Annotated in this window: 57 protein-coding genes (1 of these 57 running past the window's edge); 24 read left to right on the top strand and 33 right to left on the bottom strand. The window is 61.4% G+C overall.

Features of this window, described 5'->3' with window-relative positions:
• Positions 1 to 467 precede the first annotated feature (467 nt).
• The 3 genes from ABAC402_RS34045 to ABAC402_RS34035 form a co-directional block, all read right to left on the bottom strand.
• On the bottom strand, positions 468 to 800 hold the full coding sequence (locus ABAC402_RS34045; RefSeq protein ID WP_023450324.1) for a hypothetical protein: 333 nt from the start codon (positions 798 to 800) through the stop codon (positions 468 to 470).
• A gap of 64 nt (positions 801 to 864) precedes the next feature.
• Positions 865 to 1,617 carry a flagellar type III secretion system pore protein FliP gene (fliP, locus tag ABAC402_RS34040; protein WP_369751404.1) on the bottom strand — a complete coding sequence of 251 codons (753 nt, stop codon included), beginning with the start codon at positions 1,615 to 1,617 and terminating at the stop codon, positions 865 to 867.
• Between the two features lie 61 nt (positions 1,618 to 1,678).
• Entirely contained in the window at positions 1,679 to 2,053 is a 375-nt protein-coding gene (locus tag ABAC402_RS34035; RefSeq protein WP_023450322.1) for a flagellar biosynthetic protein FliO, read from the bottom strand.
• A 120-nt stretch (positions 2,054 to 2,173) separates the two neighbouring features.
• Here ABAC402_RS34035 and flgB point away from each other — a divergent pair, with 120 nt between their 5' ends.
• The 7 genes from flgB to cckA all read left to right on the top strand — a co-directional run bounded on the left by flgB (position 2,174) and on the right by cckA (position 8,343).
• A complete protein-coding gene (flgB, locus tag ABAC402_RS34030) occupies positions 2,174 to 2,587 on the top strand; it encodes a flagellar basal body rod protein FlgB (RefSeq protein WP_023450321.1) in 414 nt (137 codons plus the stop codon).
• A gap of 187 nt (positions 2,588 to 2,774) precedes the next feature.
• Positions 2,775 to 3,191 (top strand): flagellar basal body rod protein FlgC, encoded by a 417-nt coding sequence (flgC, locus tag ABAC402_RS34025; RefSeq protein WP_023450320.1) that lies wholly within the window; start codon positions 2,775 to 2,777, stop codon positions 3,189 to 3,191.
• An 11-nt stretch (positions 3,192 to 3,202) separates the two neighbouring features.
• Positions 3,203 to 3,514, top strand: a complete 312-nt coding sequence (locus tag ABAC402_RS34020) for a flagellar hook-basal body complex protein FliE (protein ID WP_023450319.1) — start codon at positions 3,203 to 3,205, stop codon at positions 3,512 to 3,514.
• Between the two features lie 109 nt (positions 3,515 to 3,623).
• A complete protein-coding gene (gene fliQ, locus ABAC402_RS34015) occupies positions 3,624 to 3,887 on the top strand; it encodes a flagellar biosynthesis protein FliQ (protein ID WP_023450318.1) in 264 nt (87 codons plus the stop codon).
• A gap of 2 nt (positions 3,888 to 3,889) precedes the next feature.
• Positions 3,890 to 4,711, top strand: coding sequence for a flagellar biosynthetic protein FliR (gene fliR / locus ABAC402_RS34010; protein WP_023450317.1), 822 nt, complete (start codon positions 3,890 to 3,892; stop codon positions 4,709 to 4,711).
• A gap of 231 nt (positions 4,712 to 4,942) precedes the next feature.
• Positions 4,943 to 6,019 carry a flagellar biosynthesis protein FlhB gene (gene flhB, locus ABAC402_RS34000; protein ID WP_023450315.1) on the top strand — a complete coding sequence of 359 codons (1,077 nt, stop codon included), beginning with the start codon at positions 4,943 to 4,945 and terminating at the stop codon, positions 6,017 to 6,019.
• A gap of 131 nt (positions 6,020 to 6,150) precedes the next feature.
• Positions 6,151 to 8,343, top strand: coding sequence for a cell cycle histidine kinase CckA (cckA, locus tag ABAC402_RS33995; RefSeq protein WP_023450314.1), 2,193 nt, complete (start codon positions 6,151 to 6,153; stop codon positions 8,341 to 8,343).
• Here the strand turns inward: cckA and ABAC402_RS33990 are convergent.
• Positions 8,300 to 8,821, bottom strand: a complete 522-nt coding sequence (locus tag ABAC402_RS33990) for a hypothetical protein (protein WP_023450313.1) — start codon at positions 8,819 to 8,821, stop codon at positions 8,300 to 8,302. The two genes, cckA and ABAC402_RS33990, sit on opposite strands and share 44 nt — an antisense overlap.
• A gap of 72 nt (positions 8,822 to 8,893) precedes the next feature.
• Here ABAC402_RS33990 and ABAC402_RS33985 point away from each other — a divergent pair, with 72 nt between their 5' ends.
• Positions 8,894 to 9,295: a cupin domain-containing protein gene (locus ABAC402_RS33985; protein ID WP_031235772.1), complete on the top strand. Its 402-nt coding sequence runs from the start codon at positions 8,894 to 8,896 to the stop codon at positions 9,293 to 9,295.
• Positions 9,296 to 9,594: 299 nt separating this feature from the next.
• Here the strand turns inward: ABAC402_RS33985 and ABAC402_RS33980 are convergent, their stop codons facing one another.
• On the bottom strand, positions 9,595 to 10,488 hold the full coding sequence (locus ABAC402_RS33980; protein WP_023450311.1) for a DUF3445 domain-containing protein: 894 nt from the start codon (positions 10,486 to 10,488) through the stop codon (positions 9,595 to 9,597).
• A gap of 91 nt (positions 10,489 to 10,579) precedes the next feature.
• A complete protein-coding gene (rpmE, locus tag ABAC402_RS33975) occupies positions 10,580 to 10,804 on the bottom strand; it encodes a 50S ribosomal protein L31 (protein WP_023450310.1) in 225 nt (74 codons plus the stop codon).
• Positions 10,805 to 10,919: 115 nt separating this feature from the next.
• On the opposite strand from rpmE, the gene ABAC402_RS33970 reads away from it, so the two are divergent.
• Together ABAC402_RS33970 and ABAC402_RS33965 are read left to right on the top strand one after the other, a co-directional pair.
• Positions 10,920 to 12,758, top strand: a complete 1,839-nt coding sequence (locus ABAC402_RS33970) for an ABC transporter transmembrane domain-containing protein (protein WP_023450309.1) — start codon at positions 10,920 to 10,922, stop codon at positions 12,756 to 12,758.
• 14 nt (positions 12,759 to 12,772) lie between these two features.
• Positions 12,773 to 13,450 carry an ankyrin repeat domain-containing protein gene (locus tag ABAC402_RS33965; protein WP_023450308.1) on the top strand — a complete coding sequence of 226 codons (678 nt, stop codon included), beginning with the start codon at positions 12,773 to 12,775 and terminating at the stop codon, positions 13,448 to 13,450.
• 306 nt (positions 13,451 to 13,756) lie between these two features.
• Here the strand turns inward: ABAC402_RS33965 and ABAC402_RS33960 are convergent, their stop codons facing one another.
• The 5 genes from ABAC402_RS33960 to efp all read right to left on the bottom strand — a co-directional run bounded on the left by ABAC402_RS33960 (position 13,757) and on the right by efp (position 17,508).
• The gene (locus ABAC402_RS33960; protein WP_023450307.1) at positions 13,757 to 14,698 is read right to left on the bottom strand and encodes an SMP-30/gluconolactonase/LRE family protein; all 942 of its coding nucleotides are present in this window, start codon (positions 14,696 to 14,698) and stop codon (positions 13,757 to 13,759) included.
• 11 nt (positions 14,699 to 14,709) lie between these two features.
• Positions 14,710 to 15,303, bottom strand: coding sequence for a 3'-5' exonuclease (locus tag ABAC402_RS33955; RefSeq protein ID WP_023450306.1), 594 nt, complete (start codon positions 15,301 to 15,303; stop codon positions 14,710 to 14,712).
• Between the two features lie 391 nt (positions 15,304 to 15,694).
• On the bottom strand, positions 15,695 to 16,495 hold the full coding sequence (locus tag ABAC402_RS33950) for an inositol monophosphatase family protein (protein ID WP_023450305.1): 801 nt from the start codon (positions 16,493 to 16,495) through the stop codon (positions 15,695 to 15,697).
• 52 nt (positions 16,496 to 16,547) lie between these two features.
• Positions 16,548 to 16,844 (bottom strand): hypothetical protein, encoded by a 297-nt coding sequence (locus tag ABAC402_RS33945; protein WP_023450304.1) that lies wholly within the window; start codon positions 16,842 to 16,844, stop codon positions 16,548 to 16,550.
• A gap of 97 nt (positions 16,845 to 16,941) precedes the next feature.
• Positions 16,942 to 17,508 (bottom strand): elongation factor P, encoded by a 567-nt coding sequence (efp, locus tag ABAC402_RS33940; RefSeq protein WP_023450303.1) that lies wholly within the window; start codon positions 17,506 to 17,508, stop codon positions 16,942 to 16,944.
• Between the two features lie 153 nt (positions 17,509 to 17,661).
• Here efp and ABAC402_RS33935 point away from each other — a divergent pair, with 153 nt between their 5' ends.
• Positions 17,662 to 18,327 carry a hypothetical protein gene (locus ABAC402_RS33935; protein ID WP_052025336.1) on the top strand — a complete coding sequence of 222 codons (666 nt, stop codon included), beginning with the start codon at positions 17,662 to 17,664 and terminating at the stop codon, positions 18,325 to 18,327.
• Here ABAC402_RS33935 and thiE read toward each other — a convergent pair.
• A complete protein-coding gene (gene thiE, locus ABAC402_RS33930; RefSeq protein WP_023450301.1) occupies positions 18,316 to 18,939 on the bottom strand; it encodes a thiamine phosphate synthase in 624 nt (207 codons plus the stop codon). The two genes, ABAC402_RS33935 and thiE, sit on opposite strands and share 12 nt — an antisense overlap.
• 225 nt (positions 18,940 to 19,164) lie before the next feature.
• Between thiE and ABAC402_RS33925 the strand changes: the two genes are divergently transcribed.
• The 5 genes from ABAC402_RS33925 to ABAC402_RS33910 all read left to right on the top strand — a co-directional run bounded on the left by ABAC402_RS33925 (position 19,165) and on the right by ABAC402_RS33910 (position 23,141).
• A complete protein-coding gene (locus tag ABAC402_RS33925; protein WP_023450300.1) occupies positions 19,165 to 19,845 on the top strand; it encodes a glycine zipper 2TM domain-containing protein in 681 nt (226 codons plus the stop codon).
• Between the two features lie 281 nt (positions 19,846 to 20,126).
• Positions 20,127 to 20,312, top strand: a complete 186-nt coding sequence (locus ABAC402_RS39785) for a bacterioferritin-associated ferredoxin (RefSeq protein ID WP_082179988.1) — start codon at positions 20,127 to 20,129, stop codon at positions 20,310 to 20,312.
• Positions 20,313 to 20,514: 202 nt separating this feature from the next.
• Entirely contained in the window at positions 20,515 to 20,997 is a 483-nt protein-coding gene (gene bfr / locus ABAC402_RS33920) for a bacterioferritin (protein ID WP_023450299.1), read from the top strand.
• 138 nt (positions 20,998 to 21,135) lie between these two features.
• Complete coding sequence (locus ABAC402_RS33915; protein ID WP_031235769.1) at positions 21,136 to 22,065, top strand: class I SAM-dependent methyltransferase; 930 nt, start codon at positions 21,136 to 21,138, stop codon at positions 22,063 to 22,065.
• Positions 22,065 to 23,141 carry an alpha/beta fold hydrolase gene (locus ABAC402_RS33910; protein ID WP_023450297.1) on the top strand — a complete coding sequence of 359 codons (1,077 nt, stop codon included), beginning with the start codon at positions 22,065 to 22,067 and terminating at the stop codon, positions 23,139 to 23,141. Before ABAC402_RS33915 ends, ABAC402_RS33910 begins: the two co-directional genes overlap by 1 nt.
• 54 nt (positions 23,142 to 23,195) lie before the next feature.
• Here ABAC402_RS33910 and hisN read toward each other — a convergent pair whose 3' ends face one another.
• The 4 genes from hisN to ABAC402_RS33890 form a co-directional block, all read right to left on the bottom strand.
• Positions 23,196 to 24,008, bottom strand: a complete 813-nt coding sequence (gene hisN / locus ABAC402_RS33905; protein WP_023450296.1) for a histidinol-phosphatase — start codon at positions 24,006 to 24,008, stop codon at positions 23,196 to 23,198.
• A 151-nt stretch (positions 24,009 to 24,159) separates the two neighbouring features.
• Positions 24,160 to 24,543, bottom strand: a complete 384-nt coding sequence (locus ABAC402_RS33900; protein ID WP_023450295.1) for a helix-turn-helix domain-containing protein — start codon at positions 24,541 to 24,543, stop codon at positions 24,160 to 24,162.
• Positions 24,544 to 24,899: 356 nt separating this feature from the next.
• Positions 24,900 to 25,415, bottom strand: a complete 516-nt coding sequence (locus tag ABAC402_RS33895; RefSeq protein WP_023450294.1) for a DUF1465 family protein — start codon at positions 25,413 to 25,415, stop codon at positions 24,900 to 24,902.
• 140 nt (positions 25,416 to 25,555) lie between these two features.
• Complete coding sequence (locus tag ABAC402_RS33890; protein WP_040410000.1) at positions 25,556 to 25,777, bottom strand: DUF1192 domain-containing protein; 222 nt, start codon at positions 25,775 to 25,777, stop codon at positions 25,556 to 25,558.
• Positions 25,778 to 25,905: 128 nt separating this feature from the next.
• On the opposite strand from ABAC402_RS33890, the gene ABAC402_RS33885 reads away from it, so the two are divergent.
• Positions 25,906 to 26,928 (top strand): NAD(P)H-quinone oxidoreductase, encoded by a 1,023-nt coding sequence (locus ABAC402_RS33885; RefSeq protein ID WP_023450292.1) that lies wholly within the window; start codon positions 25,906 to 25,908, stop codon positions 26,926 to 26,928.
• A 76-nt stretch (positions 26,929 to 27,004) separates the two neighbouring features.
• A complete protein-coding gene (locus tag ABAC402_RS33880; protein ID WP_023450291.1) occupies positions 27,005 to 27,562 on the top strand; it encodes a hypothetical protein in 558 nt (185 codons plus the stop codon).
• Here ABAC402_RS33880 and ABAC402_RS33875 read toward each other — a convergent pair whose 3' ends face one another.
• The gene (locus tag ABAC402_RS33875) at positions 27,563 to 28,258 is read right to left on the bottom strand and encodes a DUF6348 family protein (protein WP_023450290.1); all 696 of its coding nucleotides are present in this window, start codon (positions 28,256 to 28,258) and stop codon (positions 27,563 to 27,565) included.
• Between the two features lie 268 nt (positions 28,259 to 28,526).
• On the opposite strand from ABAC402_RS33875, the gene ABAC402_RS33870 reads away from it, so the two are divergent.
• Positions 28,527 to 29,240 carry a DUF1013 domain-containing protein gene (locus tag ABAC402_RS33870; protein WP_023450289.1) on the top strand — a complete coding sequence of 238 codons (714 nt, stop codon included), beginning with the start codon at positions 28,527 to 28,529 and terminating at the stop codon, positions 29,238 to 29,240.
• A 138-nt stretch (positions 29,241 to 29,378) separates the two neighbouring features.
• On the opposite strand, the gene ABAC402_RS33865 is transcribed toward ABAC402_RS33870, so the two are convergent.
• Positions 29,379 to 29,594 carry a hypothetical protein gene (locus ABAC402_RS33865; RefSeq protein ID WP_023450288.1) on the bottom strand — a complete coding sequence of 72 codons (216 nt, stop codon included), beginning with the start codon at positions 29,592 to 29,594 and terminating at the stop codon, positions 29,379 to 29,381.
• Between the two features lie 264 nt (positions 29,595 to 29,858).
• On the bottom strand, positions 29,859 to 31,739 hold the full coding sequence (locus ABAC402_RS33860) for a tachylectin-related carbohydrate-binding protein (RefSeq protein ID WP_082179987.1): 1,881 nt from the start codon (positions 31,737 to 31,739) through the stop codon (positions 29,859 to 29,861).
• Positions 31,740 to 32,140: 401 nt separating this feature from the next.
• On the opposite strand from ABAC402_RS33860, the gene ABAC402_RS33855 reads away from it, so the two are divergent.
• Complete coding sequence (locus ABAC402_RS33855) at positions 32,141 to 33,748, top strand: winged helix-turn-helix domain-containing protein (protein WP_023450286.1); 1,608 nt, start codon at positions 32,141 to 32,143, stop codon at positions 33,746 to 33,748.
• Positions 33,749 to 33,824: 76 nt separating this feature from the next.
• On the opposite strand, the gene ABAC402_RS33850 is transcribed toward ABAC402_RS33855, so the two are convergent.
• Complete coding sequence (locus ABAC402_RS33850; protein WP_023450285.1) at positions 33,825 to 35,246, bottom strand: DUF1501 domain-containing protein; 1,422 nt, start codon at positions 35,244 to 35,246, stop codon at positions 33,825 to 33,827.
• Between the two features lie 8 nt (positions 35,247 to 35,254).
• Positions 35,255 to 36,898 carry a DUF1800 family protein gene (locus tag ABAC402_RS33845; protein ID WP_023450284.1) on the bottom strand — a complete coding sequence of 548 codons (1,644 nt, stop codon included), beginning with the start codon at positions 36,896 to 36,898 and terminating at the stop codon, positions 35,255 to 35,257.
• 606 nt (positions 36,899 to 37,504) lie between these two features.
• On the opposite strand from ABAC402_RS33845, the gene ABAC402_RS33840 reads away from it, so the two are divergent.
• Positions 37,505 to 38,785: a leucine-rich repeat-containing protein kinase family protein gene (locus ABAC402_RS33840; protein ID WP_023450283.1), complete on the top strand. Its 1,281-nt coding sequence runs from the start codon at positions 37,505 to 37,507 to the stop codon at positions 38,783 to 38,785.
• Between the two features lie 152 nt (positions 38,786 to 38,937).
• Here ABAC402_RS33840 and ABAC402_RS33835 read toward each other — a convergent pair whose 3' ends face one another.
• From ABAC402_RS33835 to ABAC402_RS33830, 3 genes are all read right to left on the bottom strand, one after another.
• The gene (locus ABAC402_RS33835; protein ID WP_023450282.1) at positions 38,938 to 39,291 is read right to left on the bottom strand and encodes a hypothetical protein; all 354 of its coding nucleotides are present in this window, start codon (positions 39,289 to 39,291) and stop codon (positions 38,938 to 38,940) included.
• Between the two features lie 122 nt (positions 39,292 to 39,413).
• Entirely contained in the window at positions 39,414 to 39,677 is a 264-nt protein-coding gene (locus ABAC402_RS41255; RefSeq protein ID WP_164468480.1) for a type II toxin-antitoxin system RelE/ParE family toxin, read from the bottom strand.
• 32 nt (positions 39,678 to 39,709) lie between these two features.
• Positions 39,710 to 39,976 carry a type II toxin-antitoxin system ParD family antitoxin gene (locus ABAC402_RS33830; protein ID WP_023450281.1) on the bottom strand — a complete coding sequence of 89 codons (267 nt, stop codon included), beginning with the start codon at positions 39,974 to 39,976 and terminating at the stop codon, positions 39,710 to 39,712.
• Between the two features lie 205 nt (positions 39,977 to 40,181).
• Between ABAC402_RS33830 and ABAC402_RS33825 the strand changes: the two genes are divergently transcribed.
• The gene (locus ABAC402_RS33825) at positions 40,182 to 40,748 is read left to right on the top strand and encodes a hypothetical protein (protein ID WP_023450280.1); all 567 of its coding nucleotides are present in this window, start codon (positions 40,182 to 40,184) and stop codon (positions 40,746 to 40,748) included.
• A 121-nt stretch (positions 40,749 to 40,869) separates the two neighbouring features.
• On the opposite strand, the gene pheT is transcribed toward ABAC402_RS33825, so the two are convergent.
• From pheT to rpmI, 7 genes are all read right to left on the bottom strand, one after another.
• Complete coding sequence (pheT, locus tag ABAC402_RS33820; protein WP_023450279.1) at positions 40,870 to 43,245, bottom strand: phenylalanine--tRNA ligase subunit beta; 2,376 nt, start codon at positions 43,243 to 43,245, stop codon at positions 40,870 to 40,872.
• 101 nt (positions 43,246 to 43,346) lie between these two features.
• Positions 43,347 to 44,420 (bottom strand): phenylalanine--tRNA ligase subunit alpha, encoded by a 1,074-nt coding sequence (gene pheS, locus ABAC402_RS33815; protein WP_023450278.1) that lies wholly within the window; start codon positions 44,418 to 44,420, stop codon positions 43,347 to 43,349.
• A 163-nt stretch (positions 44,421 to 44,583) separates the two neighbouring features.
• The gene (locus tag ABAC402_RS33810; RefSeq protein ID WP_023450277.1) at positions 44,584 to 46,680 is read right to left on the bottom strand and encodes a phosphocholine-specific phospholipase C; all 2,097 of its coding nucleotides are present in this window, start codon (positions 46,678 to 46,680) and stop codon (positions 44,584 to 44,586) included.
• 61 nt (positions 46,681 to 46,741) lie between these two features.
• Positions 46,742 to 47,077 carry a hypothetical protein gene (locus ABAC402_RS33805; protein ID WP_023450276.1) on the bottom strand — a complete coding sequence of 112 codons (336 nt, stop codon included), beginning with the start codon at positions 47,075 to 47,077 and terminating at the stop codon, positions 46,742 to 46,744.
• A gap of 3 nt (positions 47,078 to 47,080) precedes the next feature.
• Positions 47,081 to 48,328 carry a hypothetical protein gene (locus tag ABAC402_RS33800; protein WP_023450275.1) on the bottom strand — a complete coding sequence of 416 codons (1,248 nt, stop codon included), beginning with the start codon at positions 48,326 to 48,328 and terminating at the stop codon, positions 47,081 to 47,083.
• Positions 48,329 to 48,513: 185 nt separating this feature from the next.
• A complete protein-coding gene (gene rplT / locus ABAC402_RS33795; protein WP_023450274.1) occupies positions 48,514 to 48,873 on the bottom strand; it encodes a 50S ribosomal protein L20 in 360 nt (119 codons plus the stop codon).
• 15 nt (positions 48,874 to 48,888) lie between these two features.
• The gene (gene rpmI / locus ABAC402_RS33790) at positions 48,889 to 49,086 is read right to left on the bottom strand and encodes a 50S ribosomal protein L35 (protein WP_031235766.1); all 198 of its coding nucleotides are present in this window, start codon (positions 49,084 to 49,086) and stop codon (positions 48,889 to 48,891) included.
• A gap of 351 nt (positions 49,087 to 49,437) precedes the next feature.
• Here rpmI and ABAC402_RS33785 point away from each other — a divergent pair, with 351 nt between their 5' ends.
• Positions 49,438 to 50,625, top strand: coding sequence for a DUF5009 domain-containing protein (locus ABAC402_RS33785; protein ID WP_023450272.1), 1,188 nt, complete (start codon positions 49,438 to 49,440; stop codon positions 50,623 to 50,625).
• A gap of 53 nt (positions 50,626 to 50,678) precedes the next feature.
• Here ABAC402_RS33785 and ABAC402_RS33780 read toward each other — a convergent pair whose 3' ends face one another.
• Both ABAC402_RS33780 and ABAC402_RS33775 read right to left on the bottom strand, forming a co-directional pair.
• Positions 50,679 to 51,338, bottom strand: a complete 660-nt coding sequence (locus ABAC402_RS33780) for a hypothetical protein (protein ID WP_023450271.1) — start codon at positions 51,336 to 51,338, stop codon at positions 50,679 to 50,681.
• Position 51,339: 1 nt separating this feature from the next.
• Positions 51,340 to 52,689, bottom strand: a complete 1,350-nt coding sequence (locus ABAC402_RS33775; RefSeq protein WP_023450270.1) for a tetracycline resistance MFS efflux pump — start codon at positions 52,687 to 52,689, stop codon at positions 51,340 to 51,342.
• Positions 52,690 to 52,852: 163 nt separating this feature from the next.
• Here ABAC402_RS33775 and ABAC402_RS39335 point away from each other — a divergent pair, with 163 nt between their 5' ends.
• A protein-coding gene (locus ABAC402_RS39335; protein ID WP_023450269.1) for a hypothetical protein crosses the window boundary here: on the top strand, positions 52,853 to 53,209 show its 5' portion. It continues 105 nt past the right edge of the window; 357 of the gene's 462 nt are visible here — the first part of the coding sequence; the start codon lies at positions 52,853 to 52,855; its stop codon lies beyond the right edge, outside the window.

The raw sequence follows: 53,209 nt of genomic DNA, 5'->3' as shown, positions 1-53,209 counted from the left end.
AACCTGCTTCCACGGCATGGCGATACCTCCTGTATCGTCAGCTTAATGTGTCAGGTATGTCTCCGAACACCTGTCAGGCATGTCCCCGGTCCATACAAAGGGATGGGGAGGAGAAAAAAGAATATGTTCTATGGTTTCTTCTCCTCCCCATTTCAAATGGGGAGGTGCCGAGCAAGCGAGCCCAAAGGGCGCAGCGCTGCCTGCCGGCGAGGCTCGAGGCGGAGGGGTCTACCTACTGTCGATGTGTCAATCTTTTCGGTGATAGGTATTATGCCGCGGAACAGGCGGAACGACACGAAGTCTTAATCGCCCTGAACCCACCGCGCAGCCGCTTTTTCGCAAGGAGATCCACAGATTACACAGATTACACAGATTGTTCTTAATCCCTCTAATCTGTGAAATCTGTGGACCCGCTAATTGATTAAAGCGCAATCCGAAAAGGGCGTCACACTTTGTCGGATTGCGCTCTAGAGCTTGAGAATAGCCTTCACATTGAGGTCGTAGATCAGGATCACCAGACCGATCAGCGCCGTCTGCAACACGTCGCCGAGATACAGCAATACCGGATTGAACGGGAAGGGCGCCCCGTCGGGGATCTGGCTGATGATAAACGTGACACCGAGGAGATAGATCAGCCCGCCGATCGCCATGACTGTGACCAGCGCCGTTGCCATCAGCGTGGCCATGCGCAGATTGTTTTCCTGCTCACGCGTGACCGGATAGGGCGTCCCGCGCCGGCCGAAACGGTAGAAAACCGTGCCGCCGCTGGATGACGTGCCGAAAAACATCTTGTCGATCATGCGGTCACTTTGCCCGGGATGAAGTAGAGTCTGCGCCCTTTCTTGGGGCTTGGCAAGAGCGACGCTATCCACTCCCAATCGCTGGCCGGAAGCTTTCGACCAGCGATCCGGCCACGAGCCGCCAGCCGTCGACGAGCACGAAGAAGATCAGCTTGAACGGTAGCGATACCACCACGGGCGGCAGCATCATCATCCCCATGCTCATCAGCACCGAGGCCACGACAAGGTCGATAACCAGGAACGGCACGAACAGCAGGAAGCCGATTTCGAACGCCTTTTTCAACTCCGAGATCATGAAGGCTGGCGTCACCACCCGCACCGGCAGGTCCATCTTGTCCTGTGGCATCTCTATCTTCGACAAGCGAACGAACAGCCCAAGATCGTCATTGCCGACCTGGGCCAGCATAAAGGCCTTGACCGGCTGGGCGGCCGCGTCGAAAGCCTGGGGCAGCTCCATCTCCTGGTCCATCAGCGGCCGGATTCCCTGGGCATAGGCGGCCTCGTAGGTCGGGGCCATGACGATGGCTGACAGGAACAGCGACAGCGAAATGATCACGGCATTGGGCGGGCTCTGTTGCAGGCCGAGCGCCGTGCGCAGAAGCGACAGCACCACCACGATGCGGATAAACGACGTGGTCATGATGACGATCGACGGCGCCAGAGACAGCACCGTCATTAGCCCGACGAGTTGCACCACCCGCGACGACAGCCCACCGCCAGTGCCCAGGTCGAGATTGACCGACTGGGCAATGGCGTGGAACGGAAAGATCATCATCGCAAAGCCCAGCACAAACGTCGCCAGGATGATGAGATTCATCTTGGTCGCGGACATTTCCTTGTGAGTCTTCGCCTTTTTATGTCGCTTCACAACAGGGAACTCAGAACAGGTCGTCATCTTGGCTCACCGGAGGGGAGGCGGGTTTGACCGCGGACTTTGCCACCGGATCCGGCGCAGGTTTAGGGACAGGTTTCGACGTTGGTTTCGGGGCCGGCTTGTGGCGTGGCTCGATCAGCTCGCGGCCTTCGCCCAGCAGAATCAGGCGTTCCTCGTCATCGAGCCGGACGAGGACCAGGCGGCGTGCCGGGTCCAGCACCAGGGTCTCGATGACCTTCAGCCGGCGTTCGCCGCGCTGGGCCTGCAACCGTGCCATCAACTGCGGCGCATAGCGGCGCAGGACATAGGCCAAGCCCAGGATCATGCCTAGCACGATCGACAGGGCAAAGAGGGCTTTCAAGATATTGAGCAGGTCCATCCGGCTACCTTTGGTACACGAAGCTGTTGTGTCCCGGGAATGGTTAACGCGCGATTTACTTAAAGCCTTCATTAACCAAAAGGTGGGAATATTTTGCCGTAGGGTTTGGAGAGGTGCGTCATGAGTTTGAACGACATACCGCTGATGGGCGCGCTCAAGTCCCGTATGGGGTGGCTCAGCGACCGGCAAAAGGTGGTGGCCGAGAACGTCGCCAATGCCTCGACGCCGGGCTTCAAGCCGCACGATCTGTCGCCGCAAAACTTCAGCGCCCTGGTCCGGGGTGAAGCGCCGCAAGGCAATATGGGCCTGACCCTGACCAATACCCAGCATATGGCGCCACAGACTTCGTTTCGGCCGGGCGTCAAGGTGGTTCTGTCGCCGGATTCCGAGACGACTATGGACGGCAACGGCGTCGTATTGGAAGAGCAGATGCTGCGGATGGCTGAAAGCCGGATGCAGTTCCAGGCGGCGGTCGGATTTTACGAAAAATCAATGGCCATGATGCGTATGGCCATCAAGGTGCCGGGACGTTGAGTTTTTTTAGGCCGGCCGCGAGAAGCGCTCCTGGCTCTAACCCGCGCTCAAGCAGCGAAGCGATAGCGCAAAGGAAACGCGCTCAAGCAGCGAAGCGATAGCGCAGAGAAAACGCGCTCAAGCAGCGAAGCGATAGCGCAGAGAAAACGCGCTCAAGCAGCGAAGCGATAGCGCAGAGGAAAAGATTATGGTGAAGGAAATTCGTCCGGACTCAGCGATGGCGGTGGCCGCCTCGGCCATGAAGGCCCAGCAGGCCCGCATGCGTATCACGGCTGAAAACATCGCCAACGCGAATTCGCTGGGCACGACGCCGGGCGCCGATCCCTATCGCCGCCAGGTACCGGTGTTCCAGTCGGCCAAGATCGACGGCGCCACGGGCGTGCGTCTCGCTCGGGTGGTGCCGGACATGAAGGACTTCGCCACCGTATACGACCCATCGCACCCGGCGGCCGATGCCCAGGGCTATGTCAAGCGCCCCAACGTCGACACGCTGATGGAAACCATGGACATGCGCGAGGCCCAGCGGGCCTATGAGGCCAACCTCAATGTCATCGAGACGGCGCGCGACATGAACCAGAAAATCCTCAACATTCTGCAGAAGTAAGGGACTAGGCCATGATGACTCCGCTCGCAGCCGCCCGTGCCTATGGCGCCGCCATCAAGCAGGCCGACACCCTGGGCGGTGGCGGCGGGGGGGAGGCTGTATCGGCGCCCGACTTCGGCAAGATGTTGCAAGGCGCCATGGAGCAGACCCTGAAAAGCACCGGGCAGGCCGAGCATATGATGATCCAGCAACAGGCCGGCCAGGCCGAGCTGATCGACGCGGTGACGGCGGTATCGAGCGCAGAATTGCAATTGCAGAGCGTGATTGCGATCCGGGACCAGGTGATCAGTGCGTATCAGGAAATCATGCGCATGCCGATCTGACGGGAGCGCGAAATTCGCACTTCCTTAATCTCATCTTAACCACGCACCCGGCAAAATTAGCCGGGTAAACGTCGGCAGGAATTGCCGGTGTGCAGACTTGAGGGTGACGATGAGTGGTGCCGAAGTTCTGGGCGTGGGCCGTGATGCCATCTGGCTGACCATTCAGCTGTGCACGCCGATCCTGCTGGTCGGCCTGGTTGTTGGTGTCGCCATTGGCCTGTTCCAGGCCCTGACCCAAATACAGGAAGCCACACTGATCTATGCCCCCAAGATCATCTGCATCTTCCTGGCCCTGCTGCTGCTGCTGCCATTGATGGGCGCACTGCTGTCCAGCTTTATGCATGAGATCATCAACAAGATCGCAGCGATGTAGCCATGCTGCTCCAGGAACTCGCCTTGCGCGGACTGCCTGGCGGGGAAGGCGAGGTCAATTCCTTTTTCGGGACTTCGACCCAGCTGTGGGCCGTCGGCCTGATCTTCCTGCGCCTGGCCAGCATGATCATGCTGATGCCCGGTTTCGGCGACCAGGCCGTGCCGGCACGCGTGCGTGTCGGTTTCGCCCTGATGCTGGCCCTGGTTATCACGCCGATTGTCAGCAATACCCTGCCGGCCCTGCCCAACTCGCTGGGCGATATGCTGGGCATCGTCCTGCATGAGGTCATTATCGGCCTGATGCTGGGAACCCTGATGCGGGTGCTGATTTTCGCCCTGATCATCGCCGGCGAAATCATGTCGCTGCAGACCACCCTGTCGTTTGCCCAGACCGCCAATCCGACCCAGGCCCAGCCGTCGACCTCGCTGGGTACGTTTCTGGCCATGTTGGGCATGGTGCTGATCTATGCCACCAACCTGCACCATCTCTTCATCCGCGCCATGGTCGATTCCTATCAGGTTTTCGCACCGACCCGCGACGTGATGGTCGGCGATGCTACGACCCTGATGCTGGAGACGGTCAGCAAGACCTTTGTCCTGGCGCTGCAGATGTCGGCGCCCCTGATCGCCTTTGCGCTGGTGTTCAACATCGCCACCGGCTTTATCGGGCGGATGATGCCAAACTTTCCGATCTTCTTTGCGGCCACGCCGGTCAATGTGCTGGCCGGGTTAAGCATCCTGGCCCTGGGGCTGGGCGCTACGGGTATGGTATTCATCGAGCATTACGAAGAGCTGCTCGCCTACTTCATCAAGGGAGTAAGGTGATGCAGACTCTCTTATACCTCCCCGCGTGCGGGGAGGGGGACCATGAGCAAGCGAAAACGCAGCGAAGCGAAGTGAAGCTTTGCGAAATGGTGGTGGGGCGACTTTGCGTCGGCGTAGCGGGCGACAGCGCTTGCCAAAGAAAGTCGCCCCACTACCCCATCTCGCTCGACCTGACGGTCTTTGCCCGTGCGGTCCCCCTCCCCGCCTGGCGGGGAGGGGGGGAGACCGTCCATGGCTGAAGAACCCGACAGCGAGGACAAGACAGAAGAGGCCTCCGCCCGAAAACTCCAGCAGGCCCGTGAAAAGGGTGATGTTGCGAAATCCGGTGACTTACCCCAGGCGCTGTCCCTCATTGGGGCATGCGCCGTCATCGCGATTGCCGGTCCATCTCTGGCGCGCGGCCTGGTCGAAGACCTTTTGCCCTTTCTGGCTCACCCGCAACAGCTTCTCGGTTCGCTGGAAGGCGATGGCGGCCTCACCATCCTGAAAGACATCGTCTTCGGCATGCTGCCGATCCTGATCATCGTCATGGGCGTGACCCTGCTGTTCGGCGTCGGCGGTCACGTCATGCAGACCGGTCTGATGTTCACAACCGAAAAGATGAAGCCAAGCCTGACCAAACTGAACCCCATGACCGGGTTCAAGCGCCTGTTCGGCTTCGACGCCTTGATTGAGTTCGTCAAGACCGTGGTAAAGCTGATCATCACCGGAGCCATCGTGTGGATGGTGCTGAAAGACCGGCTATGGGAGGTTCTGGCTCTGACCAAGGCGTCGCCGCTACTGATCTTGCCCTATACCCTGGAAGTGTTCATTGCCCTGGCCATGGCGGTGTGTATTTTCCTGTTTATCGAGGGCGCCGGCGACTACATGTGGCAACGCTTCCGCTTTATGCAGCGCATGAAAATGTCCAAGCAGGAGCAAAAAGAAGAATACAAGCAGATGGAAGGCGATCCGTACGTCAAGGCCAAGCTTCGCCAGATCCGGATGGAAAAGTCGCGCCGGCGGATGATGTCCAATGTCAAGGACGCCACCGTGGTCATCACCAACCCGACCCACTATGCCGTGGCGCTGAAGTTCGAGATGGGCAAGATGCAGGCGCCGTTGTGCGTCGCCAAGGGCGTCGATACCCTGGCTTTGAAAATCCGGGAAGAGGCCGCAAAGCACGATGTCCCGATCGTCGAGGATGTGCCCCTGGCGCGGGCGCTCTATGCCGCCATCGATATCGACGAGACCATCCCCGAAGAGCATTTCGCCGCCGTGGCCAAGGTCATCAGCTTCATCCTCGCCAGGAGGCGCCGGGGGTTCTGATCGGGTAACTCCCGGATTCTTATAAATTTTGAATCAGAGCGCACTTTCGTCAAATGGGATACACTCGCCTTGTGATTCGCTGGTCGGGCGATTGCCGCCCGTCCAGCCACGCGTTGTGTGAGGATATCGCTTTGCCCGATCGTCAAGGTGCCAAGATCAAACCCGCTGCGGAAGCCGCCGCGCCGACTGCCGCTTCCAAACCGACCGCCAAAGGTAAGCTGGGCCGGCTGGAGAAGATCGCCAGTCCGATGAGCCTGGTGATCGTCGCCGGCATTGTCGCCTTTGCCTGCCTCGGCGTCTGGCTGGTGGCGGGCAAGCTGCCGATCGGCGTTGTCCTCGCCATCATCCTGATTGCCTTTGCCGGTGTCATATTTCTGGGCATGTTCGCCTTTAACACCGAAGAGGAAATTCTCAGCGCCGAGGGCTTTACCGGCGCCGACATCGTCGGCGCGATGGAAGAACCGGCTGCCGTGGCCGCCTTCGATGGCCATATCATGGCGGTCAATGCCGCCTGGCGCGACGCCGGCGGCGGCCAGCGCCGCCTGCCCCAGGGCGATGAAGCGCCGGCTCTGTTCGTGGCGCTGCGCGAAGCCAAGGCCCAGGGCCATGGCCGCGCCCTTGTCCGTCTTGGCGGCTTTGACTACGAAATGGTCGCGTCGCGCCTGGGCGAAGACCTTGTCCTCGTTCGCGCCGCCTCGCAGGGCGTGCTCGGCAACGGCCTGATGCTGCACCACGAAGACGTCAATCCGATCAAGCAGTCCGGATTCCTGCCCGATGGCGGTGACACCGAAGCCAAGGCCGAGATGCCGCCGGCCGAAATGGATGCCTTTGCCGGTTCCGCGCCATTCGGCGCGGCCCTGGTCATCGACAATGCCGGCAATGGCGATCTGTTCGCGTCGCGCATCAAGGACTACAACACGGTCTTCGCCGCCCTCGTCGAAAAAACGCCGGATGATCTCAAGGGTCTCGATTTCGGTGCCCTGGTCACAGAAAACTCGCGCGCTGACCTGATCGAGAAGACCCGCACCGGCAAGGCCGGGCCGTTTGACATCCAGCTGACCGCCAAGGCCTCGCGCTCGGTGCAGATCTATGTTTCTCCTGTGGCCGGGGGCTTCTGCCTGTATCTGTTCGACGTCTCGGAACAGAAGAAGCTGGAACAGACCCTTGTCCAGTCGCAGAAGATGCAGGCCATCGGCCAGGTCGCCGGCGGCATGGCCCACGACTTCAACAACCTGCTGACCGGGTTCAAGTTCCGTAACGACCAGCTCCTGCTCAACCATCCGCTGGGCGACCCGTCCTATGAGGATCTGAACGGCATCAAGCAGATCATCGTCCGTGCAGAGGACCTGGTGCGCAATCTGCTGGCCTTCGCCCGCAAGCAGACCGTCAAGCGCGTCACCATGAATGTCGGCGAGATGGTCAGCGAGGCTGAGGTCCTGCTGCGCCGTCTGGTGCGCGAAGACGTCAAGCTGGAAACCGATTATGGCCGCAACCTGCCCAATGTCCATGTCGACAAGGGCCAGATGGAAATGGTCATGATGAACCTGGTCGTCAACGCCCGCGACGCCATGAAGGCTCAGGGCGGTGGCAAGGTGATGATCGCCGCCAAGGCCCTGACCCAGGCCGAGGCCAGGTGGCGTGGCTGGGATACTGCCCCGGCCCAGGGCGCGGCCATGATCGAGGTGTCCGACACCGGTCCGGGTATCCCGCCGGACATCATGTCGCAGGTGTTCGAACCCTTCTTCACCACCAAGCCGCTGGGCGAGGGGACGGGCCTGGGCCTGTCGACCGTGCACGGCATTATCGCTCAGGCCGGCGGCCACATCCAGATCGATTCCCAGCTGGGTCAGGGTGCGACCTTCCGCATCTTCCTGCCGGTGTGGGTCGAGGAGGAAAAGACCCCTGCCGCGCCCAAGCCGGAAGCGGCGGCCAAGCCTGTGCCGAAGGACCTTTCGGGAGTCGGCCGCATCCTGTTCGTCGAGGACGAGCAGATTGTGCGCGGCATAGCTGCCCACCTGCTGCGTCAACGCGGCTACGACGTGATCGAGGCCTGTGACGGCGAAGAGGCCCTTGAGATCATTGAGGCGGAAAATGGCAAGTTCGACCTGCTGATTTCCGACGTCATCATGCCGGGCCTGGACGGGCCGTCGATGCTGAAACGTGCCCGGCCGATGATCGGAAATGTGCCGGTGATGTTCATCTCAGGCTATGCCGAGTCGGAATTCTCGGACCTGCTGGAAGAGGAAAAGAACGTCAGCTTCCTGCCCAAGCCGCTGGACATCAAGACCCTGGCTGAGAAGGTGAAGGAGCAGCTGGCGGCTTAGACCCTTCCGGCCGTTTGCGGTCGGACGGTACTGAGCTGCGTTCCGGCGCCTCGCAGACGCTCTTGCCCTTGACCCGAACCGTCTGGGTCCTGTCCTGGAAGGTGACCTTCAGCTTGCCCTTGACCAGATAGGCGCCCCAGTTGTCGGCGCCGCTGGCTTGCTCGATGGTGACGTCCTCGACTACGGTCAGGGCCGCCATCTTGTTTTCGAATTTGGCGGTCGAGCGCTCTTCGCCGCGGTCGCCGCCCGATGCGTGCAGGCTGAACACTTCACCGTCGATCTTGATATAGGCGCGCCCGCCGACGTCTTCGAAAATGGCGCGGCTTTCGTCGACGGCACTGCCTTCGCGCGCCATCCAGGTGTAGCAATCGCCTTCGTGGCCTTCGCCGGGCGCCAGTTCATCGATAGAAAACGTGGCTGCGGTGGCCGCTGTGGGCAGGAACGCAAGTAGGGTCAGAGTCGTGATGATGGTGCGCATGATAGTCCCCTCGTGGTGGACTATAGTTAATCACGACTTGGCCTTCACGTAAATACGGTGCAGGATTCGGATATGACGACAGCCGACGACATCATTGCGAAACTTGACCTGAAGCCGCATCCGGAAGGCGGGCACTACCGCGAGACCTTCCGCGATCCACGCCGAATCAATGGCCGAAGCGCGTCAACGGCCATCTATTATCTGCTCAAGGCCGGCGAGGTTTCGCACTGGCACCGGGTCGATGCCGTCGAGGTCTGGCACTGGTATGGCGGGGCGCCCTTGCGACTGGCCGTGCATGACCGGGGTGCGACGGTTTTGCATGTGCTCGGCCCGGATGAACCTCAGGTTGTGGTGCCAGCCGGCGCCTGGCAGGGGGCGGAGTCGGCGGGCGACTGGAGCTTGTGCGGCTGTACTGTGGCGCCCGGCTTTATGTTTGAAGGGTTCGAGATGGCGCCGAAAGGCTGGTCGCCCTGAAAGAATCCCCTCTCCCCGCCCGCGGGGAGAGGTTAGGGTGAGGGGCGGGGCGTCTTATACCAACCCTCGATGACCTTCACTCATCGTGGGTTGGCAAGCGCGACTGCGCGCCCGAGCTTTTGCGAGGAGCCATGCGGCGCTTGAGCTGAAAAAATGCGAATACCAAGCGTCATTCTTTATGAGGCTTGGTATCAGGAGTGCTCCGGCTTCGAAAAGCCCCTCAGGCTCGCCGCCCCTCACCCGATCGCGTTCACTTCGTTCCGCTCTCGTCCTCTCCCCGCGAGCGGGGAGAGGTAACTCTAAACCACCGGCGCCGCAATCCGTTCCAATCGATCAATCAGTCTATGCCGTTCCGCTGTATACCCCTTGTAGTCGAGCTGCTCCGGCGTCAACGCTTCCAACTGATCGATCAAAGTCCGGGCCAGTTGCGGGCCTTCCAGGTGCGATTCCATCGCCTCCATCGGATCGATCATGATGCGGATTGCAAATACAATATCGCCCGACCGTGGCAGCTTGCGGAGGGTCTGGCGTTCCAGCCGGAAAAACACCCGGTCGGCAATGTCGCCGTCACCGAAGCGCTTGACCTGATTGCCCGGTTCCGGGTGATACAGCACGTCATCGCCGTACAGCGACCAGTTCCACCGCACCACAGGCACCTGAAGATTGTCGAACATGCGGTTGATCAGCTCGTTATTACGCGAGCCTTCGCCGAAGCCCGGCACCGGACCGTGAACCTGATGCATCGGCTTGCCGAACTTGTCGCGCAGCCGCCACGACGACGGAAAACACAGACACGCCGCCGCCAGCCGCCAACCGTCCTCGCCCTTGCGCATGATGACCAGATCGTCCTGAACCAGTTGCGACGCGGTCAGCAACGGCGGCACGAAATCGTCCAGCCTGACCCTCCGGAAAGCCTGCGGCATAGCGATGCCGTTGCCGTCCAGTTGGTACTGGTCGGGATAACGCTCCAGCAGGTGCGGAATGAGCATCTCCAGCACCTCGGCCTGGGCGTCCTCGGTGCCCACCTCCATAGCGAACGCGTCATGCGAATGCCGCGCCAGCACCCGGTCCTTTTCGTCGAGATGATCGCGCAGGTGATGATCGACATCGATCCAGTCGCCAGCCTCTAGCGGCTTCAGACCGATGGTGAACAGCTTCGATGAGCCGTCATAGGGGGTGTGCAGTTTACGCATGTCGCCTCATAGCACGACGGATAGGCAAGCAACAAAAATCCGGTCCAGGCAGGCCCGAACCGGATCTTCAAACTTGGTGCCAGCTGGCCGACTACTTCTTGAGGAAGCCGCCGAACTTGTTGTTGAAACGCGAGACGCGGCCACCGCGGTCGAGCAGGGTGCCGGTACCACCGGTCCAGGCCGGATGGGTGCGCGGGTCGATGTCGAGGTTCAGCACAGCTTCAGCCTTGCCGTAGGTCGAGCGCGTCCGGTATGTGGAGCCATCGGTCATGGTGACCGTGATCCAATGATAGTCGGGGTGGCCTTCTTTTTTCATCGTCGGGTTCCTTCACGTCCAGCCAGCATAAGCGCGGACGCCGAATAATTGCATGGTCGCGCGACATACATGATGACGCGTTGCAGCGCAAGCCAATACTCGCTACACCCGGCCCATGGCTGACTCCTCCCCCCAGATCGAAAACACCGACCGTCCCGGCGCCGGCGCCGAGCTTATCGGCGACATGCGCGCCACCGCTGCGCGGCGGCCCAAGACGCGTGATCTTCGGCCGCTGATGCGTCTGGGGCCCTATCTGTGGCGACAGCGGGTCAATGGCCTGTTCATGCTGCTCTTCCTGGCCCTCTCCTCGGCAACCCTGCCGGTGATGACCTTTGTGGCGCGCGAACTGATCGACAAAGGCTTCGGCTCAGGCAATGTCGAAGAACTGAACCGCTGGTTCCTTGTCCTGGGCGGCGTCGCGCTGGTTATGGCCCTGGCGACGGCGCTTCGCTACTTTTTCATCACCCGCATGGGCGAGCGCATCGTTGCGGACCTGCGTGAGGACGTCTTCGGCCATATCCTTAAGCTCGATCCGGGCTTCTTCCTCAAGATGCGCACCGGCGAAGTGATTTCGCGCCTGACCGCCGATATCCAGATCATCGAAACCCTGGTGGCGGCGTCGATCTCGATTGCCCTGCGTAATCTGCTGAGTTTCGTCATCGGCCTGGCCCTGATGATGGTGGTGTCGCCGAAACTGACCCTGATGGTCCTGGCCATGTTTCCGTTTATCCTGGTGCCGCTGATCACCTTTGGCCGCCAGGTCGGCAAGGTGACACGCGAAACCCAGGACATGTTCGCCCGCGCCGTCGGCTTTGCCGGCGAATCGCTGGATGCGCTCGAAACCGTGCAGGCCTTTGTGCGCGAACGCTTTACCCAGAACCGCTTCAATGATGGCGTTGAGGCTGCCTACACCAAGTCGGTGTCGCGCATCGTGACGCGCGCCACCATGACCGCCATGGTCATTTCGCTGGTTTTCGGCGGTACTTCGGTCGTGCTGTGGCTGGGAGCGCAGGACGTATTGAACGGCAAGATGTCGAACGGTGTGCTGATCCAGTTCGTGATGCTGGCGATCTTTACTGCCGGCTCGGTGGCCAACCTGAATGAGACCTGGGCCGATGTCCAAAAGGCCGCCGGCGCCATGCTGCGCATCGATGAACTGCTGCGCTCGGAGCCCAATATTCAGGCGCCGAAGGACGCCGTCGCCCTGCCGCTGCCGGCGCGCGGCGAGATCGCGTTCGACAGCGTCGATTTCGCCTATCCGTCGCGGCCGGATACCCCGGTGCTGGACGGTTTCAGCCTGCATATCAAGCCGGGCGAGACCGTGGCCCTGGTTGGGCCTTCGGGGGCGGGTAAGTCGACCGTGTTCAAGCTGCTGCTGCGCTATTACGAGTTCGAGACGGGAACGATCGCCCTGGATGGCATTGATATCCGCCGCGCTGACCCAAAGGCGGTGCGCGAACGCATGGCCCTGGTCGCTCAGGATACGGCGTTGTTCTCAGGCTCGCCGGCGGACAATATCCGCTTTGGCCGCGAAGGCGCTACGGATGACGAAATTCGTGCCGCCGCGACCAAGGCCCAGGCCCTGGACTTTATCGAGGCCCTGCCAGAAGGTTTCGACCACCCCCTGGGCGAACGCGCCCGCTCGCTGTCGGGCGGCCAGAAACAACGGCTGAGCATTGCCCGTGCCCTGGTGCGCGATGCGCCGGTCCTTTTGCTGGACGAGGCAACGTCTTCGCTGGACGCCGAGAACGAGCGCCTGGTCCAGGCGGCGCTGAACGAGGCCATGGCCGAGAGGACGACGCTGGTCATCGCCCACCGCCTGGCGACAGTGTTGAAGGCCGACCGGATTGTGGTCATGGACCACGGGAGAGTGGTCGACAGCGGCACGCATGAGGAACTTGTGGCGCGCGACGGGCTATATGCGCGGCTGGCGGCCTTGCAGTTCGGCGGGTAGACGCGGAGGCGCCCATGATCGACGGTCCGGATTTTACCTCGGCGGTTCGCGCCATTGTGGCTGATGACCGCGACAGCCTTGTTCGTCTGCTGGAAAACGGCCCCCATCTGGTACGGACCGCATCTGTGATTCAGCCTCAGGGTGGGAGCCAGGACGCAGTCATTACCGACATTGCCCACTATCTCTATGGTGGTGACACCCTGCTGCATATGGCGGCAGCCGGATTTCGCCGCCGCATGGCCGAAGACCTGCTGAGCCGTGGCGCGGATGTCGTCGCGAGCAATCGCCGTGGCGCTCAGCCTTTACACTACGCCGCCGACACCAACCGGGTCCTGCCCGGCGCCCAGGCCGAGACGATCGCCGTTCTGCTCAGGGCCGGTGCCGATGCCAATGCTCTGGACATGTCCGGTGTGGCGCCGCTGCATCGCGCGGTCCGAACGCGTGGCTCTGCCGCTGTCGAGGTCCTCCTGGTCGGGGGCGCCGATCCCAATCTGAAAAACGGCAATGGCGCCTCGCCCCTGCACCTGGCCTTGCGCACGACCGGCCGCGGCGGCAGCGGCACGCCGGCAGCCAAACGTGAACAGGCGGAGATTATTCGCCTGTTGCTGGCGGCGGGCGCAAACCCGAACGAACGGGACGGGCAGGGGCATTCGGCGCGCGATGTTGCGGCGGCGGCGGGAAACGAGCTGTGACACCACGGATGGAACGCTGACCTTCTTATCCTCCACCGCTTGCGGGGGAGGTGCTGAGCAAGTGAGCCCCCTATGGGGCGAAGCGCGTCGAAGCGGAGGGGGCGACAGTGCACAGGCTCCCCCTCCGTCTCGACGCGCTTCGCTTTTCAAGCTTGCTTGCTCGACACCTCCCCCGCAAGCGGTGGAGGATAAGGGCGGTTGGGCCCCACCTTCGCATCTTCGCGTGGAATACTTTTTTGTCATCCGGGGTCAGGCCGGAACCATCGCCGAAAACAAGCAAGAAGTCCCACGCGAAGGGATTGAAACCTAACCCGCGAACATCGCCGTCGGCAGGCCGGTATGACCGCGCAGGCTGGCCTTCGGGATTTCGAACAAGGTCCCCGCTTGCGGATCGTCGGCATCGACCGGCGGCTGGGCGGCGGTCGTCACGAACATCCGGTCCAGGTTTTCTCCGGCGAAGGTCATGCTGGTCGACTGTTTCGCCGGCACCGGGATAGCGAAATCGATCGTCCCGTCCGTCTTGAAGCGCGTCACCCGGCCGCCGTTATAGTGAGCGATCCAGATGCTGTCCTGGGCATCGACCGTAATGCCATCGGGCGCACCCACGCCAGCCGGAAATTTGACGAATACCCGCTTGTTCGCCAGCGATCCGTCCGCCGCCACGTCGAAGGCATAGACAATGCCTTCGGAGGATTCGTTGTGGTACATGCGCGATCCGTCGGCGCTGAAGCCCGGGCCATTGGTGCACAAATAGGGGCTGTCGACCTTGTGGACGCTAAGGTCCGGATCGATGCGGTACAGCGCCGCCGTCTTCTGATTGAACGGCATGTGCATAGTGCCGGTCCAAAGCCGGCCGTGTGGATCGACCTTGGCGTCGTTTAGCCGGTTGTCGCTGTTTTCCGGCTCGATGTCGAACAGCGGCGTCAGGCTGAATGGCTCCAGGGTCAGGGCATGGACGGTGCGCAGGATGGCGACCAAAAAGCCGCCCGACTTGCGCAGCACCACCCAGTTGATCAGATCCGGCATGTCCCAGTGTTTCAGTGCGCCATCGTCAAGACCATAGGCGTGCAGCTTCTTGCCGCGGATATCGACCCAGTAGAGTGTGTTATCACGCTCCGACCACAACGGCCCTTCGCCCAGGATCGAGCCGGGCGGACTTATGGCCTTAGGCGTTTCATCGGCGCGGGCCAGGGAAGGGAGAGCTGCCAGGCTCAGGCCTGAAGCAAGCGCGGTGCGGCGGCTGATCATGGGGTATCTCCTCAACGTTTTCTGTTTTCCCCCTTGATAGGGAATTTTGACTTCAGCCGGGCATTGCCGAAAATATACGGCAAAATCCGGGCGATATTGCGGGCATCATCGATGCCGCGGTGGTGGGTACCGGAAAAGGCCAGGCCGGCCATGTCGACGGCATCACCTAGTCCGGGTTTCTTGGACAAACCTTGTTTTTCGACGATCAGAGCCTTGAGATTCAGATGCGGCGCGCTGATCGGGTAGGACGCATTGTGAAAGGCGCAGTCCTGTCGAAGCTGTTTGAGATCGTAATCGCCCCACGAACAAAAGACGAAGTCGCTGAACTGATACAGCCAAGCCTTGAAGGCCTTAATGGCGTCGGCAAAGTAGGGCGCGGCATCGACGTCGGCCTGTTGTATCGAGGTGAGATAGGTGCAGAAGGTTGTTAAATGCGGGTGCCTGACAGGGCGAATAAAGCTCTGGTACTCGCTGACGACCTGAAGTCCGGTCGCTTCCACCATCACCGCGCCGATCTCTATAATCTCCATATGATCGCGCGGCACCGCCCCTTGGTCGCAGCAGGTGGCTTCAAAGTCCACAACGAGATAGTGTTCCGGTTGCACGGTATGGCCTTGAGCTTGGTACCTACCAAGGAGGCGCGCAAAACCGCCCGCCTGTCAAGCTCCTCATTTATCTTATAAATATCTGATTTGTAAGATAAATACTCACCAGAAGATAACAATGGCTGTCTTTTTTTCTCCTCCCCGCCTGTCGGGGAGGGGGACCGCTCGAGTTAGTGGAGGTCTGAGGCGAAAGGCCGATGACCGGAGTGAACGACGTGCGGTGGTGGGGTTTCTTCCTTTCACACGCTTCCGAAGCGTTGGGTTTCTACAGCAAGAAACCCCACCACCATTCGCTTCGCGTCACTTCGTTTTGCTTCGCTCACGGTCCCCTTCCCGGGCTCGCCGGCAAGCAAAGCGGGGAGGACCAATAACAACGCGGTATGCCGCGCTTTTACTTCGCCAGTTTCAGCTTTTCGATCAACTGCGGATGCAGGTCCGTATTGGAACAGACCAGCTCACCCGTGATCAGCGGCGAGGCCTCGCTGTCGATCGAGCTGAAGCGGCCGCCGGCTTCGGTGACCATTAAAAGGCCTGCCGCCATATCCCACGGCTTGATGCCGCGTTCCCAGAAGCCGTCAAACTGACCGGCGGCGACATAACACAGGTCCAGCGAACAGGCGCCATTGCGGCGGATGCCGACCGTGCGCTGCATGATCTGGTGCAGGTCCTTCAGCGCCTGGGCGTGGCCGGCCTTGCCGATGAACGGCATGCCGGTGCCGATGAGCGACTCGTCCAGGTTCTTGCGCCCCGACACCCGCAAACGACGATCATTGTGATAGGCGCCCTTGCCTTTTTCGGCCCAGTAAAGATCGTTGGTCACCGGATTGAAGGTCACACCTGCGACGATCTCGCCATCGCGCTCCAGCGCCACGGTGCAGGCAAAGTGCGGAATGCCGTGGACGAAGTTGGTGGTGCCGTCGATCGGGTCGACGATCCAGCGGTGGGTCTTGTCGGTACCGATGGTTTCGCCGGTCTCTTCACCCAGGAAGCCATAGCCCGGGCGCACGCGCGTCAACTCTTCCAGCAGGGCGGCTTCGACGCGCTTGTCGGCCGCGGTGACGAAGTCGCCAGGCCCCTTCTTGGAGACCTGGAGTTCCGACACCTCGCCGAAATCGCGGGCGACCCCCTTGCAGCCCTTGCGCACGGCGCTGACCATGACCTGGATAAGAGAAGATTGCAGTACCGTGACCATGGTCGACCTTGGGGAGAGAGGATTTACAATGTGGGTTGAGCGGTTACGCCGCTCAGTCGTTCTTGATATTGCTCTTCGTCTTGGGAACGCCTTCGCGGGCCGAAGAGCTTTCGCTCAATCTGGCATTGCCGTTGACGGTCAGTGCAACGCCACTGGCCCTGGCTTGCGGGTTATCGTTCGAAACGCTGGTTTCGGACACCATGGTCGCTGTCGTTTCCGACCTGGCCTGGCCCTGAATCGTCAGGGAAACGCCGTTTTCCACCGATGTTTTGGGCTTGTCACCAGCCTGAGCCAGTTGACCGCCGATACCCAGAACCAGAATGCCGCACGCCAGAAGAACTTTTTTCATCGCCAGCTCCTTGGTTGGAGACCGGACATCCGGCTCCGAAACGCGGTTGTCTTAGCACAGGCCTGCCTGGGCCGTAATGGCAATGTCAAAAGTGTGATTAGTCCGCGCGCTTCATATATTCGCCGCTCTCGGTCGAGACGACGATGCGTTCACCCGTGCCCATGAAGGGCGGGATCATAATGCGCATGCCGTTGGAGGCGATCGCCGGCTTGTAGGAAGACGACGCCGTTTGACCCTTGATGGTCGGCTCAGTCTCGACGACTTCCAGCACTACGGTATCTGGCAGGGTCATGCCGATGGCCTTTTCGTCGTGGAATTCGATGACCACGACCATGCCGTCATGCAGGTACTGGATTTGGTCTTCGCCGACCCATTCCTTGCTGAGGCTGATCTGTTCGTAGTTGGTTTGGTCCATGAACACCAGCATATTGCCGTCTTCGTACAGGTACGAGTGGTCCCGCTGTTCCAAGATCGCCCGCTCGACCGTGTTTTCGGAGCGGAAACGCTCGTTCAGCTTGGTGCCGGTGACCAGGTTCTTCATCTCCACCTGGGCGAAGGCGCCGCCCTTGCCAGGCTTGACATGCTCGGTCTTGACCACGGTCCACAGGCCGTTCTGGTATTCCAGGATCATGCCCGGCTTGATGGTGTTGGCGTTGATTTTCATGGATAAGACTTGTCAAGGAAAGGGTAAGTAGCGGCGGGTACTAACCTTTCGGCCACGGAAAGGCAAGGCGCTTTGACGCCAGCCCGTGTTAGGGTAGGGTGGCGACAGACACGGCAATGTCGGCCAACCAAAAAAGCAGAGCAGGGATACGTCATGACTTTACGAGTTTCTTCGGTCGCTTTGGCCTTGGTGGCTTTGTCTGCCTGCTCCCCCAAGCCCTCACCTCAGACCGAAAGCGCATCGGCCCTTTCGGCTGTCACCGGCGACCGCGTCGACTGCGCTGCGCCCGCCGGGCCAAAGACGACGGCGGACGAACTGAAGGCGCAGTATGGCAAGGACCTGGTGTTTGGCGATGTCGGCGGGCCGGAGGGCACGCAGTTGATGGGCGCTATCTTGTACCCCGACGATCCGAAACGCCGCATCGACATCGTCTGGTGGGACGACGCCAGGACCGTCGTCTCGACCGTTCGGGCGCGCGGTGAAGACAGCCGGGTTACCGGCCCCTTGGGCGTCCACGTCGGCACGGCCCTGGCTGACGTCGAAGCTGCCAACGGCAAGCCTTTCCTGATTTCGGGCTTCGGTTGGGATTACGGCGGCTATGGCGACTTTAGCGGCGGCAAGCTGAGCCGCGAGGTGGCCGGTTGCCATATCTCGCTGCGTTTCGACAATGTCAGCGGCAAGGGTGTCGTCGCTGACGGCATCATGGGCGAGGTTCAGGTCACGTCCGACGATCCACGGGTCAAGGCCTATGCGCCGGTGGTGACGGAAATCTCGGTGGGCTGGCCATTGCCGACAGGCGTCAGGCCATCAGGCGGATAGAGCCGCCAGCAACGCCCGAACCCCGGCGGCCGGGCCGTCGGGATGATTCCACACCGCGCCCGACACCGCGATAAAGTCGGCGCCGGCTTCGGCGACTTCGCGGGCATTCTCAGCTGTGATACCGCCGATGGCAACGCATGGCGCCTCCATGCTTTCCTGCCAGATGGTCAGGGTCTCCAGTTCGGCCATGTGTTCGACCGTCTTGGTCGTGGTTGGATAGAAGGCGCCGAACGCGACGTAGTCGGCGCCGGCCTCGGCGGCATCCATGGCCAGGTGGCGGGAGTTATGACAGGTGACGCCGATCATCGCCTTCGGCCCCAGGATACGACGGGCGTCCTTAGGCGACATGTCCGATTGGCCGACGTGGACGCCGTCGAGGTTCAGTTCCTTTGCCAGTTCGGCATGGTCGTTCATCAATACAGCCACATCGTGAGCGTGCGCCACAGGGACAATGGCGCGAGTCACAGAGCGAAGGTGGTCAAGCGACACATCCTTCAGGCGGATCTGCAACGCCGCAACATCACCTGCCGACAGGGCAGATTCGAGGTCGCGGGCAAAAGCTTGCGCATCATCGATGCGCGGCGGGGTGATCAGGTAAAGGCGACAATCCATGTTGCCTGCCTTAAGCAAGACGGAGCCCGAAAGCAAGGCAGCATAAGGAAAAGGGCTTACAGCGAGTTTATCATCAGGCCCTGCTTTCGACGCTCCGGCTGAATTGCCGCGACGATCGCGGCGTTTAAAATGTGCGTCATCTGGCGGGCACCGTTTGCTGCGCCTCACATTAAGCCGGCGTGGTTGCACGCTTTGGCATGGGGCCCCAGACTAAAGGAGAACACGATGATCACGAAGACCCAAAACCTGATGGCTGGCGCAATGGCCGTCCTGATGGTCACCGCACCGGCCGCCGCGATGGCGCAGGAAAGCTACGACGGCTACTGCTATGCCAAGAACAACAAGACGACCGGCACCATTATAGGCGCTGTCGCCGGCGGTGTCGCGGGCAGCCAGGTGTCGAAGAACGAACGCGGCCTGGGCGCCCTCATCGGCGCCGTGGCCGGCGGCGCACTCGGTCGCAAGATCGCCAGTGACAGCACCAAGTGCCTGAACGGCGAATACTATTCCTATCAAAGCAACGCCTATGAGCCGCTGGCGGCCCCGGACGGCTATGACGTCGTCTATTTCAAGACCCGACCCAGGACCAGCGCCTACAGTGTCGTCTATTTCGACACGAACCGCCGCACGACGCCAGGCTATGCATACAACACCAATAGCGGCTATCAGACGCAGGGCCAGCCCTACTATAACAATACCTACGACAGGGCTTACAATACCGGCACTGCCGGCTGGCGCGACGACAAGGGCGTGTGGCGGACCGGTCGTCCGGTCGCCCTGGGCTGGAAGGACTCCCGCGGCCGCTGGCACGAAGGCCAGGTGCAGACCTACGGCTCGCGCGATTCGAACGGCGTGTGGCGCGAAGAGGCCGCACCGAACTACGGCTACAATTACAACGGCAACTGATACCAACCCGCGAATTTCTTGACACACCGCGGGTTGGCAAGCGCAACTGCGCGCCCGAGCTTTTGCGAGGAGCCATGGGGGGCGCCAAGTCCGGCGTTTGAGCTGAAAAAATGCGAATACCGAGAGTCATTCTTTATGACGCTTGGTATGAGCCAACCCGCCTGTGATGTAAAAGTCTCCCGGTTCGCGCCGGGAGGCTTTTTCATGCGAATGACTTGCAATTGAATCGGACGTATGTTATTTGAGACGCATTCGCATTGTCATCTGCCTGGGTTTTTTGCGTGTACGTTTGTAACTGCAACGGTATTCGTGAGCGCGACGTCAGCGCCGCTATTGCCTCTGGTGCGTGTACGCCCAAGCAGGTTTTCGATCATGCCGGCTGTCGGCCACAATGCGCCCGTTGCGTCTGCGATATGCGCGAAATGATTGACGATGCCCAGGTTTCGCTCAGCCTCGCCGCGGAATAATTCGCATTCTCGCGCTGATAGTCAATCTCATTGTCATTCTCACTAAGTTTATGGATTGATTGGTAATAATCTCTTCCCACCGCGAGGTCAGGTGGCTATGTTGCGCTGCATCTGACATGCCTAACGCCAAAAAGTGCCTGACTGACACAGGCGCACGTTTTGGATAAACGTGACGTGTCTTTCTTTGAAATGGAGATGCGCCATGAAAGGCCAGCCCGAAATCATCAAGCTGCTCAACAAGGTGCTCACCAATGAGCTGACGGCGATCAACCAGTACTTCCTGCATGCGCGGATTATCGAAAACTGGGGCCTCTATCATCTCGGCCGTATCGTCTACAAGGAATCGATCGAAGAGATGAAGCACGCCGATTTGCTGATCAAGCGCGTGCTGTTCCTCGACGGACTGCCCAATCTGCAGGACCTGCACAAGCTGAAGATCGGTGAGACCATCACCGAATGCCTGGAGGCCGATCTCGGTGTCGAGGTTCGTGGTCACGGCGTTCTGGTCGACGGCGTGAAATATTGCGAAGAAAACCGCGACTACGTCACCCGTGAATTGCTCAAGCGCATTCTGGAAGACACAGAGCATCACATTGACTTTCTGGAAACCCAGTTGAATCTGATCAAGATGATGGGCGAGCCAAACTACATCCAGAGCGGCATGAAGGAAATCGAAGGCGAGTGAACTGTTTGAGTCCGATCTGCAAAAGCCCTTTTCAAATCGGTCTCTAAACGCCTCCTGGAAAAAATGTTAATCCGCTTTGACCTTTTGCGGCGAAGCACCTAGTTTGCTCGGCAACGAAAAAGGACCCGGATTACCCTGTTGGCTGTTGTCAATCGCAGACTCGTTATGAACGCCGGGCTTGGCCTGGGCGGAGCAGCGCTGCTTGGGGCCTTGAGCGCCTGTGGCACCAAGCCGCCGGAGTCCGAAACCATCCCTGACGGTACCGAGGGCGAGGAGGTCATCGACCCCAAGCTGGCCAAGCAGGAAGGCACCCTGGAATGGGCAGTGAGCGGCAATTGGCGCAGTGGCGCCGACAAAAGCCGTGACAAGTACCGCCATCCGATCGGTCTGCTGACCTTTTTCGAGATCCGCCCCAAGCACACAGTGATCGATATGTGGCCGGGCTACGGCTATATGACCGAGATCCTGGCGCCCTATCTCAGCCGTGGCAAGGGCCAGTACGTTGCCGCATTGTTCGAATCGACATCGCCGGCCGACCAGGCCATGGCAGCGCTGAACGGGAAATACCGGGACCACTTTACCGGCAACAAGAAGCTTTACGGCGGCCTGGGTTTCACCGAATTCGGGCCGGAAAGCGGGCCTCTGGCGCCGGTGGCCTCGGTCGATTGCGTGCTCATGCTGCTGGTCATCCAGGACTGGATGATGCGGGGTTCGGTGGAAAAGGCGTTCGAGGACGCCTTTGCTGTGCTGAAACCAGGCGGTGTCCTGGGGGTCGAGCAGCATCGGGCCGATATCGGCGCCGCCCAGGATCCGGCTGGCGCCAAGGGCTATGTCCAGGAACCGTTCGTTCGCCAGCTGGCGGCCGAGGCGGGATTCCAGTTCGTCCAGGCCAGCGAGATCAACGCCAATCCGAAGGATGACAAGGATCATCCTTTCGGGGTATGGACATTACCGCCGTATCGTCAGACGGCGGAACGCGGCCAACCGCCCAACCCCGAGTTTGACGGTGCCTTGTACGAGTCCATAGGGGAGAGCGACCGCATGACTTTGAAATTCAGGAAGCCGTAATGAGCCGAATTGCTGCTCTGTCTGCCAATGCTCCGTTGATGTCGATTCCGGAATCGCGCGTGCCTGAAGGCGGATCGGGTGAATGGTATCGTGGTGCCGGCGGCTTGCGTCTGCGCCTGGGCTATTGGGAACCGAAGCGGCCGGCGCGCGGTACGGTCTTTATTTCGCCGGGCCGGTCGGAGCCGGTCGAGAAGTATTACGAGCTTATCCGCGATCTTCTGGCGCGTGACCTGTGTGTCGTGGCCCATGACTGGAGAGGCCAGGGCTTGTCGGCGCGGTTGCTGCCCGACCGGCTGAAGTGCCACGCCCGGGCGGCGGATGAGTTCATGGACGATTTCCAGCGTCTGCTCGATGGGTTCGAGGACAGGGCGCCAAAGCCGTGGATCATGATCGGCCATTCGATGGGCGCGGCCCTGAACCTGATGACGCTGATCAAGGGTGAATCAAGGATAGCGGGCGCGTTTTTCACCAATCCGATGCTGCGGATGAAGACGGGCAAGCATTCCCTCTGGTCGGTCAATTTCCGGACCAACTGGCAGGTAAACCATGGCCGCGGTACCGACTATGTGCCGGAAATTTTTGACGACCCGTTCGAGCATACGTTCGACAATGATGCTTTGACGCACGACAGGACACGCTACGAGATCTGGCACGAGCAGTTGTTTGCCTGCCCGCACCTGGCGGTCGGGTCACCGACCTGGGGCTGGCTGTCGTTCGCCCTGAAAATCGGGGAGGCCTTGCTGAAGGATAAGGGCAAGGTGGCCAAGAAGGTCAAGACACCGATTACGCTGCTGTGCTCGGGTGACGATCACCTGATCAACAAGCAGCCCTCAAAGCAGTTTGCCAAGAAGCTGGGCAAGGCCAACTATGTCGAGATTTCGGGCGCAGAGCACGAGGTGCTGATCGAGTCGGATGAGTATCGCAACGAGGCGATGCGGCACCTCGATGAGTTGCTGGACTTCGTGGCCCCGCGCGGCATTGCCGGTGAAGTGCGGCGCGAGACGCCGGTTCTGGACGAGGACATTTTGCCCGAGGATGCCGCCGGGGGTTCGCAAGAGGACCAGAAAAGCGCCTGATACAATTGGGGCGTGGGCCCAAGGACATGTTCGTTGCCCCCAAACCCTCTTCGTTTAAGCGTTCGCAGCGCCCTTCAGGTGCTCCAGCGCGGCCGCTACCAGTTCGCGCGAACATCCGGCAATCACCTGACCCGCCGTATCCGGCACAGCCTCTCCGCGCCAGTCAGTGACCACGCCGCCGGCGTTTTCGATGACCGGAATGATGGCTTCGATATCCCAGGGCTTCAGACCGGTCTCCAGGGCGATGTCCAGCATCCCCAGGGCAACCATGGCGAAGGCATAGGCATCGCAGCCATAGCGGGCAAGCTTCACGGCCTTCAGCAAACTGTTATAGGCCTCACCCTCGATACCCGGGAACAGGTTCGGATCGGTCGTCGCAATGACGGCATCGTGCAAACCGACACAGCTTCGCACCATCAACGCTGCTTCCCCGCGTGGCGTGATCAGGCGCGAGCCCAGGGGGGAGCCCAGGAACACTTCCTGCACATACGGTTGCGCAATCACACCAAGAACTGGCTCGCCGCGATGACGCATGCCGATCAGGGTCGTCCACAGAGGCAAACCTGAGATAAAGGCACGGGTGCCGTCGACCGGGTCCAATACCCAGACATACTCGGCGTCGGGTTTTTCCTCGCCATATTCCTCGCCGATAATGCCGTGATCGGGGAAATGGCGGTTGATCAGGGCGCGAATGGCGCGCTCAGCACCCTTGTCGGCCTCGGTCACCGGATCGAAACGAGACAGATGAGCCAGCTTGTTGTCAGTGTCGAGTCGGGTGCGAAACAGCGGCAAGGCAACGGCACCGGCAGCGGCGGCGAGTTCGAGCGCGAAGGCTTCGAGACGGGCAAAATCAGGTGTGTCAGACATGGGGACCCGCTTACTGTGGTTCAGCAGGCGGGTCCAGTCACGAACACGAGGATTTTCAGAACAAACCTCCGACGGCGAAGCCGGAGGCAAGCGCGCCAAGAGCGTTACTTTGGGCGCAAAGCCCGCGCGGCGCCTGAGCGCAAACTAGAACTTATGCAGCCTGTTCGTTTTCGCCATTCAGCGACTTGGCCAGGTCGAGGAGACGACGGCGCGGACGCTCGGACAGGCGGTAATAGGCCTGGATCAGGTCCAGGGTCTCCTTGCGCGAGAACACTTCGATGCCCTCGTTGTTGACCGCGGCGACTTCGGTCTTCTCGTCGCTCAAACCATCGTAGAAATAGTTGATCGGTGTTTCCAGGGCCTTGGCCAACTGGAACAGACGGGCGGCCGAAATCCGGTTGGCGCCGCATTCATACTTCTGGATCTGCTGGAAGCGGATGCCGACGGCCAGAGCCAGTTGTTGCTGTGTAAGACCAAGCAGACGGCGGCGGCGGCGCAGACGCTTGCCAAGGTGTAAATCGATATCGGTGGCCATGGATGAAAACCCCTGAACGGTTCGTGTTGTGGGCGTCCCAAAGCGGGACGGCTCGCGTTACAGGGTTCAAACCTTATGCCAGAGGGGATTAGGGGCTCGTCGTCTACCTTCGAATGGGGAATAGGCTGAAACGACCTCCTTTATGCTTCTTCGCGCATGGGCCTGACCCAGAGGTAGCGGGGGTTCGTTCCATGACGAACCGGCGAGCCAGGCCGAAGTTCACTGGCGCATCGCGAAGGGGCGAGACCTGTTGTGGTCAGTCGGTCTGCCAAGATATGGCGCCGGAAGTGGTGCCAGAAAACAAAAGTGCCCGCGAAGTCTCTCCGCGGGCACTTTCAACACAGGTTTGAAAAAACTTAAGCTTCGGCGCCGAACGCGGACTGCAGGCGCTGGAACTGGCTGATCACGGCATTAACGGCGACTTCTTCGGCCTCGGCATCGACGAACATGCGCTTGTCCATGTGCGAGATCCGGTCGTACAGCCGGTTCGAGCGGTCGAGCAGGTGCAGCAGGCCCGACGGCAGGACCTGCGGCGAGGCGAAGGCGTCGGCGGCCAGGGGGGCGATGCGGTACTTGTCGTCGCAAGCGTCGGAGGCGTCCATGTCGCCTTCGCGGACGGCACGCTGGACCAGCAGCCACGAGGCGATCTGCATCAGGCGTGTGGTCAGCCGCATGCTTTCACCGGCATAGACCAGGGCGTCTTCACGCGACAGCAGGCGCGAGTCGCGGCGGCCGTCACCGTCGAGATAGGAAGCGGTCTCTTCGACCAGGGCCATGCCTTCCTTGAACGTGCGATCGAACAGATCCGAGGACGCGAAATCCCGCACGACGTGCAGGCGCAGGTTCAGGGTTGGGGCGGTGCTCTCGGACATCTACAAGCCTTATGCTAAACTTTTTGGGTCCGTTCTGACCCGCGGGAACCGTTTTCCGGTGCGTGCCATTGCAAAACCTTCGAAAGGTCGGTCTGCAACGCCTGTGCCATCGCAGTAGGACCCTTTAAGGTTATTAGACGTTAACTACCCTTAAAGGAGAATAAAGCCTGGGCCTCTGACAACCGGTTTTTTTTACTTTCCAGCGTATCGCGCACGCGTTTGACCTCACCTTCCAGCGCGACGATGCGGGCGGCCAGGTCGTCGACGCTGTAGGGGGTCAGATCTTCGCGCACCAAACTCTGCAAGGCCGCGTTCCCAGCCGGGGCAGGCCGCAGCGACAGTGGCAGTTCATCTTCAATCATCGCAACCTCCCGGCCAAACATCTGGACAAGGCGCCGTTTCCGGCCAATGCTCACGTCAGGATGAAACGCCTCTTGGGCGAAGACATCAAGAAAAAAGAATCACCCCAAGGCACTTTGAGGATCACGTCATGAGAGTCATTTCCGTGCGCGGAGACGGCGCCAACCCGTCCGATCTCTTTGTTGATGAGGCGCCCCGCCCCGAAACGGGACCGGGATCTGTCCTGATACGGATCAGTCATGCCGGGGTGAACCGGCCCGACATCCTGCAGCGGCGGGGCCTCTATCCGCCGCCGACGGGCGCCGCCCCCGGCCTGGGGCTGGAGGTTTCGGGCTGGATCGAGGCCATTAATCCTGCTCTGCCGCCGCCCTCAAGCAGCGAAGGGGTAGGGCGACTAAAACTTTCGGATGGTCTAGGCTGGCGGGTGGGCGATGCCGTCTGCGCCCTGGTCAATGGCGGTGGCTATGCCGAATATGTCTCCGTCGATCTGCGCCACCTGCTTCCCATCCCGGCCGGCTGGTCCATGGCGCAAGCCGCGTCCCTGCCGGAGGCGGCGCTCACCGTCTACGCTAACCTGATCGAACACGGGGGATTGCAGGCCGGCGAAACCGTCCTCGTCCATGGCGGCAATTCCGGCATTGGCGCCATGACCATCCAACTGGGCAAGGCCTGGGGCGCTCAGGTTATCGCGACAGCGCGCGGGGCGGACAAGTGTGCCTTTGCGAGCTCACTGGGCGCCGATCTGGTCATCGATACGGCGGCGGATGAGGACTTTGTGGCTGCGGTCAAGACGGCAGGGGGCGCCGATGTCGTGCTTGATATTGTTGCCGGTGACTACGTGCCCAGGAACCTGTTGTGCCTGAACATGAAGGGGCGGATGGTCCAGGTCGGGATGGGCCGGTCGCCGGTGGTAGAGCTGGACCTGCGCCGGGTGATGCAGAAACAGGCCGTCATCACCGGCTCGATGCTGCGGCCACGCTCGGCCGACGAAAAGGCGCGCCTGACTGCCAAGGTGCATGAAAAGATGTGGCCGCTGATCGAGGCCGGTGCGATCAAGCCGGTCCTGGCTGAGGTGTTCGCGTTCGAGGATGCGGGCAAGGCGCATACCTGGATGGAGGAAAGCCATTGCGGCAAGGTCGTTATGCAGGCTTGAACTTCGTTCAATTTTCCTTGAACGTTGTTCACGGTTGTGGTAGGTTTGGCTTGTGATCATGCGAAGGGGCTTTCACATGTCGTATCGGTTTCGTATTGCGCTGTTCGTCGCCATCACCTTCGCCGGCACGTTGACAGCGGGTTATGCACTGGCGACCCATCGGTTTTCGCCCAGCCGTGACGCGGTAGCCTATGCCGTTGACCAGGGCTGCCTGACCTGGCTGCGAGGCGGCGGCCAGGTGGCGGATTATGTCAAACGCCATGCCCGCACGGTCAAACGCAACGGCAAGCCAGCGCAAAAGATCACCGGCCGGGGTGGGGTGACGGTCGAGGAGAATGATCGTGGCGGCTGCTATGTTCGCAGCCCCAGAGGCAAGGGGGCGCAACTGCGCGACCAGGTCTTGAACACCCTGGCCGAAGCCGGTCTGAAGGCCGAACCCTTTGCCGACTACGGCCCGGCCGTGAACCGCCGCAACTGGTCGTTTGTTCAGGAGACCTACTGTTTCCGCATGAACGATGAGGTCTTTACCATGTTGATGTCCAGTTCGGCGACGGGTGACTATGTGCCGTTGCAGGTGACGATGCATAAGGACAAAGACGGCGCGGCGGCCAGATTGGGTCTGTGTCAGGCTTGATCAGGCTTTTTTAAGCAGGAAGAAATTTCGCGCGCTGTAAAAGCCGTCGCTGGCGGGCCAGTCCAGGGCTGCCATACGGGCGTCCAGATCGGGACAGTCGACATTGTCGACCTGGGTCTGGACGGTCAGTTCGTCTTTGAGGCGACTCACAAACACGGACACCCAGTGCAGATCACTGTCGAGGCGCAGGCTGGTCATATAGGCTTTCACCGCGTCGTAATAACCTTCCGCAACATGGGAAGAATGGCCTTCGCTGGCCTTGGTGATGACATTGCCGCAATAAACCTGCCAATCGGCGCCATTGGCGGTCCAGGTCGCGATATCCACCTGATCGGGTTCATGACAGTTCCAGAAGGCCGACAGATAGACATGGAAGGCCCCGATGCAGAATGTATAGACCGCATGGGCATTTGCCGCTTGCAGGTTCTCCCCATAGCCGGCGTAGGAGTCAATCAGGCAGCGCTGGTCCTCCAGCTTAAGCTCGATATCGACCTGACGGCTGACGAAGCCGGGCTTTTCAAGGGCTTCATAGGCGAAAGCTCTTAGCGCCGGAAAAGCGTTGTTGGGGAGAACCCAATGCTCGTAACTGCCGGCCTCGAGACCATGGCTTTCGACCAGTTTGACCAGCAATGGCTGAAGCTCCGCGTACGGATCAGCCGCCTTCGGTCGCCACAGGTTTTTCAGCCAGTCCAACATGGTGTCCCCTCGTGAATCTTAGAGCGCAATCCGATAAAGTGTGACGCACTTTTCGGACAAATTGCGCGACAAGACAAAAACTTAGAGCGAGATGGCGATTCTACCAAAAGCCATCTCGCTATGGCCTACCCATTTCCCTGCAAACTGCCACTCTATTCCGCTCTTCCCTTCCGTGGAAAATCGCTCTATATCATCAACCAATCCTCACGCCCGGCTGCAAAAGCCGGGCGTAGCTATTTCTGGCCCACCAAAAAAAGGAAAAACGACCATGGCCGATATCCTGATGCCCAAGGCGACTGCCGTGTGGCTGGTCGACAATACCTCGCTCTCTTTCGCCCAGATCGCCGACTTCTGCGGCCTGCATCCGCTAGAAGTGAAGGGTATTGCCGATGGCGAGGTGGCGCGCGATATCCGCGGCGCCGATCCGATCGCGAACGGCCAGTTGACCCGCGAAGAGCTGGACCGCGCCGAGGCCAAGGATACCTACCGTATGAAGGCCCAGGTGTCGCGCCATGCCGAACTGCTGAAGCCGGCCAAGAAGGCGCCGCGTTATACGCCGGTGTCGCGCCGTCAGGACCGCCCCGACGCCATTGCCTGGTTCGTCAAGCACCATCCGGAAGTCACCGACGCCCAAATCTCGAAGCTGCTGGGCACAACCAAGTCAACCATCGAGCAGGTGCGCTCGCGCGGTCACTGGAATACCTTGCAAATCAAGCCGGTCGATCCGGTGACGCTCGGCCTGGTGTCGCAAATCGAACTGGACGCCCTGGTCAAGAAGGCCGCCGAAGTCAAGCGCAAGCAAGCCGAGAAGCTGGGCATCCCGCTGGATGATCCGAGCCTTAAGCCCGCCGAGACGGTCCAGCCGGCCTTCGAGGAAGAAGATGACTCGCCCTACGCCAAGAAGGTCGAACTGTCGGTCGAGGACGTCTTCGGCGCCGGTGGCGGCAAGCGTTCGGAACCGGAAGAAGACGAAGACTACTGATCGCCTGCACAGCCCGAATAAGGGGAACCCGTTCGAGCCCGCCGCTGCCGCTGCGTCGCTTGAGCGGAAAGATGAAAGAAAGCCCGCCGGACTTAACCGGCGGGCTTTTTCAGTTCAGGGGGGAAGGAAACAGACAGGCTACGCTTTAATATCGAGGACCCGGCCCAGCATGTCATCCTTCGCCCGGACGACATTGATGCTGGCGTGGAAGGCATTGCGCGAGTCGATCTGCTCGACGAGGTCACTGAGGATGTCGTTGCCACGCGCGGCGTTATTGACCATGCTGGTCGCCGCCTTGTCGAAACGGGCGGACGCGGCGGTGACACCGGATAGGGACGTGGCAAGCAGGGACATGGTACGCGATCCGTCCTGGGGTACTTGAGCGCAATCCGATAAAGTGGATGCCACTTTTCGGAAAAATTGCGCGACAAAACAAAAACTTAGAGCGGGATTTTGATTCCATCAAAAACACATACCGCTCTTGAGGACAGATTACGCGCAAAGCCTTAAGGCCGCTTCGACGGAAAAGGTTAACGGGGTTGGAACGTGATGAGTTTTCATGGCATCAAAACGCATTCCGCTCTAACGCGACCGGCCCCCGCGTTCCCAGTCTCGGCATCAGTTTGGCCCGTTGTAGATTGTCGCCTCTGTCCGGGCGAACAGGCCGGTGATGTTGCCAAGACCGGAGCGGACCAGGATCGGGCCTTCCCACTCACGATAGGTGCGCTCACCCGGCAGGTCGGCATTCCACGATGTGTGCCGGTACCACATAAGCTCGCCGTTCGGCTTGAGGGCCAGGATGACGCCGTTGCCGACGGACACAATCTGGCTGAACTGGGCCCACCCCTCGCCGACGATGCGGCCCGAACCGGCGCGCCACTGGGCTGCACCGTTCTCCACGCCGTGGTGACGGTACCACAAGAGCTCACCATTGGGCCTGACCGCATACAATACCCCTGAGCCGGCATAAATGACCTGCTTGAAGTTGCCCCAGCCATTACCGACCTTCTTTGGCCCACGCCAGGCGCTGGCGGTCATGTCCAGATTGCCGGGTCTCAGTTGCAGGCAGTCGGCCGCCGGTAGCGCCGGACATGCTTCGCCTCGTCCACCGCCAGTGAGAAAATCGGCATAGGCGTACCAGTAGAGATCGCCGTTTTGTTCCAGGCTATAGAACCTGCCGGCCTCGGCGCCGATTATAGCCTTGAGCCCCTTGAAATTGCGGCCGACGCGTACCGGGCCGGCTTTGACGCCATGCTCTTCGACACTCCACCAGTTCAGGTCGCCATCCAGAGAGCGCGTAAGAAATGCGTTTTCCCCGATACTGGCCACGTCGAGGACGTCGTCCCAGTCGCTGGCAACCGTCGCTGGGCCGGAAGTCGGCAGGCCCGGCGAGAGCCGCGCCGATCGGTCCCAGGTGAAAGCTTCCTGTTGCAGGGTTACGGCACTTTGCGACATGACGCCGGAACGGACGACCGGCCGGCCCGTGAGGTAATAGACCGTAAAGGGCTGTTGGCCGTCGGACGGGCGGAAGGGTGCGAGGGCCTGCGATGACGTGTCGGGTGATTCCGCAATGGTGTCGCGGATCGTCTCGACCAGCGGCAGAATCGACTGATCACCGCACCGGGCAAAGGTAGTACGGTCCCAGGCCGCCCAGTCTTTCGTTGCCGGATCGGAAAGCTTGCGGGATTCGGCACAGAAGGCATGGACGCCGGCAAGATAGTACTGGGGGCCGTTCGACATGTCGATGCGGACAAACGAAGGCCCGCCGCTGTCGCCGCCGGCAATGGTCGCCGATGTCATGAACCACTGATGCGACGGACCGGCCGCGGTCAGCGAAGCCTGGACGCGGAACTGGCCGTCGCTTAAGGAAGGCTGTGGCTTGCCGGCGCTGTCGGTAAAGGCCCAACGCGAAATGCCGCGACCGTAAAGATCGACATTGCTTGAGCCTGGAATGCGCTGTCCGAGGCTGCCGTCCCACAGGCGTTGGTACCACTCAGTTTCCACCGCTCCCAAATCGCCGTCGCCCAGATATAGCAAAGCGATATCGTAGCCCGACGCGTCGGTGAAATCGGCGATGCGGGCCGGACTGCTATAGTGGACAATGCGCGTGGGGTGAACCTGCGCGCCCGTCCAGGTGGCGCTGACCGTGACCTTGACCGGCAGGACTGGCGGCAGCTGCAGTTGGCCGGTCGCCGTCTTCCTGCCAATGCAGTGGTGCGCTGTCAGCACCCAATACCGGTTGAGCAGGGTACCGCTGCATCCGCCCGTGCCCTTGGTGTTCTCGGTGATGATGGTCACCAGGCCCAGGCGCTTTTGCTCTTTTTCGGACACGAGCGCCGACGGCTCGGCCGAACCGGTCGTGGAAAACTGCGGAACCATCTGAGGCTGGACGCCGTCATAAAGCTGTTGCCCGTGAGCCGGGGCCTGGCCCAGCAGGGACAGGGCGAGGAGGGCTGGAAGACAGACCATAGAAGCGGCCACAAGAGGAAGACGTCGCATCGGTTGTACCTTTCCGGAGGGAGAGGCGGCAAGCCTAGGCTGTCAGGCCGACTGATAACAGGACGCCGACCTTATGAATCTGTGATGAACGCCTGACTTTTAACCAGCGTCATGGCTTTAGGTATATTACCAACCCTCGATGACCTTGACTCATCGTGGGTTGGCAAGCGCGCCAGCGTACGTTTCTGGGGCGCCCGAGCTTTTGCGAGGAGCCATGGGGGGCGCCTAGTCCGGCGATTGAGCTGAAAAGGTGCGAATACCAAGCATCATTCTTTATGAGGATTGGTATATAGCCGGCGGGACGGCGGGGGCTGCCCCGCCTTGACGTCGTGAGATGGACCACTTACGTTGCCGCTCTCAACCCGGCCGGGCGCGCCGGGCTTTGAGGCAGGGGTGCCGTCATGCAAGACGCGGATACCAGTTCGGCCTTGCCTGTGCGTCTGGCCGTTGAGACGGACTTTCAGCTCGGGCGTTTTCAGGTTCGACCCTCCTCGCGCGAATTCGGGCTGGACGGTGACTTTCGCACCCTTGAGCCCAGGGTCGCCCAAGTGCTGGTTGTTCTGGTCCGGGCGGAGGGCCGCATGGTTTCGCGCGACGAACTGATCGCGCGGTGCTGGGAGGGCCGCATCGTCAGCGAAAGCGCGCTTAACCGGGTGATCTCGCGTATCCGCAAGCTGTCGCAGCTTGATCAGGGTGCGTCTTTCCGGCTTGAGACCATTGCCAAGGTCGGCTACCGCATCCTGGCGCAAGGTGAGCCACCAACCGCTGTGTCGGCGGAAACCTCCGCGCCTTCGCCGGTTGTCACCCTTTCCTTCAACCCCGAACAGCAAGCGGTCTCCCAATCGGGCGTGATGGAGGTCAACCGACGCTGGCTCATCCTGGGGCTGCCCGGCGTAGCGATGGTGGCCGGGCTGGGTGTGGCCTGGGGCTTGCGACCGGACCCAAAAGCCGCTCAGGTTGCCGAACTGCTGGGCCAGGGTGATGTCGCTCGGCGGATGAACATGCCCGACAGCGATCTCCAGGGCGTGGGCTTTCTCGAACAGGCTGTGGCCCTGCAACCAAATAATGCCCTGGCCTGGGGGCGACTGGCCCTGGCGCGCACCGTGGTTTCGCAATATGCCCCGCCCGCCCAGGCGCAGGCTGCGACCGCCGGGGCGCAGGACGCGGCGCGGCGCGCTCTGGCGGTGGATCCGCGTCAAGCCGATGCCATGGCGGCTCTGGCGCTCCTGGCGCCTTACTATGGCGACTGGCGGGCAGCAGAACAGCGTATGAATGCCGTGCTGGCGGTCCACCCCCAACACCTGCCGACACTGGATGCGCGCGATTTTCTTCTTGTCGCCGTCGGCCGTTCAATGGCAGGCGCGCGCAGTCGGCTAAGTTACGGTCCGGGTGCGCCGCTGGATGCGCATCAGCAGATGGGGCTCGTCTTCGCGCACTGGATCCTGGGTCAGGTAGGCGAGGCCGACCGGGTGTGCGACCGTGCCCTGCAGTTGTGGCCCAAACACCCTGGCCTGTGGCTGGTGCGTTTGTGGGTTCGCGCCTTTACCGGTCGGGCCGACCGAGCCGTTGCTTATCTCGAACCGGACGCCGAGCCGCTGCCGAACCTGCCGCCGTGGCTGTTGGGCGTGCTGAAGGTATGCGTCACCGCGTTGGTGTCGCGCCGGCCCGGCGATATCGTCGCCGCCCGTGACGCCATTACAGCCACCCTGACGCGTGGGCCAAGCCAGTCAGTCTTCGCCGTGATGCTTCTGTGCGGGCTAGGTGAGATCGACCGCGCCTTTGACGTCACCGATGCTTATCTGCTGGATCGCGGGGCACTGAAGGCCAGTCTGAACTGGCGACAAGGCCAGCCTTCAGTCAACGATGAGCACCACCGCAAGACCAACATGCTGTTTGTCCCCGTTGCGGCGCCGATGCACAAAGACCCCCGGTTCGCGCACCTGATGGAAGCAATCGGCCTGACCCGATACTGGGACGAGGCCGGCGTCACACCGGATCACCTGGCCTGAACACCGGTGGCCCGCACAGCCCTTAGTGGCAGGCGGTCGTCCCACCGCCTCACGACAAAAGCCCGGCGAGGTTCAATCAAGTCATAAAGCCCAAATTCGACGTCGCGAAGTTGCCAATCCGCGGCAGGATGACCGGCAGTTCCGACTCCGACACGCCGAACCATCGCGCCAGGGTCGCTCCCATCTGGTCCACCGATGCTGTCGGTAGCAGCCGGCCCTGACCGACCTGGTCGTCCGTGTCGACCGAGATCTGCGGCGCCGTGCCGTAGAACCGGCCACCGCGCACCGCCCCGCCAACGACGAAATGGTGCGAGCCCCAGCCATGGTCCGAGCCGTTGCCGTTCGACGACAGGGTGCGGCCAAAGTCCGACGCCGTGAACAGCGTCACCTTGTCAGCCACGCCCAGTTCGACGGTCGCGGCATAGAAGGCGCTGACCGCTTCGTTGACCGCGCTCATCAGGCCGGGATGGTTTTCCATCAGGCCGTCGTGGTTGTCGAACCCGCCGATCGAGACAAAGAAGACCTGGCGTTTGGACCCCAGCGTATTGCGGGCGCCAATCAGTCGCGCCACGACCCTCAGCTGATTGGCCAGGTAGTTGGGCCGTCCGTCCGTGTCGAAAGAGGTTGCCAGAGTGACTGGCGCCAGGGCGTTGTTGACAATCTCTTCCATCGCCATCGACCGAGCAGTGACGCGGGCAAATTCGTTTTCCAGCACATGGCTGCTGGGGCGGGTAATCAGGTTCCTCAGGGTCGACGATACCTGGCCGGACCCGAAGGCCCAGCCCTTGGCCGGCCAGATCGGAATCGCGCCGTCGGGGCTGATCTGGTACTGCAGCGTGTCCTGGCCCGAGACGAAGACGGCATTGCCGGCAGCGGAGATACAGGTGAGCAGGCTGTTGGTATTGGACGAGAGGGCCAGGTCGCCGATGCGGCCGCCCCAGCCACGCGTGGCGCCTTCCGAACCCAGGGCCTGCCACACCGACTGCTGGTCGTTGTGCGAGAACAGTTTGGGTGGCAGCGGCACGCCGTTGCTCAGGAACTGGGCCTTGGTCGTCGGTACGACCAGCGGACCGATATTGAGCTGAATCGCTGCCTTGCCGGCGTGGAACAGCGAGGCCAGACCCGGCAGGTTCGGGTTGAGCGCGAACTGCATGTTGTCGGTCAGGGTCTGGGCCACGACCGGCGTCAAGGCCGTCGGGGTCAGTTCGGCATGACCGTAAGCGATATTGCCGCGCAGGCGCCCGGGACTGCCGCCGCGCAAGCTCGCATAGCGGTCGTAGTTGGGCAGGTCGTAGGGCACGACCGTATTGGCGTAGTCGTTGCCGCCGAACATGAAGAGGCAGACGATGGCCTTGTAATCGGTAGCGTCGAAAGCGGCCGCTTCACCGGCTGCGGCCAGGTTCAGCGCCATGGGGGCGGCAACGCCCATGGCCGAGAGGGCCAGGGAGCGTTGCAGGAAGGCGCGGCGGTTCAGATCCGGGATGTTGTTCTTGTACATGGGACGCCTTACTTCTGAACGATGTATTCGGGACAGGCCATGACCATGAGAAGGGCGCCATGGATGCGGTCCATCTTCTGGACATCGGTCGAGGCCGCGGTCACGGGGTTGGCGTCAAGGGCGGTCTGCATCAGGGTGATGGTCGCCGGTGAAATCTGGTTGGCGGTAAAGCGCAGGTTCAACCAGTCGAGCAGGGCTTTGGAGTCCGCGACGATAGCCAGGAGGGCGCTGTAGTTCGGCTTGACGTCGTTGTAGCCGTTGGCAATCGACCACGCCAGAAAGTTGATATAGCCGGCCGTGGAGGTTTCATTGTGGATCTGGAATTCCGGCGCCACGTCGCCATCCGTGGCGAACTGCGTCTGGGGCGGCACATAGCCGGGCCGGAAGAAGTTGAACACCGACGGTGCCCGCAAGGCGCTTTGGCCCAGGCCGGTATCGGCGTTGGAAGTGTCGTAAATCTCCCACTTGCCGGTCGCCGAGCTGACGTTGAAGGTACGTGCCCATTGCGACCACCGAATGATCGGCTCGCGCAGCTTGCCGGCGCGCGGTGAGGTTGGCAGGGTGCGCGCTTCGGTATCGGTGAGAATGGCTTTCCAAACGGCCTTCAGATCGCCGCGGACGCCCGTGCCATTATTGTTAAACGCTGTGGCGACACGCTGGATGTAGGCCGGCGACGGGTTGGAGGTGACCAGGCGCTGAATCATCTGGCGGGCAAAGAAAGGCCCGACATTGGGGTGATTGAACAGGGTGTCGAGCGCCGTCTTCAGCGCGGCGTCGGGCGCAGCATTGGCAGGAACGGTCACCCCGAGGAAGGTCGCCGCCAGCGTCGAATGCTTGTTGATATCCACACTCATGCGGTCGCGGGTAAACTCGGTGGTCGGAATCGCGTAGGGCAGGAAGGCCGTATTCTGCCAGGTGACGCGGCTGTAGTTCCAGTCATAGCCGGTGAAGACCCTTGCCAGATTGGTGATGTCTGACTGGACATAGGTTTCGAGGGGCTGGCCGGCGCTATTGGTTTTCACCGTGCCGTCGAGATTGAGCTCATACAGGCCGATGGTGAACAGCTGCATGATTTCGCGGGCATAGTTTTCGTCCGGGACGCGGCCCGTCGCTGTATCTTCCTTCTGGTTGCCCTTGGTATTGAGGAAGAAGCCCATGGACGGGTTCAGCGTGACTTCCTCGATCAGGGTGCGGAAATTGCCGAACACATTGGCTGTCAGCATGTCCCAGTAGCCGGCGATGACATAGGGTGGCCAGAAACCGTCGATCGGCGACAGCGAGGTCACCATCATTTCCGACAGGGCCAGGGCCAGGCGTTTGCGCACCTGGTCTGAGCCGGTCATCATCATCCGCCAGGCCATCCAGTCGCCCATGACCGGATTGAAGTAGTTACCGTCGGACTTGGGTGTCCCGTGGGTCTGGCTGTCCAGCCACGCTGTGCCGGTCTGACTGGGTGCGGCGGCGAACTGCGAGTCGAGCCAGCCGCTGTAGGTTTGTTGACGCACAGCCGTGATATCATCGGGGGTCAGCGAGAACTGGGCCTGAAGCAGGAAGCGGGCGGCTTCGGTTTCGGTATAGTTCAGGACAGGCGGGGGCGGGGGGGGGTGGCGAGGTGCTTCCGCCGCCGCCGCCGCCGCAGGCGGCCAGGGCAAGCGACAGAGCGCCCACCAGACCAAGACCCGCGGCAGAAGGGAGGCTGTTGGCGTGACTTGCTGACTCTGTCTGGACCTGCGGACGCACCTCGTCCATGGATCCCGATACCTCTTCTCGCATTCGCAACACCCCTAAATTCTTATTTTGGTTTAAAGTAACACAAAGAAATCGTAAGGGAAGGGGGGGACAGGAAATTGGTGCCGCAGCGGAAATCTATTAGTTATGAAGCGGTTAGGTCGGCGCTCAAGTTGAGATTGCGAGGATGCACGTCATCTCTCTATTACCTCTCCCCTCGTGAGGAGCGGCGAGCCTGCGGGGCTCCTTCTTATACCTCCCCGCGTTCTTCACGCGGGGAGGGGGACCATGAGCAAGCGTAACGCAGTGAAGCGCTGCGAAATGGTGGTGGGGCGACTTTCTTTCGCAAACGCCATTGAAAAACCGTTGCGACATGACCTCACTTCCTTCTCCTCCCTATCTTTGATGGGGAGGTGGCGAGCGAGCGGAGGCCCCTTATGGGCCGAAGCAAGTCGAGACGGAGGGGTCCTCTTAGCCGTCAACGCCCGTCGGTATGGCCGCACGCATTCCTTCTCGCTATGACACGCCACATGACTCTGCAAACCCTGCAACAACTTCGCTCCGGAGCCCTTCAAGGCGCCACCCGTCTGAAACTATGCGAAGACCTAACGACCTTCCCGGACGAAATCTTCGACCTGGCCGACACGCTGGAAATCCTCGACCTGGGCGGCAACAATCTCACCTCTCTGCCCCACGACCTCCCACGCCTGCGCCGCCTGCGCGTCCTGTTCGGCTCCGGCAACCGCTTCACCGTCCTCCCCGAACCCCTTGGCAACCTGCCCGAACTGGAGATGATCGGCTTCCGCGGCTCAACCCTGACCGAAGTTCCCGCCGCCGCCTTGGCCCCAAACCTCCGCTGCCTGATCCTGACCGACAACCACCTCAGGACCATCCCACACCACATCGGCACCCGCGATCGCCTGCAAAAGCTGATGCTGACGGGCAACCGCCTCACCACCTTGCCACAAACCCTGACGCAATGCCGCCGGCTCGAACTGCTGCGCATCGCCGCCAACGACTTCACCACCCTGCCAACACACCTGCTCGACCTGCCGCGCCTGTCGTGGCTGGCCTGCGCCGGCAATCCCTTCACAGCCACAGCCGAAGCGGACAGCCTCTCCCGCTCGCCATCCCTGGCCTGGAGCGACATCGAATTGGGCGCAAGGCTGGGCGAGGGCGCCTCAGGCCATATTCATCAGGCGCGCCACGCCGGCCACGACGTCGCGGTCAAACTTTTCAAAAACGCCATGACCAGCGACGGCCTGCCGCGGAGCGAAATGGCCGCCGGCCTCGCAGCGGGACACCATCCCAACCTGCTGCCGGTCGTCGGCCGCTTGACCGGTCACCCGGACGGCCGCGACGGCACCGTCATGCCACTTCTGGAGTCGCGCTTTCGCCCCCTGGCCGCCCCACCCAGCTTCGACAGCTGCACGCGCGACGTCTATGCCGCCGATGCCGCGCTCGATGCTACCTCCGTCATGTCGATTGCCCTGGGCGTAGCCGAGGCCGCCGCCCACCTGCACGCCCGCGGCATCCTGAACGGCGACCTCTACGCCCACAACATTCTGTATGACGGCCACCATACTTGGCTCAGCGACCTGGGCGCAGCCTCCCTCTATGACACCGCCGCGCCCCAGGCCCGGGCCGTGCAAAGCCTGGACATCCGCGCCTTCGGCTGTCTGCTGGAAGAACTGGCGACCATCTGCGACGACCCACTGCCGCGCGCCTACCACGACCTTACGACCACCTGCCTAAGCGAGGACAGCCGCGACCGGCCCCTATTCAGCGATGCCATTCGCGCGCTTGTTTAAGATCGCAGACTTGCAGCGAGCGCGTTTTTGTAAAGCAGCTATGCCCTTCGCGCCTCGCCGTTCTCATCTGTATTCGAAGAAAATTTGGTCGATTTTACCAGTTAACGCCAAAAGTGGAAAACTGCAGACTCACTTCCAGGGGGGCGAGAAGCTCAGAACGCGTTGCAGACGGGATAGGCGAATTTCAGGATGTCATCGGCCTTGAGCGCGAATACAATGAATGCGGCCGCCGACAGGCTTAGTCCCAGCCAGTTTCGATTGCGCCAGGCGAACCTGATGGCAAAGAATATCCAGATAACCATCACGGCGAAGAAGGCCGCGTAAACGGCCGCAGGCTGCTCGTGCATAAATGTGAAATCGCGGTCCGACGGTTCAAGGGCGTTTCTGATAACGCATACAAAAGTCATCCCGATGGACGACAGAAATCCCGTCACAATCAAGACAACGCCTTTAACGATCAACCAGACCGTTGCGCGGTTTCGCTTTACCTCAAGTTCGGAAGTCATGACCCTACCCTAGGAGAGTACCGTGCGCGCAATTGTTGACGAGGTCAACAGCCTTGCACTTGGATCGCATTCGCTTGTCACCCGTCCATAAATCTCTACCGATGCCGAATGCTCCTGCCGGCTCAGCGATCTCCAAACAGTATCGCCTCATAGTCCTGCGAACCATGCAGGATCGCATCAATAACCACACGATCGTCCTCGACCGTGTAGATGATGAGATAGGCCCGGTAGGGTTTTCGGCGATGGCCGTAGGCCTCGTAGCGCGGGATGAGCGGGAAAGCTTTCGGATATTCGGCCAGCGCAAGTGCTGCGTCACGCAGTTCGCGTGTGAAGCTGATCGCTCTTCGGGGATTGTCCTTGGCGATATAGTCGCCGATCTCTTCCAGCCCGGCCTCGGCGTCCTACGAGAAGAAGACCCTCACAGGTCCCCGCGCTCTTCGGCCATCCGCGAATACTCGGCTTCCAGGCGATCGAACACCTGTTCTGCCGGTTTGACTCGACCGGCCTTGACGTCGGCGCGGCTGCGTTCCAACCGGGTGTCCAGCGACGCCAGACGGCGCTCCCGCTCTTCGATGATGCGCAGACCTTCACGCACCAATTCGCTCGTGTTGTTGTAGCGTCCGCTTTGCACCATTTGCGCCGCGAAGTTCTCAAAATGCGCACCCAGATAAACGGACGTAGCCATAACCAACCTCACCTATACGAATATTTCGTACATCGACGCCCGCCGAAAGGCAATTACCTTGGGCGTGGCAAAGGCCGCCGCCCATCTCCGCCCGCGCACTCTGGTTGAGCAAATCTTGTTGCGTTAGACCTCGCTCGTGGTCTGCCCTGGCGGAGTTAAAGGGTAGACCTTTCGGGTACGGTGTTCACCTGCTAAGCTCGTCGTCATGACGCGGCTGACAGGCTCAACTTCGTATTTTGTAGAGGCGCCTGGTCCCTCCAGCGCCGTGATCGAGTGGTTTCGGAACTTGCCCGAACCGCCGGAAGAGACATCGACGGAATACGGATTTGTGCTGTATTTTCGCAGCTTCGGTCCTCTCGTTTATAATGAAAAGGCCGCCATTGACGTTTCGCGGTCGCCGGTCGTGACCATTGTCTTGCCGACGCTGTGTCGCGAAATACTTTGGACGGTAGGTGAAGTTCATTTTCTGCCCACCCTGTCATTGCCCGAAGGTAAGCGCCTTCAAAGAATCGTTCGCGCGTTTGCCAAATGGCTGAAAGGCAAGGAAAAGATTTACGATCAGTCGCCGAAAGTGGTGAGCCTTCTCGCGTATTACATTGAGGGTACAGCTCGGAATCGCGGCGACATCTACGCGCTCCCCAGCGGTCTCGAACACCTGGAGCGCGGTGGCTACGTCATAAGCCACAGAGAAAGTGAATTCGTCGTGGACCGGGTTTGCCGGCAACTCCTACTAAGGGGCATCAACTGCGGTCCTGCCGACAATTTACGGTGACACCTTGTAGAATGGCGGTTCCGCTTCGGGCTACGCCCGGCGCTCGCGCCGCATTTCCTCCCTGTATGCCACAAAAAAGGGCCGCCGAAGCGACCCTTTTCCTGAAGCTTAAATCCGCCCCTTAACTCCGAAGAACCGCCCCGGCCTTTTGGGCCGCGGCGATGACTTTCTGCGACAGGGCATCGATTTCCGGCTCGGTTAGCGTCTTGTCGGTCGGGGTCAGCACCACCTCGACGGCCAGAGACTTGTGACCATCGGGCACGCCCTGGCCGGTATAAACGTCGAACACCCGGGCATCGCCAATCAGCGCCTTGTCGGCGCCCTTGATGGCGCGGACCAGATCGCCGGCGGCCGCCGTATCGGCCAACAGGAAGGCGAAGTCGCGCGTCAGCGGCATCAGCGACGATAGCGTCAGAGCCCCGCGCGACTTGCCGGACTTGGCCTTGCCGACCGGCAGGTTGTCGACGCGGATCTCGAACCCGACATAGGCCCCGTCCAGATCCATCGCCTTCAACACGGCCGGATGCAGTTCACCGAACTCGGCTATCACCTGCTTGGGGCCCAGTTGCAGCCGCGCCGAACGGCCCGGATGCCAGTGGGCGGCATTACTGCCCTGGACCAGGGATAGCGACGCCACCGGCACACCCACCGTTTCCAGCAGCGACAGCAGGTCACCCTTCAGCGCGAACAGATTGTCCTCGCGGGCATTGGTCCAGTGCCGCGCCTTGTCCGGCGCGCGCAGTGCGGCAATGACCGGCTTCTGGTCGCCGGGCTCCAGGCCGAAATAGACCGGCCCGATCTCGAACAGTTGCACGCCATACTGGCCGCGCGCGGCGTTACGGCCGGCGGCTTCCAGCAGGTTCGGTAACACCGCCGGACGCATGCAGTTCAGCTCCGAGGCGATCGGATTGGCCAGCACCAGCGCATCGGCGCCACCGCCAAACAGGGCGGCCCAGTCCTGGCGCATGAACGACCAGGTCACCGCCTCGCTGTAGCCCAAAGCGGCCAGAGCGCGACGGGCGGCGCGGGCCTTGGCCTGCTGCGCCGTCAGAACGCCACCGGGACGCGGCGCGATCGTCGGCAGCGGCGTCGCTGGCAGCTTGTCGAAGCCGTAGATGCGGGCGATTTCCTCGACCAGGTCGGCCTTGCCGTCCACATCGCGGCGCCATGACGGCACCGACACCGTGCCATCGGCGGCCACACCAAAGCCCAGGGCCGTCAGAATCTTCGTAATCTCGTCGGCCGGGACATCAAGGCCGGTCAGCCTTTTGACATAGGCTGGATCGAAAGCCACGTCGGGCCGGCGCGCCGGCGCTTCACCCGCCACCACGAGCTCGGACGGCTCACCGCCGCACAGGTCCAGGATCAGCTTTGTCGCCAGTTCCAGGCCTGGCACCGCCGACTCCGGATCGACACCACGCGCGAAACGGTACTGCGCATCCGAGAACAGGCTCAAGGTCCGGCCGGTCTGCGCCGTGCGGATCGGGTCAAACCAGGCGCTTTCGACGAAGACATCCGTGGTGGTCTCATCGACCTTGGTCGACTCGCCGCCCATGACCCCAGCCAGGCCGATCACGCCGGACGAATCCATGATGGCGCACATCTCGCCGTTCAGCGCGTAGGTCTTGCCGTCCAGCGCCTCCAGGTGCTCCCCATCCGGCGCCAGACCGGCGACGATGACCGAACCGCTCAGCTTGCTCAGGTCATAGACGTGCAGCGGCCGCGCGCGGTCGAACGACAGGTAGTTGGTGATGTCGACCAGGGCCGAGATCGGCTTCAACCCGATCGACTTCAGCTTGGCCTGCAGCCACGCCGGCGACGGGCCGTTCTTGACGCCGCGGATGACCCGGCCGGCGAACACCTGACAGGCCTCGCCATCGACCTTGATCGCCACCGGGCAGGCGAACTGGCCCGGCACGGCGGTGATCGCTGTGTCCTTGAACGTGCCAAGACCGGTGGCCGCCAGGTCGCGGGCGATGCCGTGCACCCCCAGCCAGTCGGGACGGTTGGGCGTCACTTCGAAGTCGATCACCGGCTCAGCGCCGAAAACCACGGCGGCCGGCGTCCCGACGTCCAGATCTCCGGAAAGGTCGAGAATACCGTCGTGGTCGTCGCCCAGCTCCAGCTCGGCGGCCGAGCACATCATGCCGTTGGAGGTGACGCCGCGGACCGGCTTTTCGACCAGGGTGACCCCCAGGCCCGGTACGTAAGCGCCGATCGGGGCATAGATGGTGGTCATGCCGGCGCGGGCATTGGGGGCGCCGCAGACGATCTCCTTGCGGCCGTCGATGGTATCGACCTGCAGCACCTGAAGCTTGTCGGCATTGGGGTGGCGGGCGGCTTCGACGACCCTGGCGACGCTGAACACTTTCAGCGCTTTGGACGGATCGTGGATGTCCTCGACCTCCAGCCCGGCCATGGTCATGGCGGCGGCAACGGCGTCGATATCGGCCGTGGTGTCGAGATGGTCTTTAAGCCAGGAGAGCGAGAATTTCATGGTGTGAACTTTGGGTTCGGAATGGTTCGTAAAAGCGGGAAGGGACCCCTCCACCGCTTCGCGGTCCCCCTCCCCATAAAATGGGGAGGAGAGGGAAGGGTTTAACTCAGGCCGGAGGCACTGTTGGGGGCGGCAAAGGCGCTGAAGCTGTAGTGGTTCAGCCAGCGGGAATCGGCGGCGAACATGTCGCGCAAATCCGGCACACCGTATTTCAGCATGGCCAGGCGGTCGACGCCCATGCCCCAGGCAAAGCCCTGATACTCATCAGGATCGACGCCGCAGGCCTTCAAAACATTGGGATGAACCATGCCGCAGCCCAGGATTTCCAGCCAGGAATCGCCCTGGCCGACCTTGAGTTCGCCCTTTTCCCATGAACAGCGCACATCCATCTCCGCCGACGGTTCGGTGAACGGAAAATGGTGCGGGCGGAACTGGGTGACCACGTCATCGGTCTCGAAGAACCGGGAGATAAAGGTCTCCAACACCCACTTCAGATGGCCCATATGGGCATTGCGGTCGATGACCAGGCCCTCGATCTGGTGGAACATCGGCGTATGGGTCTGGTCGCTGTCGCAGCGGAAGACGCGCCCCGGCGCGATCAGGCGGAACGGCGGCTTGCCCGACACCATGGTGCGGATCTGCACCGGCGAGGTATGGGTGCGCAGCAGTTTGCGCACGCCGTTCTCGTCCGGATGGAAGAAGAAGGTGTCGTGCATCTCCCGCGCCGGGTGCTTTTCCGGAAAGTTCAGCGCGGTGAAATTATGGAAATCGTCTTCGATATCCGGGCCTTCGGCGACCTCGAAGCCCAGGTCGGCGAAGATGGCAATCATCTCATCCATGACCTGCAGGGTCGGGTGAACCCCGCCCCTGGCGCGCGGTGCCGACGGCAGGCTGAGGTCAATGCGTTCGCTCTGCAGGCGAGCGGCCAGGTGCGCCGCTTCCAGTTCCGACTTCCGGGAATCGAGCACGGCCTGGATCTGGTCGCGCACGGTATTGATGGCAGCACCGGTGGTTTTGCGTTCTTCCGGCGGCAGGCTACCCAGGGTCTTGAGCAGGCCGGAGATACGGCCGGTCTTGCCCAGCGCCGAGACGCGCACGGCGTCCAGGGCGTTAAGGTCAGCGGCGGAAGCGATCTCGGCTTCGATTTCGGTTTGCAGGTCGGCGTAGACGGTCATGACACAGGCTTCTTGAAAAGGTCCTGCGTCTTTAGTGCCTGCCGCCCAGCCTGTGAAGCAGTTTTTGTCTTTCTTTCCCTCTCCCCTCGCGAGGGGAGAGGACGAGAGCGGAACGAAGTGAACGCGATCGGGTGAGGGGCTTTCTGGCGTTCCGGGAGGGCCTCTATTCAACTATTATGGGCGCTGCGCCAAAGGCCAGGGGATCCGACAGCGACGCTTGCCCGTTCTCAACATGACCGGCGAAACGGCGCAAGAAACCCTCGCCGCGCACCGTCACGTCATACCAACCCGAAGACAGGACCACTGCGACTTTTTCCGATACGGTCGCGTGGTCGTCGTGATGGGGTGGCTGGGGCGCCAATTCGACGACCCGTTCGCTGCCGTGAGCATCCTGAACCGTCACTTTTGCCGTATGTTTGAACGATGGATTCTGCAGTGTCAAAACGGCGCCGTCCACCGAGGCGTCAACCCCGTAGACCGTTCCGGAGAAGCGGCGGAAAAAGCCGTTCGGTCCGAGCAGCCACCAGTCATAGGCACCGTCGTTGCTTTCGCCGAAGGATTTTAGCCGCATGTCGTCGGGGCGGGCGTAAATGTAGTTTCCGCCGGGCGCCACGGTGAATCGCAAAGGCGGCTGACCAAGACTTAGGCGGTCATACAGATGGAAAACGGCCGCACGATCGCGGCTGTGGTTGCGCAGGTGCAGGTACGCGAAAACCTCGATCGGTGCCCAACTCAGATCCGCCGTGAGGTCATAAGGCGTCGCCCGTCGCGGTCTTTGCCCTTGTGCCTGGACTGGCGCTGCCAGGGCTGTCGGTGTCTTCGGCGTGGTCCGGCCGCCAAGCGCGCGCGCCTTGTCGGCCAGGGCCTTCGTTGCCGGAAAATGCTGAAAGAAAACCTGATCGTTCGGCGTCGCAAAGTCGAAACACGAGGTCAGATCACCGCACACGGTCCGACGCCAGGCTGAGATATTAGGCTCAGTGATGCCAAACCGCGCCTCGAGAAAGCGGATGACCGAGGTGTGATCGAACACTTCCGACGCGACATAACCGCCCTTCGACCACGGCGAAACGACATACATCGGCACCCGCGGTCCCAGGCCGTAGGGACGGTTGTTGTACGCACCCTTGCCGGCATGATACTCGCCGGACGTGTCGATGGCGCTGTGGCCCAGCGGCTTGCCGTCTGCATCCAGCGAAGGTGGCGCCGGCGGCGGGACATGGTCGAAATAGCCATCATTCTCATCGAAGTTAATCAGCAGGACGGTCTTGGCCCAGACCTCGGGATTGGCCGTCAGAGCATCGAGCACGCGGGCGGTGTAGTCGGCGCCCTGGGCCGGGCTGGACGGTCCGGGGTGCTCCGACCCTTCCGCGGTGGCGACGATCCACGATACCTGCGGCAGCTTGTTCGCCACGACATCGGCCTTCAAGCCATCCAGGTCGCGAGTACGGATTGACCGCCGTGCCAGGTCCATCAAGCGTTGCGACGACGCCCTATGGGCGGCGCGGTAAGTTTTAAATCCGGCCAAAGGATTGTCGGTGAAGTTGTCGTCCATGTCCTGGTAGACCTGCCACTCGATGCCGGCAGCGCTCAGTCGTTCGGGATAGGTCGTCCAGTCATAGCCGCCGTGGCCAGCGGGATCGGCACTCAGCGAGTCATAGCCGTTGTCGATCGCCGGGCCGCCGGGGCCGGTATTCTTGCCGGTCCAGTGAAACAGCCGGTTGGGGTTGGTGCCGGCGTGCATGGCGCAGAAGTAGGCGTCGCAGAGGGTGAAGGCCTCGGCCAGGGCATACTGGAACGGCAGGTCGGCGCGGGTGAAATAGCCCATGGCGTGGTTGTGCTTAGCGTCGGGCCAGCGCCCCATCCGGCCGTGATCCCAGGCGTCCTGGGCGTCCTTGAAACTGTGCGGGGTGCCTTCGACGCGCATCAGGCGGAAGTCCTTCGCCGTGTCGAGCGGGAAGGGCGCAATCAGTTTATAAGGATCGCCATCGCGCGGTTGCGCAAAAACGGTGCCGCGTTTGCGCGCCCCGATATCGGCGACCGGAATCGCGAAGCGGTCGCCAAAGCCCTGGACGCCGTTGAGCGTGCCAAAATAGTGGTCGAACGAACGGTTTTCCTGCATCAGGATGACGACGTGTTCGACATCTTGAAGCGTGCCGGTCCGTACCCTGGCCGGAATATCGAGCGCGCGCGCAATCGAGGGAGGCAGTGTTCCCAGCGCGCCCGCCAGGGCGGTGCTGAGGAGGTGACGACGATCGATCATGGCAGGCCTTTCCGGAAACGATACACCGGTCTACTGCCTGTTCACGAAGGGGCTGTGACAGTTAATCCTGGTAACGATCCTTGCGCGGGCGCAGGACGTCCATGCGGCCGCCGCCAGCGTAATTTTCCGGCAGATCGGAAATGTGACTGCGCACGCTGCGGCCTTTGCGGACGCTGTCCAGCGCCTGGTTGATCGTTGCCGCGGAGACTTCGAAGGCCGGTGTCTTCTTGCGGAACATATCGCTCAGCCTGCGCTTGTCCGGGGTCAGGCGCACGGTCTGGTGCGTGGTGCCAAGGGAGACGTCGGTATGCGCGGCAGTTGCGATCATACGATCGCTGCGCTCGCGCCAGGCCAGGATGTCCGCGGCGATCTGTTCGGGATTTACAGGCTTGTCCATGAGTCAGTCCTTCCAGAAAAACCGGCCGGGTTCCATGGCCAGGATGCGGATAGGGCGCGACACACCGTCGTCGCGCATCAGTTCGTGTTCGATGACCGGCAGTTCCATGAACTTGGCCGCGTAACCGGCCAATATGCCGGCATTGGCGGCTTCCAGCAACGGCCACAGCTTTTGCGTCGACTGATCGTAGCGCTGCTGACGCGCCACATTGCTGCCGATCTGCGGCGCGGCGAAGGCCAGGCTGTCGAGACGACCGGCCAGGCTCTTGGCCACAGCGGCATTGGCGCGCGCCGTTTCGTTCAGCGCCGCCGACAGTTCGCGGTAGATGTAGCTGGCGCTGACCATCTGCGCGATATACTCATAGGCGGGGGTAGCGCCGTACATGAAGGCCCGGGTCATGTCGTCCTGGGCGAAGGTGGCGGCAATGATGGGATTGGTGCGCGGCTTGGGCGAAATGGCGCCGACCGGGCCGGATTTCAGGACGCCGCCGAATGATCCCAGAAATTCGAAATGAACCATCGCCGGCAGAGAGCCGGCGCCGTCGAAACCGGAAATGACCAGGCCGGTCAGGAACATGCTGGCGCGTCCCGGCAGCCATTCGACGACGACCGAGGCGGCGGCGAGGTCGCGCAGGGGCGCGACCAGCTTTTCCGGGAAGGCGGCGCCGTTTAACATCTGGCTGAGGAAATGTTCGAGAAACGGCCCCAGATGCGCCTGCAGGAAGGGGGCAAGACGCGGCGACTCAGGCAGTAGCGCCCGTGGCACAGGCTGGCCCTTGGCATCGCGGCCGGCAAACATGACGTCCTGGGTCAGCAGGGTCAAGGCCTGGGCGGCGGCCTCAGGGCTGACGGGCTTGCCTTCCTCCCAACCGAAGGTCTTCAATCGGTCGCCGAAATCGAGGACGAAACCAATCATATAGCGGGCGAAACTGATCTGCTCGGCCTTGTCGTCACCGTTGAGTTGGTTGCCGGCCAGGAACCGGATCAGGTTCTGCGCCTGGTCCTTGACCGGGCCGCGGCGGCCGGGATGCGCCTCGCGGAACTGGCTGATGACCGAACTCCACGGCAGGCCGGCAAAATCGCCGCCGCCATAGACCATGACCGCGACGGGTCCGGCCTCGTTCAGGATATGGATCTTTTCTATGCCGCCCTGGGAAACGCTTAAGCTGCCGCCCGGATCGATGATGGTTACGGCGCTGTCCGCGCCCATGACCACCGCTTCAAGATTCATCAACAAGACTTCGCTTGTCATAGCCGCCCCTCTAAAACTTAAGCGTAGATTAACATGGGGAGGCGCGATGGCAAGGGAAGATCGGCTGGCAGGGGAGGAGCGCTGTAAAATCCCCTCTCCGCGTTCTTTACGGGGAGAGGGAAAACAAACAACAAAAACCCCGCCAGGGAGACCTGACGGGGTTGAATGTTTTCGCGAAAGGTCGCTTAGGCGGCGAGCGCCGTGCGGACCTGAGCGACAATCGCCTTGAAGCCGGCCTCGTCGTGCATGGCGACGTCGGACAGAATTTTGCGGTCCATGTCAATGCCCGCGACCGTCAGGCCGTGGATGAACTGGGAATAGGTGAAACCTTCGATCCGGGCGGCAGCATTGATGCGCTGGATCCACAGGCTGCGGAAGTTGCGCTTCTTGGTGCGGCGGTCGCGGTAGGCGTACTGGCCGGCCTTGTCGACGGCCGCCTTGGCGGTGCGGATGGTGTTCTTGCGGCGGCCATAGAAACCCTTGGCGAGCTTCAGGACCTTTTTGTGTCTGGCGTGCGAAGTTACGCCTCTTTTAACGCGGGCCATGTGTGGTGCTCCCTCTTAGGCGTAAGGCATGTAGGATTTGATCTTGATCGTATCGGCCGGCGACATCACCTGCGTACCGCGGTTTTGACGGATGTACTTGCCGTTGTGCGAGATCAAACGGTGGCGCTTGCCGGCGACGCCGGCCTTGGCCTTGCCAGAGGCAGTAAAGCGGAAGCGCTTCTTGGCGCCCGACTTGGTCTTCAGTTTTGACATTTCCATGCGGCCTTTTTTAAAGACCGTCCTCTGTGAGGGTTTGAACCCGCCCAGGCATGTCATGGGCCCGGCGGGTCGAAGAACGCGGGCAGATACAGGAAAAGCCCGGCCCGTGCAAGCGGAGTCTTAAGGAGTCCATCTGCGCAGGACGTTCGTCGCCGCCGGATCGGTCTGGAGGCGGCTGGCCTTGCAAAGGCGACGCGACGTTTTCTCGACGTAACGTTTTCCGGTCTATGCAGCAAAACACGCGGTTTTATCCGGGTTGCGGCTGGCAAGGTCCGCTTAAAAAGTCTGGATTCGACGAAACGAAATTTTTGCGTTATGCCTTGGAAAAAGGGTAGGTCCAAAACAATGCCAAATGAGAACCAATTTCCCCGCGTTGGCGCCATTGACCTGGTGCGTGCTTTGACCATGGTGCTGATGATCTTCGTCAATGACCTGTGGTCGCTGAAGGGCGTGCCGGTGTGGCTGGAGCATGTCGAAGGCGGAGTCGACGGCATGGGGCTGTCCGATATCGTCTTTCCGGCCTTCCTGTTCATTGTCGGCCTGTCCCTGCCGTTCGCCGTCGAAAGCCGACGCGCCCGCGGTGACAGCACGTGGACCATGATGTCGCATGTGGTCAGCCGCTCGGTCGCCCTGCTGGTCATGGGCGTCTTTCTGGTCAATAGCGAAACCATCAACGGTGATGCCACCGGCGTGTCGCGCAGCGCCTGGAACGTCCTGTGCTGTGTCGCCTTCATCCTTATCTGGAACAGCTATCCCAAGACCATGAATGTCTGGCTTCAGCGCGGTTTGAAGCTGGTCGGCGCGGTGGTGCTGCTGGGCCTGGCGTGGACATACCGAGGCGGTGAGGCCGGCCTCGAACGCATGGCGCCGCAGTGGTGGGGCATACTCGGTCTGATCGGCTGGGCCTATCTGGCCGCCGGCATTATCGCCGTTCTGGCGCGCGGCCAGGTTATCGTCCTGGCCGTCGCCTGGGCAGCGTTTGCGGGTTTGAGCATCGCCTGGGCGGCGGGCAAGGTGCCGGGAGCTTTGCATGTTGTCCCCGAGGCCATCATTGGCGGCACCCTGACCGCTCTGGTACTGGGCGGGGCGGTCATTGGGCGCATCTTCCAACTGTGGCAGCCCAAAGGTGACAATCTGCGCATGACTCTGGCTTTTGCGGCGATCGCCGTGGTGCTGATCGCGCTCGGCTTTTATACCCGGCAGTTCTGGGGCATTTCCAAACTATCGGCGACGCCGGCCTGGCTGTTTCTGTGCAGTGCCCTGACCCTGATCGCTTTTGTGGTGCTCTACTGGATTGGCGATGTCGCCAAGCAGGCCAAGTGGTTCGCGTTCGTCAAACCGGCTGGGACCGATACCCTGCTGTGTTATCTGATGCCCTACCTGCTCTATGCCGGTATGGTGACCATCGGTTTGACCCTGCCCGACTTGCTGGTGACGGGTGGCGTGGGCCTTGTCAAATCGCTGGTGTTTGCGCTGATTTGCGTCTGGGTTGCCGGCGGGCTGAGCAGGTTGGGCGTGAAGCTGAAGCTGTAACGCTGACCAAGCACGACGCCGACATACGACGGTAGGGGGAGCCCCTCAGCCGCCTACACCGCGGGCTTTTTGACGGCGCTGGAAATCGCCTCACTGCACGGCTTGCTGACCTTGAAGGTCGTACCCTGCATCTGAGCCGGATTGAAGCTCAAAAAGCCGTCGCCGTTCTTGGGCAGCCAGCCGTAATAGCCCGAAATCACATCCATCAGTTGCTGCGGCGTCGGCTGCGAGACCTCGCAGCCGGCCTCATAGGGCGTGAACACGGCCCCCGTAGCCTGGTTCATAAACAACACATCCCACAGGCGGCGCTGATAAACATGCAGGAAGAGGCGATTGAAGCGGTTGTGCTGCCAGATCACCTCGCCTGACATAACCGTATAGGTGAGTGTGTCGGTACCGCTGTAGAACGACCAGCCAGGCGAAAGCTTCCACTGCCGCTCAACGCGCATGCGGCGCTTGCGGTGCGCGGCGTTCTCATTGGGTGAAGCCAACAGAACCAGCCAGCACGGCTGGCCGTCGCCCAGCACAGCCGTGGCCATCGTGTTGTAGCGCTCGATCAGTCCGCGCAACTCGCTGTGGTCACTGGCGACGGCGCGCTTGCCCGGCAGCAGGTGGAACCGCGTCAGGTTCCAGCCCGGAGTGTCGCGCAAAATGTGGCCGATCGGCCATGAGCCGGAATGGAATTTGATCCAGTCTTGCTGAAACGCGTCCATGCTAACCTCCCTTTCTGAGCCGACCGATCTGCAGCGCCAGCACGGCAGCCGGGATGGTCAGTGCGGCGCCCATCCACAGTGGCGCATTGGGTCCGAAGGCGCTGAACAGCGCCCCGGCGATCATCGGGCCGGTTATCCGTGCGATGGCGCCGGTCGACATGTTCAGCCCCAGCATGCCGCCGGTGCGGTCGGCGGGCGTGGTAATGGAAATGATGGCGCAGATAGTCGAGAAGATAACCGACTGTCCGATCGTACCCAGAACAACGATCGGGGTGATCAGCCATTCGACCGAATGCAGGCCCTGCAGCGCGAAGCTGAGCCCGAACAGGAACAGGCCCGCCGCCAGGACCTTGCTTTCACCCCAGCGACGTACAAGCGGCCGCATCAGCAGGATCTGCATGATGCCGGCGGTGATCCCGATCACCGGGAAGATCGCCGCGATCTGGGGCGGACCCCAGTCGAAACGGGCCTTGGCCCATAGACCAAAGGTCGATTCCAGGCTGGCAAAGGCCGCCATATAGCACAAGGTCGCCAGGATGACGCGCACAGTGACCGGGTTGCGCAGGGCATCGCGCAGGGCGAGCAGGATCGGCGGGGGCGGCGCGGTTTGGGTGCGCTGGCGGCTTTCGCGGACGTACAGCAAGACACCGACGCAGGCGATCGCCGACAGAATGGCGGCGGTCAGCAGCGGAAGGCGGAACTCGCTTCCCGGCGTGGGGGCATGGCCCGCAAGGCTGCCGACCACGGGCCCGATAATGAAGCCCAGCGAAAAGGCAGCGCCGATCAGGCTCATGCGTGAAGCGCGCTGCTCGGGCTTTGAGATGTCGGAGACATAGGACTGAATGGTCGAAATATTGCCCGAACTGAGCCCGCTGAAGAAGCGAATGGCTATGGCCACCCAGATATTGGGGGCAAAGGCCAGCGCCACGTAGAAAAGCACGCTCATCGCCGTAGTGATGATCAGGATCGGCTTTCGTCCGATGCGGTCGGACAGGCGGCCGAAATAGGGTTCGGCGAAAAACTGCCCCAGGCTGTAGGTGCTGAACATCAAGGTGACCTGCCACGGCTCGGCGTTGAGGCTGGAGGCGAAGAAGGGGATCAGCGGCACGATGATGCCGAAACCGATCAGGTTGACGAAGACCACGGCCAGCATGGCGGCCAGGGGGCCATTGTCACGGATGTACTGGCGCACGGACAACAGCAAACGGCCGCGGAAGAAGGTGCGCGTGTCGCGGGGATCTTCGTCTGCGTCCGCGGTCTCCCAGCTTATGTCCTGGTCTTTCCGGACGGGGGCAGCCTCAGGCGCGATGGTGCCTTCCAGCGGCGAACGGGCAGGATCAGGCTCGGACATCACGCCGGTATAACCGATTTGGCGGCCATTGCGAACGTTTCTTTATCGCACCTGCGGCAAGGTTCGGGGGGCGGATGAGTGTCTCGTGGAGACAAAAAGAGGGGCGTGTACCTTCGCTCAGAACTCTGTTAGGCTGGCCGCGGCAAGAGATGGGGGAACCAGAATGCGCCGCTTAAGTATTGTCACCGCCCTTGCGGTTGTTACCGTCGTGACCGGGTGCGCCACGGCCGAAGGTTATCGTCAGCGTCTTGACCTGATGGTCGGCACGCACAGCGACCAGATTCAGGTCGAATGGGGGCCGCCCGAGCGGGTGTCGCCGCTGAGCGACGGCAGCGAGATGTGGGTGTACACCAGGATTCAGACCCACCATTCCGGCAACTCCTATTCCCAGATGGCGACCGGCTCCTACCAGGAAGAGTACACGGACAAGAAGGGCAAGAAGAAGACCCGGACCGTGACGACTTATGAGCCCGTCTGGGTGCCGCCTGAATCCTGGCAGACCCACTGTGAGACTCGCTTC

Origin of the sequence: Asticcacaulis sp. AC402 (assembly GCF_000495835.1) — a bacterium.
GTDB lineage: Bacteria > Pseudomonadota > Alphaproteobacteria > Caulobacterales > Caulobacteraceae > Asticcacaulis.
Note: the sequence above shows the minus strand (reverse complement) of the source record. Positions and strands in the feature narration are given on the sequence as shown.

Excerpts from the sequence above, each read along its gene's own strand:
- ABAC402_RS33910 (WP_023450297.1), top strand. The coding sequence starts at position 22,065 with ATGAGCCGAATTGCTGCTCTGTCTGCCAATGCTCCGTTGATGTCGATT.
- ABAC402_RS33850 (WP_023450285.1), bottom strand. The coding sequence starts at position 35,246 with ATGTACAAGAACAACATCCCGGATCTGAACCGCCGCGCCTTCCTGCAA.
- ABAC402_RS33875 (WP_023450290.1), bottom strand. The coding sequence starts at position 28,258 with ATGTTGGACTGGCTGAAAAACCTGTGGCGACCGAAGGCGGCTGATCCG.
- ABAC402_RS33980 (WP_023450311.1), bottom strand. The coding sequence starts at position 10,488 with ATGCGTAAACTGCACACCCCCTATGACGGCTCATCGAAGCTGTTCACC.
- fliQ (WP_023450318.1), top strand. The coding sequence starts at position 3,624 with ATGAGTGGTGCCGAAGTTCTGGGCGTGGGCCGTGATGCCATCTGGCTG.
- rpmE (WP_023450310.1), bottom strand. The coding sequence starts at position 10,804 with ATGAAAAAAGAAGGCCACCCCGACTATCATTGGATCACGGTCACCATG.
- rpmI (WP_031235766.1), bottom strand. The coding sequence starts at position 49,086 with ATGTCAAAACTGAAGACCAAGTCGGGCGCCAAGAAGCGCTTCCGCTTT.
- ABAC402_RS33925 (WP_023450300.1), top strand. The coding sequence starts at position 19,165 with ATGATCACGAAGACCCAAAACCTGATGGCTGGCGCAATGGCCGTCCTG.
- fliR (WP_023450317.1), top strand. The coding sequence starts at position 3,890 with ATGCTGCTCCAGGAACTCGCCTTGCGCGGACTGCCTGGCGGGGAAGGC.
- ABAC402_RS33780 (WP_023450271.1), bottom strand. The coding sequence starts at position 51,338 with ATGGACGCGTTTCAGCAAGACTGGATCAAATTCCATTCCGGCTCATGG.
- ABAC402_RS33860 (WP_082179987.1), bottom strand. The coding sequence starts at position 31,739 with ATGCGACGTCTTCCTCTTGTGGCCGCTTCTATGGTCTGTCTTCCAGCC.
- ABAC402_RS34035 (WP_023450322.1), bottom strand. The coding sequence starts at position 2,053 with ATGGACCTGCTCAATATCTTGAAAGCCCTCTTTGCCCTGTCGATCGTG.
- ABAC402_RS33880 (WP_023450291.1), top strand. The coding sequence starts at position 27,005 with ATGTCGTATCGGTTTCGTATTGCGCTGTTCGTCGCCATCACCTTCGCC.
- flgC (WP_023450320.1), top strand. The coding sequence starts at position 2,775 with ATGGTGAAGGAAATTCGTCCGGACTCAGCGATGGCGGTGGCCGCCTCG.
- ABAC402_RS33885 (WP_023450292.1), top strand. The coding sequence starts at position 25,906 with ATGAGAGTCATTTCCGTGCGCGGAGACGGCGCCAACCCGTCCGATCTC.
- ABAC402_RS33865 (WP_023450288.1), bottom strand. The coding sequence starts at position 29,594 with ATGTCCCTGCTTGCCACGTCCCTATCCGGTGTCACCGCCGCGTCCGCC.
- ABAC402_RS33985 (WP_031235772.1), top strand. The coding sequence starts at position 8,894 with ATGACGACAGCCGACGACATCATTGCGAAACTTGACCTGAAGCCGCAT.
- ABAC402_RS33990 (WP_023450313.1), bottom strand. The coding sequence starts at position 8,821 with ATGCGCACCATCATCACGACTCTGACCCTACTTGCGTTCCTGCCCACA.
- ABAC402_RS33900 (WP_023450295.1), bottom strand. The coding sequence starts at position 24,543 with ATGGCCACCGATATCGATTTACACCTTGGCAAGCGTCTGCGCCGCCGC.
- ABAC402_RS33950 (WP_023450305.1), bottom strand. The coding sequence starts at position 16,495 with ATGGTCACGGTACTGCAATCTTCTCTTATCCAGGTCATGGTCAGCGCC.
- ABAC402_RS33895 (WP_023450294.1), bottom strand. The coding sequence starts at position 25,415 with ATGTCCGAGAGCACCGCCCCAACCCTGAACCTGCGCCTGCACGTCGTG.
- pheT (WP_023450279.1), bottom strand. The coding sequence starts at position 43,245 with ATGAAATTCTCGCTCTCCTGGCTTAAAGACCATCTCGACACCACGGCC.
- thiE (WP_023450301.1), bottom strand. The coding sequence starts at position 18,939 with ATGGATTGTCGCCTTTACCTGATCACCCCGCCGCGCATCGATGATGCG.
- ABAC402_RS33840 (WP_023450283.1), top strand. The coding sequence starts at position 37,505 with ATGACTCTGCAAACCCTGCAACAACTTCGCTCCGGAGCCCTTCAAGGC.
- ABAC402_RS33935 (WP_052025336.1), top strand. The coding sequence starts at position 17,662 with ATGACTTTACGAGTTTCTTCGGTCGCTTTGGCCTTGGTGGCTTTGTCT.
- ABAC402_RS33785 (WP_023450272.1), top strand. The coding sequence starts at position 49,438 with ATGCCAAATGAGAACCAATTTCCCCGCGTTGGCGCCATTGACCTGGTG.
- hisN (WP_023450296.1), bottom strand. The coding sequence starts at position 24,008 with ATGTCTGACACACCTGATTTTGCCCGTCTCGAAGCCTTCGCGCTCGAA.
- ABAC402_RS33855 (WP_023450286.1), top strand. The coding sequence starts at position 32,141 with ATGCAAGACGCGGATACCAGTTCGGCCTTGCCTGTGCGTCTGGCCGTT.
- fliP (WP_369751404.1), bottom strand. The coding sequence starts at position 1,617 with ATGAATCTCATCATCCTGGCGACGTTTGTGCTGGGCTTTGCGATGATG.
- ABAC402_RS33775 (WP_023450270.1), bottom strand. The coding sequence starts at position 52,689 with ATGTCCGAGCCTGATCCTGCCCGTTCGCCGCTGGAAGGCACCATCGCG.
- ABAC402_RS33870 (WP_023450289.1), top strand. The coding sequence starts at position 28,527 with ATGGCCGATATCCTGATGCCCAAGGCGACTGCCGTGTGGCTGGTCGAC.
- ABAC402_RS33945 (WP_023450304.1), bottom strand. The coding sequence starts at position 16,844 with ATGAAAAAAGTTCTTCTGGCGTGCGGCATTCTGGTTCTGGGTATCGGC.
- ABAC402_RS33835 (WP_023450282.1), bottom strand. The coding sequence starts at position 39,291 with ATGACTTCCGAACTTGAGGTAAAGCGAAACCGCGCAACGGTCTGGTTG.
- ABAC402_RS33960 (WP_023450307.1), bottom strand. The coding sequence starts at position 14,698 with ATGATCAGCCGCCGCACCGCGCTTGCTTCAGGCCTGAGCCTGGCAGCT.
- flhB (WP_023450315.1), top strand. The coding sequence starts at position 4,943 with ATGGCTGAAGAACCCGACAGCGAGGACAAGACAGAAGAGGCCTCCGCC.
- ABAC402_RS33825 (WP_023450280.1), top strand. The coding sequence starts at position 40,182 with ATGACGCGGCTGACAGGCTCAACTTCGTATTTTGTAGAGGCGCCTGGT.
- efp (WP_023450303.1), bottom strand. The coding sequence starts at position 17,508 with ATGAAAATCAACGCCAACACCATCAAGCCGGGCATGATCCTGGAATAC.
- ABAC402_RS34020 (WP_023450319.1), top strand. The coding sequence starts at position 3,203 with ATGATGACTCCGCTCGCAGCCGCCCGTGCCTATGGCGCCGCCATCAAG.
- ABAC402_RS33800 (WP_023450275.1), bottom strand. The coding sequence starts at position 48,328 with ATGACAAGCGAAGTCTTGTTGATGAATCTTGAAGCGGTGGTCATGGGC.
- pheS (WP_023450278.1), bottom strand. The coding sequence starts at position 44,420 with ATGACCGTCTACGCCGACCTGCAAACCGAAATCGAAGCCGAGATCGCT.
- ABAC402_RS34045 (WP_023450324.1), bottom strand. The coding sequence starts at position 800 with ATGATCGACAAGATGTTTTTCGGCACGTCATCCAGCGGCGGCACGGTT.
- ABAC402_RS33805 (WP_023450276.1), bottom strand. The coding sequence starts at position 47,077 with ATGGACAAGCCTGTAAATCCCGAACAGATCGCCGCGGACATCCTGGCC.
- flgB (WP_023450321.1), top strand. The coding sequence starts at position 2,174 with ATGAGTTTGAACGACATACCGCTGATGGGCGCGCTCAAGTCCCGTATG.
- ABAC402_RS33830 (WP_023450281.1), bottom strand. The coding sequence starts at position 39,976 with ATGGCTACGTCCGTTTATCTGGGTGCGCATTTTGAGAACTTCGCGGCG.
- rplT (WP_023450274.1), bottom strand. The coding sequence starts at position 48,873 with ATGGCCCGCGTTAAAAGAGGCGTAACTTCGCACGCCAGACACAAAAAG.
- ABAC402_RS33965 (WP_023450308.1), top strand. The coding sequence starts at position 12,773 with ATGATCGACGGTCCGGATTTTACCTCGGCGGTTCGCGCCATTGTGGCT.
- ABAC402_RS33810 (WP_023450277.1), bottom strand. The coding sequence starts at position 46,680 with ATGATCGATCGTCGTCACCTCCTCAGCACCGCCCTGGCGGGCGCGCTG.
- bfr (WP_023450299.1), top strand. The coding sequence starts at position 20,515 with ATGAAAGGCCAGCCCGAAATCATCAAGCTGCTCAACAAGGTGCTCACC.
- ABAC402_RS33970 (WP_023450309.1), top strand. The coding sequence starts at position 10,920 with ATGGCTGACTCCTCCCCCCAGATCGAAAACACCGACCGTCCCGGCGCC.
- ABAC402_RS33890 (WP_040410000.1), bottom strand. The coding sequence starts at position 25,777 with ATGATTGAAGATGAACTGCCACTGTCGCTGCGGCCTGCCCCGGCTGGG.